Genomic DNA, 44,086 nt, shown 5'->3' with positions numbered 1-44,086 from the left:
ACAATTGGTTGTTCAATAATTAAGGGGGTGGGCGTGGGTGGGGTTTCTGTTTCTTGTACGCATCCGCTAAGAATGAAAATGCCTGCAATCAATAATGCAAAGATGAATAGTGTTCGTTTCATTTACTGGTTTACCGCCTCTTGTAATTGCTCATATTTCCACATCCAAGACATGGTGTTGACAAAATCCGCAAGCGATTCGCTTTGCGCACGTAATTCACGCACAGCAGGGCCAACAGGGTCTTCACCTGCCGCACCGCCGGGTACATCCGCGTAGGCCCCATGGAATGCAAAATAAGCCTGGTTGAGCTTGCGTAGTAAATATCCGTTTTTTAAGAAGATCAAGCGGCGCTCTTCCATGTATGCTTCGGCTTCTTCGATCTTTCCTTCTGCCAGCAGGGCATCTGCTGTGACTCGCGTTTCATGCATCTGCGCGCGGAAATCAAATGGAGGACGCAGAAAATTCCCAGGGGTGGGATGCTCAAACGGAGCAGAGATCAGGCTGAGGCCTGTCCTGAGCGAAGTCGAAGGGCTTGAGGGTGAAGCGGAGATTTGTTCAGGGTAATAACGTTCGATGACCAGTGCTCCGATTTCATCCCCGGCGATGGAGGCGGTGGTCTCGTTCATGGTGCGAAGTTCAGGTGAATTGGAGTATAAAAATCCGAGCGGGCGAAGGGTCAGGTAGTTATGAGTCCATTCATGCGAAATGGTGTTGAGCAGCCATTGTAAATTTGTGGTGCGCATGACCATGGTTGGGTAAACCCCAACACCGCCAATATTTACGACGAGCGAGGATGTATTGAGGCCATTATCCACACTGCTTTCAAGTTCGGCTTGTTCGTCAACCGTCAAATCTGTATTGATGGAAATGTTTGCAACCTGTTCAATATGATCTCGCGGCGAAACGATGAGCGCCATCGGCAAAGGTGTGGAGTGATACCAAACGTTCGGCAAAGACTGGCCCGCGGCTGTCAACCCGTTCTCTGCCAACACTTGAGCTACCTGCTCTTGCAAGATGGCCTCTGCCAGCGGAGCGAGTTCGCTCTGCCTTGCATAAAGTTTTGCCAGCTCGCCTCGCAATGATTCGGATGCAATTTCCTTATCAGTGACCGCGGCATCGGCATAGATTTGAGCGAGCAGATATTCTTTATCGAGGATGAGTTGGGTGACACGTAAATATTCGTTGACGATCTGCTTTTGTGTCGAATGATCCAATGTGTATGGGGCGCCGACTGAAGCTGCACGTAATTTAACGATAGCCGCATTAGACATCCACTCCATATAGTTGAATTCGATCTGGCGGGTATAAGCGCGCACTTTTTCAGTGGGGTGCGTGAGTGATGGGTTGCTATACCCCGTGATTGCAGCGAGAATGATGAGGGCTAATGTGATTTCAAGCCCTCGTATGATATTTTGAAACATGGGCTGGATTATACCCAGTGCGCTTATAAATTGCGCTTTTTCAAAAGCGGGAGAGCGCAATTTATAAGCGTGGGTATTGTATAACAAAAGCGAAGGGCGAAGCCGTTTGGCCTCGCCCTTCTAGGTACCCTGCCCTCACAACAGGTAGTTCTTAATTCTGCAGGTATTTATCAATTGCGAATGCGGCTTTTCTACCGGCCACCATGGCCGTGACAACTAGATCTGGCCCTGTGACGCAATCGCCGCCGGAGAATATACCTTCACGTGATGTCTCACCTGTGGCTTTGTTCTTGACACTAATCAAGCCCCAATCCTTTGTTTCAAGGTCTGGCGTGGTTTTACCAATGATAGGGTCTGGCCAATAACCAAGCGCGAGAATGGCTGTATCTGCAGCAACGCTGAAGTTCGAGCCTTCTACTGGAACGGGTTTGCGGCGTCCCTTTGCATCTGGTTCACCGAGTTTCATTTCAATGCACTCAACAGCGGCAAGTTTTCCATTTGCCCCGGCGATGAATTTTACAGGTTGGGTCAGGAAGCGATATTTTGCGCCTTCCTCACGTGCCATTTTGCGGTCTTTCTTTCCGCCGGGCATTTCTTTTTCTGTACGGCGATATAAGCAAGTGACATCCTCTGCGCCGAGTCGTAATGCGGTTCGCAAACAATCAGATGCTGTATCACCACCGCCGATGACAACTACACGTTTGCCGATCTCAAGCGGCTGGCGCATATTCTCAGGGAGTTGTTCGGGTTCTACATTTCCACGGATGAGAAAATCTGTCGCTTCGTATACGCCGGGCAGGTCAGTGCCGGGCGTATCTTCCATTTTTGCATCTATTTCAGAACCTACACCGATGAACACGGCTTCAAAACCTTCACCAAATAAACTGTTGATGGTCTTATCTTTTCCGATATACGTATTTGGCACAAACTCCACACCTGCACGTTCAAACTCTTCCCATTTTTCCTGCCAGACGTCTTTTGGTAGCTTGAAATTCGGGATGCCGTAAACAAGCAACCCACCTGGCGCAGGCTTGGATTCAAATATGGTTACTTCATACCCTTTTTGGACGAGGACATCTGCACACCCAAGCCCGGCTGGGCCTGCGCCAATGATGGCAATTCTTCTTTTATTCGGTATGCCAACCGGGATGACGTAGCCAGTCGTGCGGCGTTCATAGTCCGCTGTGAAGGCTTCCAACTCGCCGCAAAGTACGGGTTGATGATGCTTATTCAATACACAGGAACCCTGGCACAAAGCCTCGTGCGGACAAACGCGTCCGCATACTTCGGGGAGGGAGCTGGTCTTGTGATAAATTCCAGCCGCATCCACAAAACGTCCCTGTTCAATTAGCCACATGGCAGAGGGGATGTCGTTCGAGGTTGGGCAAGCCGTCATGCAGGGAGCAGGATCGGGGCAGTGAATGCAGCGGGCCGCTTCCACCATGGCGCGCTCAGGATCAAATTCAATGACCACGTCCTCGAAGTCACAGGTTCGTACCTCAGGTGCGCGCAGATCAAGATCAAAGAAAGGTTTGTTGGCGCGCTCTTTGCGGTCAATTGCTAAAAATTCACTGGGTACTGCCTGCATGAAATGCCTCCGAAATAATGTGGGACTCTACATCTAAAAGCTTTATATGATGATACCTAAACTAATCGGACAGACATAGGCGTAAAAGTCACAAAACCGAGAGACAATCGTCACGAATTTATTGTTAACAAGTTTCGTGATTTATGGAACAAGCGGTAAAATATTTCTGCACAATTTATCCACATTTGTTTGATAAACTACTTTTCGCAGTCTGCGCCCGAACAACCTAAAGATTCAAAATTCGTATAAAAATGGAACTATTCAGGCGCTTGCTGACAGTATCCCCGGAGGAATAACCAGAATGAAAAAATTTTTTTCAAAAATTTCCCGCAGAACATGGATCATTGCGGGTGTAGTAGTAGTCGTGTTATTGATCATCATATTTGCCAATTCAGGCAAGGAAGAAGTAGCACTTTTTCAAACATCACCGGTTGAACGCGGTAATTTGGTCGCATCGGTGGGTGCAACTGGAAGTGTGCGCGCCAGACAAAGTGCCAGCCTGATTTGGCAGACGAGCGGAGTCGTGGAGACCATTCTCGTCGAAGTAGGAAGCCGCGTCTCTCGTGACGATGTGCTGGCCAGCCTCGATAAGGCTTCCCTCAGCCAGAACATTATCCTGGCAGAGGCAGACCTGGCTACCGCCCAAAAAGCCCTGGAAGATTTGCTCACCTCCGACACCAGCCGCTTGGAAGCTCAACAAGTTGTAGACGATGCCGAAGAAGCCTACGAGAAAGCCTATAACTGGCGTATGAAGCTTAACGGCAAAATAGAGATCACCGATTACTTTTACGAATTCGGTGTATTGAAGTCAAGGCAATACAAGGGATACGCCAGCGAGGAAACAATTGCACAGGCTGATAAAGACCTTGCCCTGGCCGAAGCCCGCCTTGATGATGCACGCCGTGCTTATGAGCGCCTGCTGGGCGGTTCAGATTCATCCGAAGTGGCCGCCGCGGAAGCACGTGTTGCAGCAGCCCAATCCACATTGAATATGGCATATTTGATCGCACCCTTTGATGGAACAGTTACCCAGGCAATCCCGGCTGTTGGGGATCAGGTTTCCATGGGTACTGTTGGTTTTCGCGTTGATGACCTCTCTCATTTATTGGTGGATGTGCAAGTCTCAGAAGTGGATATCAACAGCGTTTCGTTGGGTCAGCCTGCCACGCTTACATTTGATGCGATCCTGGGCAAGGAATATCACGGTGAAGTTGTGCAGGTGGGGCAAGCCGGTGATACGGTACAGGGCGTTGTCAGCTTTACTGTGACCATTGAATTAACTGATGCCGATGAATCTGTAAAACCTGGCATGACTGCCGCTGTCAATGTTGTAGTTGAAGAAGTCAAAAATGTTGTACTGATCCCAAATCGCGCCGTCCGTTTGGTGGATGGGAATCGGGTGGTGTACGTGCTCGTCGATGGCCAGCCAGTTCAAGTCAAAGTCCGACTCGGGGCTTCATCCGATACGATGAGCGAGGTTGTGAGTGGTGATGTCAAGGAAGGCGATCTGATCATTCTCAATCCGCCCTCTTTGAATGGCGGGCCGTTTGGAGGCTGATATGGATTGGGTGATCGAAGCGCGCAACCTGACCAAAATATACAAGATGGGCGAGTTTGAAGTGCAGGCATTGCGAGATGTTTCGTTTAAGATCGAACGCGGCGAAATGGTTTCCATTATGGGGCCGTCTGGCTCGGGGAAATCCACCATGATGAACACGATTGGCTGTTTGGACAGGCCGACATCGGGTGAATATATCCTGGACGGTGAATCAGTTGCTGAGATGAATGACGACCAGTTGGCGAGCGTCCGCAACCGCAAAGTGGGTTTTGTCTTTCAAAGTTTTAATTTGCTTTCGCGTTTGACAGCATTAGGAAATGTGGAATTACCTTTGCGCTATGCGGGGTTTACAGAAGGCCGTCGTGAGCGCGCGCAGGCTGCGCTCGAAGCAGTCGGCTTGCAAGATCGCATGACACATCGTCCTTATGAACTCTCCGGCGGACAGCAGCAGCGTGTGGCGGTGGCCCGCGCTCTCGTGAACGACCCCGCCATCATCATGGCAGATGAGCCAACGGGTAACCTCGATTCAAAAGTTGGTAAAGAGATCATGAATCTTCTGCTCGGCCTGAATAAAGAACGCGGTACGACTCTCATCATCGTGACGCATGACCCCAACATTGCCGTGCAAACTCAGAGGATCATCCGTTTGCGTGACGGTGAGATTGACTCGTCTGTAGAAGAAGAAAATAAAGGCAGGGAACTATGAGCTTTGCACAAGCAATCTTTGAAGCTCTTGAAAGTTTGAACGGTAACAAGATGCGTTCCGGTCTTACAGTGCTTGGCATTGTGATCGGTGTAGCCGCAGTGATCGCCATGCTGGCCGTGGGTAATGGTGCACAAGCTTCCATTACAGGCTCCATTTCAAGCATTGGCACAAACCTTTTATTTGTCTTCAGTGGCAGCCCTCAGCAGGGACCCGGCGGGCCAGGTGATGGCAGAAGCGGCAACAACGATCGTCCGTTGACATTGGCAGATGCAGATGCAATCGCTGACCCCTTTGCCGCACCTTCGGTAGAGTTGGTTGCCCCTGCCATTCAAGGAAATGGAACACTGACCTTTGCAGGTGAAAACTCCACAACAACAATCTCAGGCGTCACACCCGATTATTCTGTTGTACGCAATATGGAATTGTTGGAAGGTGAATTCATCAATCAAGAACACCTGCTTGGGCGCATGTCTGTGGTGGTGCTTGGGCCTGAAACTGCAGAGGCTATATTCGGTCATGTAGATGGGGTTGTTGGTGAAACGATCCGCGTTGAAGGTCAGCCTTTCCGTGTGATCGGCGTATTGGTTGCGAAAGGCGGCGGCGCATTCGGCAGTGAAGATAACGCTGCCTATATTCCATTTACCACCGCACAGGCACGCCTGATCAAACGCAGCTCGCGCGATGAAGTGGATGTAATTTTCGTGCAGGCTACATCGGCTGAAACGGTTTTAACTGCCTCGGAAGAGATCGGGAATATCATCCGTCAACGTCACCGCACTCCGATAGGCGTGGATGATTTTACAATTTTCACGCAGCAGGATTTTCTTGCCACATTTGAAACCATCACAGGCGTGCTCACGATTTTCCTTGGCGGCATTGCGGGCATTTCCCTGCTCGTCGGCGGCATTGGCATTATGAATATTATGCTGGTATCCGTCACCGAGCGCACCCGTGAGATCGGTTTACGCAAAGCCCTTGGCGCACGCAAGCGCGATATTCTGCTCCAATTCCTTACTGAGTCATCTTTGCTTAGTTTGATCGGTGGCATTATCGGTATTATGTTTGGCTGGCTGATCGCCTTCATAGTAGGGCAGGTCGCTACGGCAACGGGCAATAACTTTATTCCCATTGTTGGCACAGATGCAATCATACTATCCACGAGTTTCTCGGCCATCATTGGCCTGTTCTTCGGCATTTACCCCGCCAGCCGCGCCGCGAATTTAGAGCCAGTCGAAGCCCTGCGTTACGAGTAACCATGTCCAAATTTCGGAAATTAATATTTCTCCTGGTCATTGCTTCGATGACTCAGGGGTGTTTTCGGGCGAGGTTGGATGCGCGCGCCATACCCACAGCAAGGGACATTGAACCAATCCAGACTGAGTCACTTGCCCTGCCGACTTCAACGCCTCTTTCAACGCCGACAATTGCTCCCACTGCAACCGAGGTTTCTCCTACACCTTTGCCTTCGGTGACGATCACCGCCGTGAAAGGAAATATTTACATCCGCCGTGGCCCGGGTTTGGAATACAACCAGATCGGCGTTTTGCATAAGGATGAAAGTGCAAAGGCAATCGCGCGGGATGTGCTTTCGGGTTGGGTTCAAGTGAATATCCCCGATTCAAATAATACAGGCTGGGTATCTATTCAAACTATTTATTCCATAGTTGACGGTGACATAAACCAATTGCCCGACTTCACCTTCACAGAATGGCCCCTGCCTGCTTACATAAAAAATTGTACTGAGCATGATATGTTCATTGCACCCGGTGATATTTACCTGCCTTCCTTATGGACCAATGCCGAATATAAAAACGAGGTTCAGGTCAACCCTGGCAGTTACACGGCCTATGATCTATTCGTCCCGGGTGAGCCAGAAGCAGAAAGATTTGAAATCCGCGAGGGTGTGACAGCTTACATCACTATTAATGGCTTGGGTGTAAAGCACAAATGCCCGTAGGACAAATTGACAATTTGTCCTACTCGAAATTACGATACAATCACGTTGATTTTTTGCCCATGCCAGAGCGGATGAAATGCTCGAGGAAACAGAATCAAGCGTCCGTTAGGTGTGAGGCGTTTGTTGCGTCACAAAAACTACATAACCCTGGAGGTCTTCGTGTCAGAAAAATTGAATCAGCTTAAGGAAATCCTTGGCGAGGTTTCCGATTTGGGTCATGCCGCGAGCGTGTTGGGTTGGGATGAGCAGGTTAACATGCCGCCCGGTGGCAGTGAAGCGCGAGGGCGGCATCTTGCCACGCTGGGTAAGATTTCCCATGAAAAAGCGACTTCGCAGGAAGTTGGGAGACTGCTCGATGAACTCAAAACTGAATTTGCAGGTTCCGATTCAGATGATGCCGCGTTGATCCGTGTGGCGGCGCGCAATTACGACAAGGCCATGCGTGTGCCAGCCTCCTTTGTGGCAGAGCAGGCAATTGTTTCATCCAAGGCGTTTGAAGCCTGGGTCGAGGCGAAATCCAAATCTGATTTTTCCATCTTCCAGCCTCATCTTGAAAAAGTGGTGGAATTGGTAAAGAAATATATTTCATTCTTCCCGCCCGCCGATCATCCTTATGATATTTTGCTGGATGATTTTGAGCCCGGTTTGAAAACCGCCGAGGTGCAGGAAATTTTTGGGAACCTGCGCCCGAAACAGGTTGCGCTGATCAATGCGATTAAATCATCCAAGCAGGTAAAGAATGACTTCCTGCATAAAAAATTTGATGAAAAGAAATTATGGGGTTTTAGCGAGAAGATCATTTCTAAGTTTGGTTATGACTTTACTCGCGGCAGGCAAGATAAAGCCCCTCATCCATTTGAAACTTCTTTCAGCGTGAACGACGTTCGTATTACAAATCGCTATGAAGTGGGCAGCCCGCTCGCGACCATTTTCAGCGCCATGCACGAATCTGGTCATGCGATGTATGAGCAGGGCATCAACCCCGCCTATGAACGCACACCTCTAGAAAACGGAACTTCCCTCGCGGTGCACGAATCGCAATCCCGCATGTGGGAAAACCTAGTTGGCCGCTCGCTTCCATTTTGTGAGCATTTCTTCCCCGAATTGAAAAAAGCCTTTCCATCGCAGTTGGATGGCATAACGGCGAAATCTTTTTACAAGGGTATCAATAAAGTTGAGCCTTCATTGATCCGCGTGAATGCAGATGAGGCAACTTATAACCTGCACATTATGCTTCGCCTTGAAATTGAAATTGCCATGGCCGAGGGAAGTGTGGCCGTCAAAGACCTGCCTGAAATTTGGAATGCAAAAATGCAGGATTATCTCGGCATTACGCCACCCAATGATGCCAAAGGTGTTTTGCAAGATGTGCATTGGTCGGGCGGTATGATCGGTTACTTCTCCACTTACGCGCTTGGCAATATTATCTCGGCGCAATTGTGGGAAGTCATCAACAAAGATATCCACGACCTTCAAGATCAAATCCGCAAGGGCAAGTTCGATGAACTGCTCGGCTGGCTGCGCGAGAAAATCCATGTGCATGGTCACAAGTATGATCCACAGGATTTGGTTCAAAGAGCCACAGGTGAGAGGATTGACTCTGCCGCTTATGTTCGTTATCTGACAAAGAAATACAGCGATATTTACGGGCTGTAATCTGGATGAATCCAATGAGACGCCCTGCCTGCCGGGGCGTCTCTCCTATTAATATGAAATCGAAAACACTCTTTCTCGCTTCTCTTCTTGGGCTGTTATCTGCCTGCTCGCAAGCCGCAGTATCCACACCCACACCTTTACCTCCCAATTACCTCTCAACGGTGGTTGCGCTTACAGGTCAATCCGCATTTGCCACAGCCGATGCGTTGACCCCAACTGCATTGCCCACTGAAACTTTAGTACCAATCTCAACTGAATTTCCACTTCCATTGCCTGAGATCCCCAGCCCAACACCTACATATGCGGCGGGTTTTACAGATTTTGCGCAAATCCATTTCTTGACCCCAGGGCCTGCCTCCAGCGTAACCTCCCCGATAAATTTGCAAGTGGAGCTTGTTTCAGGTGAAAGCGAGGTTGTGCAAGTGGACTTGCTGGGTGAAGATGGCCGCGTGCTCTTTCGTGATCTGGAAAAGGTGACGAGGAATCTAAAAGGTATCTTCCGCAGGTTTGACCTGAAATTTGAAATCCGCGCTGTAACTGAGGCGGGCTATATTCGCGTCAGCAGTAAAGATGATTTTGGGCGCATTCAAGCATTGAACACCATGCCTGTACTTTTGTATTCCATTGGGTCGCCACAGATCAACCCGCCCGGTAATATGATCTACGAGAGGGTGATGGTTGAAGGACTCAAGGAGAAAGCTAATTTTTATGCAGGTGAAGTCGGCCTCAAAGGACGCATCTGGCCTTTCAATGACCAACCCATAGTTGTTGAATTAATCCTTCCAGATGGAGAACCAATTTCCACCCGTATCTTGCAATTCGATGGAATCGAGACTCAAGCCTTTGAGACGACCCTTCCTTATAAAGTGACCGAACCCACCCTGGCGCGCCTGACCTTTCGACAGGATAATCCACTCCTAAGCGTCAGTGACCTGGAGCTGGAGAAGTATGTTTATGTTTATAGTATTGAGATTATTCTGAATCCGTAACCTGGCTTGCCTAAATAAATCGCAGTGGTACGTGTGCCATGCAGTGGTATAATTCGCACGCTTTCCAAAACTATCGGGGTGTGGCTCAGACCGGTAGAGCGCACGGTTCGGGTCCGTGAGGTCGGAGGTTCAAATCCTCTCACCCCGACAGAAGACCTCACGGGTGGTTACTTCAACCACCCGTGAGGTCTATAATGAGCCAAATACAAAATGTCCATGGGTTGGCAGACCTCACGGTTTGCCGGCTCGTTGGGTTGAAAAATATTCGATTATTGCGTACTCGGAAATCAACCGCGTGATACTCGGAATTCAATCCAAGGAGTTGACCTCATGGCACGTAAGACATATTCGCTCAAACTATTCCAATTGCAGGAACGAGATTTAGCCGCATCGACAATGACTAAAAAATTTCGCGGTCTCCGTCGTTATTACAAGTTCTTGGGACTAGGCTTGTTAGTTGATGGGCCAGCTATAGATAATGCTTTCGAGAAGATTTTACAGCAAATATCGAGTGAGCCCAAATCAAAATCTCCTAAGGTGCGAAATTCCTTGAATGTGGATAGTTTGCTTGCGCGTGCTCCCGGCGATAACCACAAACATATTCGGAATCGGGTGATCCTCCCATTACGGTATAGATACAATTTAACGCCCGCAGTAATTGTGGAACTGCAGACTGATGATATTGATGTTATCAATGGGGTGATTACTTGGTCGAAGCGGGAATTAAGGGTCATTCCAATAAGCAAGGATGATAATTTTGCTTTCCGACAATGGACTACCATCCGTAAATCTTATCGGGTATCTGACACAGCATACCTGATATCTCTCCATTGGACGCAAGGGCGCAGTACGCCGTATGCAAAAATGAGCACACGTGCGATCAATCATGTTGTAAATAGGTTCCTGGATAAATATGGGGATGGCAATTCCCCCCACCGTCCGTAGTCTACCATTGGTTGTCGAAGGCTTGCATCAGCAACGACTCAAACTCCTCCAATGAAGGGAGCGACAGATGTATAGCAATAATCATTTCCAGACTTTCCACGTTTCAATCCACGCTCCCAATGAAGGGAGCGACAAAACACGGCCTCGACCCTGCTTCCTTCAAAGAGTTTCAATCCATGATCTTCCCCCGTTTTAGTGGACACAAAAAATGTCTGGAAAAGAGTACGCTAAAACAGGAGAGCCATGATGGACAAGAAGAACTATCGCAAGTATCCGGAAGCATTCAAGTTGGAAGCGTTGGGGTTGTTGCAGAAGGGTGAGAAAAGTGCCGGGCAAATCGAGCGTGAGTTGGGGATCACACCGGGCATGCTGGTGAAATGGCGAGCTCGGTATCAGGCCGTGAGAAAGGGGCGGCAAGCCGTGTACCTGGAGCCCAGCGATTTGGAGGCAGCCAAAGCAGAGATCAAGCGTTTGCGACGGGAGTTGGCTGAAACCGAGGAGGAACGCGACATCCTAAAAAAAGCGGTCAACATCTTCTCACGGAGAAATCCATGATTTACCAATTCATGGCTGTCCACGCTGGGCAATTTCGGGTCGAGCGCATGTGTCGAGTATTGGGAGTCGGACGGAGTGGCTATTATGCCTGGCGATCGCGTCCAGCCAGCCTGCGCGCCGAGGTGGATGAAGGTCTGCTGGTGAAGATCCGGGAAGAGTACCGGATCAGTCGAGGAACCTATGGCAGCCCGCGGATCCATGCGGCTTTGCATAAGCAAGGCGTGCCGTGCGGGAGAAAGCGTGTGGCACGTCTCATGCGTCTGCACAAACTGACAGGTCAAAAACGACGGCAACACCATCCCGTGACTACCCAACGAGATGGGAAGGCTATTCCAGCCCCCAATCTGCTGAACCAGGATTTCTTATGGACAAATCAATTAAACATCGGACAAATCGCGGTAAAGCTGTAGCGTACTAGAAAGGAGCTTTTGAAAGCAGTCGAATTCAAGTGGTTCAAGAAACGATCAGCTAATTCAGGGAGCCGTGCTTCCAAATGATTGTGGCTGACCTGTTTGCGAACAGCTTTCCAAACATGTTCTTGTGGATTCAAATCTGGACTGGCGGTTGGAAAGAAAATGATCTCCAAACGAGGATGTTTCTCCAACACCTTATCAATGGGTTTACCACGATGCCAGGGTGCCCGATCCCAAAGCAAGATAATGGGCACCTCAGGATTTGTTTCCAGAATCATCTCTAAATACTGTGCCGATATTTCAGCATTCATCAGATCGGAACGCATGGCAACTTCCTGTCCGCTGTGTAAATTCAAAGCTCCATAGAAATTCGTTTTGGCTCGTCCTGGATCGGCTCGCACAATTGGAGACCAAACATGGCAGGTAGTGGCTTGTAGATATAGTCCGGCTTCATCTCCAGCCAGGAAAACAGTATTTGGCGAATCTTGAGCCACATCTATCAGTTTTTTTCGAGTTGCTCTTCAAAATCAGCCACCTTGGCCTGACTACGAGACTTGAAAATCTTCTCGGTCTTCTGGTAACTAAAGCCACACAGGCTCAAGAGGTTGATATAGGAGGTGCGGCTCTTGTATTCAACACCGTACCGTTCTCGAACCACATGCGTCAGATCTTCCACTGTCCAAAATTGACCATCCGCTGTGTTGGCACTTGTCCCGAACAAATCCTTGGGCGTGTATTGATGCAATTTCTGTTGCAATTCTTCGATCTCTAATTTGCTCAGTTTGGCACTATTGCCACCAGTTCGGTGATCAACCAGTCCTTGGGAATGATCTACTCGGTATGCTCGACGCCATTCCATCAAACTGGTTCGGCTACAGCCAGTGATCTGCTCGATTTCTTGCTCTGCGTAGCCTTCTCCATATAAACGAACTGCTTGGTAACGAGTACGTGTCGCCGCATCTTTACATCCCTGGTATGCTTTTTGCAGTTCTTTCTGTTCTGCTTCCGTTTGTTTGAATTTCCGCTTTGCCATTGCCCTATTGTACGACTTCTACTTACTTTCTCCATTAGCTTAGGCTCCCAACCAGAAATGGGTTAGCGATATTACCTACATTGAGACGGCGGAAGGCTGGTTGTATCTGGCGTCCATTTTAGATCTGTTTTCCCGCAAGGTGGTGGGCTGGGCAATGGCGGACCACATGGAAACTTCCCTGGTGGAAGACGCTCTGAAGATGGCTTTGTTGCAACGTCAGCCCGATGCCGGTCTGCTTCATCACTCGGACCAAGGTCGTCAATATACCAGTATCGCCTATCAAAGCCGCTTATCGACCTCTCTATGCCAGGTCAGTATGAGCCGGGTTGGCAACTGTTATGACAACGCAGTCATGGAAAGCTTTTTTGGAACCCTGAAATCCGAATGTGCCACTCAACCATTTGCCACTCGCGCTCAGGCGCGTACCGCCATCTTTGAATTCATTGAAGCTTGGTACAATCGCCAACGCCTTCATTCCTCGCTGGACTACTTGAGCCCGGCTGAGTTTGAACGAAAATCAGGACATTAATCCTGTCCACTAAAACGGAACAAGATCAGTTTGATGCCTACCAATGGCTTTGGTATCACTATGGCAGATACGAAATTTCAAAGGGCAGGCCGATACGTATTCTGTCGAAGCCGATAACGCCGAACTCCGTCATTATCTGGCTCGCCTCGCTCGCAAATCACGTTGTTTTTCTCGGTGTCCTTACGCACTTGAATGCGCACTACGTTTATTTATTTTTGCCTTCAACAGCAGGCAACTTCATAAGCAACACTTTCCAAATTATGCCGCACATGTTATGGACTTTATTAGCCCATGATATTTGACACTCTCATACAAATCCAAAAACTACCCAATTCCATTAAAAGCTATACTTCACAACCATCATGAAATCTTCCAAATCACCTGGTTGTGCTGGAGCGATCGATAGCTGAAAGGAAGTGTCCAAGGAAATACCTACATTGTTCCCACGGCATAATTTCCAATCGTCTATCCTCGCAAGGATGACGCTACCACCATCAATGTTCACCGAATAATTGGAGGGATTATTTTTCACCTTTGCGATTAATAAAACATTTTCAATAGCAGCAGCCATCGTTTGGGCCATATATGGCAACCTTGATTTATCAATCTTCAAATCAATGGTTCCGTTCTGTTTGAGCAAATGCCATTCGTTAGGCAGATCATGTTTCATGTTAATAGCCACATGCAGTCCGGTCTGACTAAGTTGTTGCTTAATTTCGGCCAAGCGATCTTTTAAGGCGGTTTCCGCTAAACCTTTTATCGTTGAACCTCCTTCTCGAGCGGTATATTTAATGTGGACGATCACATCCGAGATTGTCTCGTAGTCAAATTGACTTAACTCCTTCTTGGGAAGCTCTAATCTCCAGCTGCTAATGGCTCCGGTGCCTTCAAATGGCAGGTAACGTTCATCGCGGAAATTCAATTCAAATACTCCACTATCGTTTTGTGCATTGCTGGCAGCAATGGATTGAATTGCTCCTACGTTATAAACGAAGCGTTCATCATTACCTGGATCTTCGGCATATCCTGTCATTGCAAGGTTATCAGGATTTGAATTCTTTCTGTATTTATTCCTCACGAGGGATAATTTTGCGCTCACAGAAGTATATGGTCCGGCGATACATGGCAAACTGAGGCTGACCGATTTGGTTCTCCTGAAATACTGACCAGCATGGTCGAGGTCAAAAAAGGCCTCAGGAACGTCGAAATCACAGCTCCCGGTTGCACGAAGCTTTACTAGCGCCAATGGATCTAACATCGCCAGCGAAACGTGTTTGGTTAATTCATATTCACGCTTATTCTTATCAAGATAACTAGTCTCCATGCGTTTAATATCATGGATGAGGTGGTCGGCGCTTTGCAAGCCTTTCTTCAAGCTATCCCAATAGCCGTAAGAGATTAATGTATCGTCGTTTCCCAACTCAAAGCGATAGCTTCGCTCAGCCTTTTTGGCAAAATCATGCGCCAATTGATAAGCTCTGAAATATACAGAGCTGATTTGCCCGATCATCCAATCGTATAATTCCTTATTTGTAAACTTAGATCGCATAAATTCATCGGTCTTTTTAGCATTCTCAATTTGCAATTCATGATTTTTTAAATCAGTTTCTGCAATTTCTTTTCGTATTTCTGCTGCTGTTATTTGTTTTTCTATAGAGTCAAGCTCTTTCTTAGCTAATCGCTCTTGAAGTTTCCAATCAGTAAATCGTCTATCATAACCGCCAAGGATAGAAGCACGATTTGCTTCAAAAGAAGCTATTGCGCTAAAAATCCCAAGCCCTTTACCAATTGCATCCGTGCTATGTGCCAAAAGACTGCCTCCAAACTTTGCGGCGCCGTGTGGAGAGCCGCCAAATCCCGACGCCCCCAATGCAAAATCCGGAATAAGCGCCAACCCTGCCCCAAGTGTATATGTGATGTTGGCAGCTAACTGCCAATCCTTCGATTCGCTCAATTTATCTAAATTCAATTGTTCATTAGAAATTATTTTTTGGATGTTTGAATAGTAAATATTCCTTTCTTCAGTAACTTTCTTCGTTCTTTTCAAAACTTCAATTTGCTCCTTCGCCTCGTTGACTTGAATTATTTTCATATCCTTAACAGCGTTCAAGACTTTTATTTCCAAATCACTTCTCAACAAAGAGAGTGCTTCAGCGTCTTTTTTCTCTAAGGCCTGCAAGAGTGAAGAACCTAGACCTCGTACTTCCTGAACCAATTCGGTTGCCTTTTGAGATAACACATTGAAACGATAATATGGAGCGGGTGCATTAATGCCAGCCAGAACTGAAGAAATATCCAAGCCAGCTGCCGCAGCGCGAACCAACATGCCCGGATCAATAGGCGGTGCGAACAATGCCAGGCTTCGTTCCACACCATCAATATTCTGGCAATGGCGGATCTTGAACAAGCGGTCAGCAATACGATCCCAGTATTCCAGCATCTTATCATTTTGCGGAATGCAGAAATATAGCATGGATAGTGTGATCGGCGCTGGCGGCAATTCAGCGCCGCCTTCCGGCAAGGCAGAAAGGTCGGGCAAAATGTTTTCCAGATCAATCAAGGCATTGCCAAAAGCATCTAATCTGCCCTCTATTTGGTTGTACGTTTCATAAGGAGCCTTAATTGCTGGTGGGATAATCCTTGGCTTGGGCCCAAGTAATTTATCGGCCAAAATATACATCTGAGTGGCCTGAACAATCGACTCCATCGTGTCCTGTCGGAATAAATAATCGCCCCATTCCGTGAGGTTGTCAATGTACTTCATCAACAAGGCTTTTTGGTAGGCCACTGGTCGGAATCGGGCTACTACATGCGGCTTGAATGGTTTGTTTCTCCATTGATCAATGGCAAATTCAAGGTCTGCCCTTTCAGGAGTGTTCGGGTCGGCTATCTTGTACAGGAGTGTATCAATTCGTTGATTGATATAGTCGCTACTCTGAGTCAGATAGAATGGTTTGGTGACCCAATATTTTTGTGGTATTGTGCCTTCCAAGGCTCCGGTAGGATTGAACATGTAATGAAACCATGTCATGGCTTCTTCAAAGCGTTGGTTCTTGGTGAGCCTCGTTGCCAACAAAAACGGCACATGGAAGAATAATTCCCAGTTATATTCACTATAGCTTCCATCGCTGCTGAAATCCAGATCCTCAATCGGATAGGAAAATGTGTCTGCAGCGGTGCCTCTGACAAGGTATGTCTTGGGGACAATATCTGTATTCGGATCGTAATACTTTTCGAAATCAAATTGGGACTTCTGCAATTGCGTATCCCGCTTCATCAATTCCGCTATACCTTCTTTGTAAAGCGTGGTTCGTAGCTCGCAAACCAACGGATGATACATGCTTTTGAACTGCTCGCCATAACTTAAGCTCCTGTACACTTTTAGCTCGGCGATGATTCGCTGATATTCATTGTCTGCAATCAGTTCCTGCTGCAAGGCATTAATGTCTTGCCCGGGATTTGCTGCATATTTCGCCATATATTTTTTGAACAAAGCGACGACGTCTTCAATCAATTGTAAGGCATTTGAACCCGTTCTACTTACAAAAACCGCATCCCCACTTTCTCCCTTTTTTTTGTCTTCATAAAAGCCCGGAATAATCACATAGGCATGACGACTGTCCTCTTCGAAATAGGGAAGCAGGGTTCCCAAAGGAAGTTTCAGATAGCGTCCTCTCATACCAGCAAGGTTGTCACTGGTACCTCCATAAGCAAACATCAGCAAATATTCCAAGAGCAATGCTACCAGGTCAATCATGGTCAGTTGATGGGGATAGGTTAACCTGAAGATTCCCGGGGTCTGATGCAAGATTTCATCAATTTTGTTTGTTAAGATCGAGTGTACATTTAAAGCAGTCAGATCATTGGTCTTATCCTTATCGAGCTCCTTGTATCGTTGATCACTCAAATTCGTATCGCGGAACTTGGGAATGAAGTCCAGAGTAAACGGTTTCGCGAGCGCCAACTCTGGATAGCCTTTACAGCCAGTCAAGTCAAACGCGCCAGCCAATCCCCCTTCATTAAATAGGACGACCTGTTCCGCCCACTCATTATAGAAGAATTTCAAATTCTCTCTTGGTATATCCTGATCTGTATAAGGATCTATATCGGGAGGTGTTTTAATTGCATCTTTAGATATCTTCTTCGGCTGCCATTTCTTATTGGCAAATTCACTTATAGCCAATTGTATTTTTAATTTTTTTCTTGGCTTGTCCACTGGTTGTTCACTTGAATTACTTTGATCTGGAAGGGTTGCTCCCTGATTTGGGTCAGGCTCCTCACTGAACACAGGCCAAGCCAGACTCAAGCGATTGTTACGGACAAATGCCAGCAGGTGGTTTCCAGCAATATCTAGTTCCACTTTTTCCCAAGGCGTCCAGTAGCGTTCCTGTTCAAATCGTCTGTAGTAGTAAATAGCAGGGTCGCCTCCTTTAGTCCGGGCAAACACATGCATGGTCTTGATATCTGATTGATACCAGGTGGCCATTACTTCCAGGAAAGCAATATTGTCCAACTTCTCCAGATATTTAATCAAAGCTTCTTCCGCTGTAATTTCAGTCAGTTCATTTTGGAGTAGTTCATTTTCCAGCTCAGTAAAAAGGAAGGATTTATCATTCCTTAATTCGGCTTCGATCCAGTTCTCCGGATAAAGGAATACTTTGCGGTTGGCTTCCCATACCCTGTAGTTCTTCATCCACTTCCATTGTTCCCAGCTTTTGTCATTATTTACATCGGCTGCAGCTTTTGACTCCAATCCCATTAAACAACGTTGGACAAATAACTGAATGGTTCCATGTGCCTGTACAATCCGGGACGAAGGCATACACGCCTCCATTTCCACATCGACCAGGAAATAATCATACAAATCATTGTCATCCTTCATTTCAGGATTGACAGCTAATAGGTAAGCCACGAGCGCATTTCTCTTTTGTGGACGAATGGCATCCATAATTTCTTTCAAGGTCCCCAACCAGGTATCCTCACCGTATCGAGCCTTTAACGCCATTCTCAATTTGTTTGCGTCCGTACTCGTCAAAATTGGTTGGATAAACTCTTTTACTTGTGCAACCGTGCTACCTAATTTTCTTAAATGGGCCATACATTTCTCAATCGACTTCCATGTTTTCGGGGTACGGTAATTGTTCAGGCTCCAAACAGCGAATAGATGCGTGTCGACAGCATCCACATCTTCTTTAGCATAACCAGTCAGCAGCGAGAATTTCTCGATAAACTCATCTCTTGTTGCCGTACTTCCCGGTAACAGCATTTCAGCCAACGACAAGAAAGTAATTGGGTTTTCCGCATCTGCCGGGCTGGGGACTGGGGTCAGCTGTTTGGCCAAAGCAAGCATTTCTACAAATGCAACGAATCGACCATAATCCACAGAAGTTTGACCTGCCTGATATGGAATCTCGTCCCATAAAAACCAATTCAGATCTGAATTATGCTCAAAATACCATTCAATTTCTCGATTTTCCAACTTGAATGAATTGATTAATGGTAATAACTTATGTAGCAATCGCAAAGTCTTATATTGTTCTGGGAAAGAAATTTCACTAATGGCCGGCAAAATCGGGAGCTCATTTAAAGTGTCGATCAATGTATCTGAAAGCAACAAATCACTGAGCAGATTGGTTCCGGGTGGAGGTAGCTTTAATTTGGCAAACTTTAAAACAGTTGTTGAAACATCCAATTCCGATTTGAAACTCGTTGAGGTAATCTGTCGCAAGATTGTATGCTTTTCTAAGTGAGATTGATAATTGGATATGCCATCAAGAAAGGCCCTAACAAGGTTTTTGCCTGTAACGATATTAAATTTGGGCAAAGTTATTAATATTTGCGCATCTGCCGCTGCTAATTGCGCTTGAGCTGCTGCTATTTCGGCAGGGTTAGTTGCGGCTGCAATCGCTTCTTCAGCATTTCTTTTTGCGAGCAAGGCAACTTCATGATTTGAAATGTGGAGAGTCTTTGAGGGTAGGTCATTATCTAATTCGTCAATTGAATTTTTTATTGATAGAGTGTTGAGCAAGTTACCCAATTTGTCATCAACAAATGTCTTGGCATTATTGGCAGATAGCCAGTCCCCGTCAATAAACTTAACCATTGTTTTTACATCTGATTCACTAACCCCAGCAAGTTTTGAAAGCATGCTTTGAAGCGTTTCTTTTTGTTCATCAGCTGTTAAGTTGGAATTAAATGGCGATTTATTAGCCATGAACGCCTTTTGATAATCGGCTTGCAGTTTCTCCAAAAGTTGTTTGATCTTATCATCTTTAATTCCCCGATCACCCAGATTATCAGCTTCGTGGCGAAGCATAAATTTGATATCGACGGGTTTGAGCGGGAGCTTCTGAGAATCCTTGACAGCCTCGACGAATTTCAGGGTTTGCGCAGGGGATTCCTGAATATTAATACCGGTAAGTTTCACCAAAGTGATGAAGTCATCTATTTTCAGATTCAATTTGCGCATCAAGCGAGATGCGGCAAACAAGTAACTAAGGTTGGCAAACGTTAAATTTCCATCCGACAGCAGAGACAATAGCTTGCCCAGATCGCTTTCAGATATTTGCAAACACACAGAAAGGCTGTTCAGCACACTGCTTAAGAGCTGCGAGCCGTCCACTTTTTCGGGCTGTAAGGCATCGTCCACAAAACCGTTTTGGGCTTTATTCAGGAATATGTTCTGGTAGAGAGGTTTTGGTGTATCTTCTTTGATGATCTTATGTGGGATATCACCATAAAAACCGGTCAGCTCAATCAACTTGATGCTTGTTTCTTTGGAAAGAGCTACCAGGTCAGCGGCTTTGATCAGGCATTCATCCCCATTGTTGATGCCATTTCCATTATCGTCAGCAGTATCAAGTTTTCCATTGCCCAATTTATTTTGGGAAATGATCTCATCCAACAGCTCAAACTTCCAGCCTGTTTTCTTTTGCATACGCAGGAAACGATGAATGCGATCCAATGTCGCATCATTCAGGTTGGCAATTTCCATCTGTTCGGTGTCGCAGGATGATATGTCATTGCGCTTGATAAAAAGGTTACCGGCAGGATCGATGAATTTCAAGGAAAGTAGTATTTCAAGTTCTTGATAGGTTAATTCTGTTTTGGTCAGAAAAGTTTCCACTATTTTCATTTCATCAGAGGCACTTACACTGGTTGTATTCCAGTATTTCTGCTGGTGATTAGCATCGGGTGTAACGATTAATATTCTTTCGGCATCGGTCAATCCTAAATCCTCTACTGCTATCGAAGCGTCCGCAGGAATACCTGCTGACTGAAAGTCTTTAATGAGTTTCGCCCGGGAAATATCAAACCTATCGAAATAGGCTTTGGCTTCGATATGGTTTAGATCGAAGGGCAGCTTGAATGCATACGATTTGCTACTCAGCTCAGTGTAAGCACTGGCGTTGACATATTCGGGCGCTGCCGCCAATTCTTCCTCAGTGGAAAGTGTTTGCCTAAGTCGGAATACGTTATAGTTGTTGCCTATTGTGTGGACGATCTTGCACACCGCTTTCTTGTCTCTTAAATAATGCGGAAGGGTGTCTGAGGAGCCAGACGATACTTCTGTTGCGAATATCTGTGCTTGACTGGTGATCGGCATACCAGCCGCCTGTAAGGCGGTAAGCAAATCATTTGAAACTTTACCCACCAAGGGGTCAGCTCCACCGGAGAGAACCCCGGAATAAGCAATGCCAGCATCGGGCGCTACCGCTTCTTCCAACAGTTCACATACTAAATCAATATACGGCACGGGGGTATTGGCATTTTCGCAGCCCAGGTCAATGTCACCCAAATCCGGTCTGCGTTCGAACAGGATATCTTTTGCCAAATGGGCAGTTGTTGGAGGAACCGTTGTCAGGTCGGTTACGCTTCGTTTATCGAGGAACTGCAAAATCTCCACCAGATACGCTGCGGGACTGTACACCGAGAGACAATGCTCACAGGCACATACATCCGTAAGCTTAAACAAAGATTTCAGGTTGGGAAAATCTTTACTAACCGCTTCCAATTTCATTGCCAGCGAGGATGTTTCTATGGCGTTGATATCCATCGCCCGCATGGTATCTTGCAATTCGCCGACGATCAGCATGGTGGCAGTGGTAGTACGTTCTGCCCTGCGGAAAATTTCCCTGGCTTCCTCCACTTTTATGCCCGCTTTCGGCGCAATTTCCTTCACGAAGCGCGTTTCGCCAACTGCAACAACACTTTGGGCCGAATGAATTTTTTGACCTAAAAGCGCATTTGTTTTTCCGTAATGCGGCACCAGTTTGAATACCCGCTGCACCGACTTCAACTCTTCGCGCATAGCTGCGTTTTTCTCCGTCGCCATTTTTTTCTCTTTGAGGAAAAGATCAATATTGCTGTGTTGCAGATCAAAATCTTCGTGTTTTGCGAAAAATTCCGCGAGCTCCTTCTGATTTTTCAATGGAGCCTTTTTTTCTCTTCCCAATTGGGCGGCAAAAGCCACCGTTGGAAATTCTTTTTCGAGTTTGCGGGCTAATGAAGATGCGTGCAACTCTATGAGTTTTTTGTCCATAGGTTTGCCAGCCAGGGTTATTTTATCTGCTGATTTCGTAAGTACATCTTTCCAGGCAGCCTTGTTCAGTGCTGCCAATTTTCTTACTTCTTCCGGCTTCTTGATATTTTGCACTTCTTTCACATGGGAAATAATTTCCTCATCAAAGCCCAATACCTCTCCCAAGGCGAGCGATGTTTTGCCATCATTTGCTTTTTCATCGGTTTTGAAGAAAGAAGCCGCTGTGATTTTTTGAAGAAAGGTATTGAGGTCGTTTTTGTTCTCCTCAAAAAGTTTACCTATCTCCGTGAGTTTTTCTTCCATTACAAAACGGCTCAGAATCTTCAGCACCTTTCGGGGATGCTCATTCTTATAGTGTTCTTTGGCCTTTTGTTTGTACTGCTCAAGCTGTTCCAGGTTTCTCTTCAATTCCTTGGCCAGCCTTGCGGGAACTGTCAACTTCTTCACCGCAGCTTCTATATCCTGCTTCACCACCTTGGGATCTGCCAACGTTGCATCATAGAGTAAAGGTAGGATTTCAGTATTGATGTCAATAGCCAATCGTGCATGAAAAGATTTGGCCAAATCGTTTTTGAGTAAAGTGTTTTCACGGAGCAATGCGTAAAAAAAGGCGGCATCAATATTTGATTCTGAACCCAGGCGGTGCGCCACGACCAGGTGTTCAATTTTTTCTGCTGGTATTTCCATTTCTTTGGAGAGGAAGGTAATGTCTCTGTGTTCTTCACTCTCTTGCAGGTCATTAATGGCAACTTTTCCAGCCAAAAAGCCGACCTCCCTAAGTAAGTAATCGTATTCCGCTACTTCCGGCTTGATGGCCTGTTTTATAGTGATATTGATTTCTTCCCTGGGCGAAGCATTAAAGCGGACTCCATCCATGTCGGTAGTAAATAACAACGTTTTCTTCTCTTGGGTGAACACTTTCATGACGAGATCAGCTTCTTTTCTACCTCGCCCGCTAAGCTGGCTGTGCAACCAGGTAATTTCGTATTTACCTTCTCTGTTGGTGATATCTTCCCCCAACAGTTCCTCACTGCGTATATCTCTGTCATAAGCCTGCACGATGAGATTTACCAGAGGACGATTCAACTTGTCAGACACACGCCCGAGAACAAGATTTGGTTTTTGATTGTTGATTTTCTGTGTCATGACGATTCTCCTTGTGGATTTTATACCGTTACTCTTTTGTTTAGCATTACCGATTAACAATCTGTTTCAATATTCATCCCTCTTCACACAACTTAAGTCGACAAATTTTAGTTATATTTGTGTAGCAGAAGTTAACTCAATCTGCCAAATAGAGGTCCGAGAATGAAGTTTACGTTTTTATTTTCGATTTACTTTCCATGATTTTTCTTCCTCGCTATTTCTTTTATTTAATTTTGTTGAATAGAATCATCCCGTGTAAATATTTTCCTAAGTCACTCTAAGCAATACCACCCAGCGAGCGCCATACTGTAAATCTTTGACACGAAATACAAGCTCATCCATTTAACGCACACCTCTGTAAAACAAGAAGCTTTCTCTACTCACTCCAGCCACAGCAATTTCTCTATAATTTGCATCCAATTGATTCGCTCTAATCATGATTGGCACTTGTGGATCCGTATTAGACCTTGCCCAATTAGGGAAACCACGATTGATTGCTGTCCCTTCTGTTCTGCTATATCTATCCCTTACATGTCTTGGATTTGTAGGATCGAAAGATGGTAAACTGATTGGACTTACCCAATGAGTAGCACCACTTGTTGGATCATTAGCCGCTGCATGTGTATCATTTAATCTTTGAGCAGCTACCTCAAGAGGTTCTACCATACTTCTTACAAACGACATTCGGTCTGAATCATTCCTTAATGCATCAAATCTTGCTCTCAAACTGGTAAAACTACTAATTGCAGCCCCACTAGGTGTTGATACACCGCCATATCGATTCATATAAGCATACGCTACAGCAAGCTTTGCATTTCTATTTTGTGTTCCAGCTTCGTTAAAAATCACATTAGCCAAAATCAAGGAGTCCGTTCCGTGCCTTATCCCACTAACCAATGCAGCACGAAAGTCAGTTCTTAAGTCTGTTAATCGTGATAAAGTTCCGCTTATTCTGGTCAAGTGTGCTTGAGTAGTCCTCAAAGTTGCACTTGCTGTTTGAAGTTGAGTATTCAACGCAACTCTTTCATTGCGTAAAGTTTGCAATCTACTTTGTAGCTGACTTATTTGGCTGCGTGATGCATGTCGCCCTTGCAAAGTTTGTATTTGACTTCTTGCTTGGGCGATATCCCTATCATGGCCTGCTATACTTGTTTGTCTTGCAGTAATAGTTCTTTGTAAGCTAGCAACTCGCGTACGATCGCTGGCAACTTGGGTTGTCAATCTATCTATTTGAGGGCTTAACCATTGATCTACTCTTCTTATAAATGCTTGCCCTGCAGAGCTGTATTGCCCCATCTCTGCAGCGCTAAGTATGTGTGTTTCTTTGCCGTCTAAATCTACTCTCTCTATGGGGTTATTATTTACATAGCAATAGACATTCACGCCATCCCCAATTCCTATCGGATCAGCACTTATCCACCTTCCTAACCAGGACAAATAATATCTTGCGCTATGATATTCCAATCCACTCTCTTCATCCCGTTCCATGCCGGTGTATCGGTAGCGCTTAGCCGCAGATCTTATTGCCGTACTTTTTGCCTGATAGGCAGCCATACCATAAGGCTGGTATTCTTCGTAACTGATCACCTTTGCATTATTGCTGCCGTCTAACTCCAAACTCGCAGAGCCAAGGTGGTTATGAAGTTGGTAACGCATAAGGCGTTTTTCTGTACCATCATCGATATCATTGCGGGTTTCGATCATCACAAAGCGGTATTCTTTGTCCATCAGGCTTAGGCTGGTTCGTTCTATGCCAGCATTTGCGCCGCTGTGTCTTTTGTAAAGTTCGTAACCAGCTACATAAATCTGTTCTTCTTTTTTGGTTGGTGTATTGCCGGCGTTAGCAGTATTATCGGTTATCTTTCTGATGCGTTGACCCTGACCATCATATTGGTAATAAGTTGTTTCCGGAGTGCCACCATCAACGCGTCTCTGCTGGATAGTTTTTACGAGTTCTTCTTTAAAGTTCCAGCCTATATCTTCCAAATGCGGCATGGCAGTCATAAAACCATGTTGAGGGTGATGAGGGTATATATAAATGTCTGTGCCAACCTGTGTATTAATTAGACGGTTATTGGCGGCCTGGTAGTGGTAATCGCGGGTCCAGCTATTGCCTGCTGCTTGGTGTTGGATCCGTTTAATATTCCCTACATCATCATATTGATAGCTTTGAGTATAGTTTCTCATTGCCATCGGATCACCTGGATTAAAATTTTGCATAAAGGCAGAATCATCCCAATTGTCTTTACTTCCAAAACTCAAGGCAGTATTGTTTTCCCTGCCTGTTGCCTCCACCAAGCGATAAAGCGCATCGTAGGAATAAGCGGAAACGCCGGTTATTTTTTGGTTATCAAAAAAAACAACTGGAATATTCTTGTCTTCTATATGGGTGATGTTTCCAACAGGATCAAAAGTGTAATGCCAATCCTGCAATGGGTCATTGTTTTGCCGTTTGCTTTCCAATTGAATAAGGCGGAAAGCTTCTTTGTCGTAATAGAAATGAGTAACAACATTGTTGCCATAAATAATCCTGCTACGTTGCCCTTTTTCGTTGTAATCAATATCTTTGATGTAGGTATTAGTAACAGTTGGATTAAAGTGAGCGACGGTTTCGCTGTTCAGCAGCCCAGCTTCATTGTAAGAAGGCGTGATGATACTGCCATCAGGAGCGATTTGTTGGGTTATCCGCCCCAAAGCATCCATCTCGGTAATAAAAGTAAATGTTTCCGCTTCCAAATCTATGGATAAATTGGCATCAATCCAATTGGCAGTTTCTTTATATTTCTTAAACAATCTACGTGCCGTTGATTTTGGCTGTCCCTTAAAATTATATTCTGGGGTCTCCACCAAGCCACCTGTGTCATAATGCCGAAAGATTTGGCCTCGCAGGTTCTTCAGTTCAGGATTAGGCTGAGATTCTCCGTAAAAAGCTCGATCAAAAATATGGTCAAGTGAAGAAGCGCCATCCCCCCCTACAACCTTGCTTTGCGTCGGACGATGCAAAGTGTCATAAAAGTATTGAAACTCGTGATTGCGTTCGTCCCAGGTGCGCAATGGATTGCCAAGAACATTAATCAGGAGCCATCGCTGCCCGGCATCCATGCTGCTCTGATACACTTTATTTCCCAACATATCGTATTTGTATTGCATGACCACATTGCTTCGAGCATCAGTTACACTGCGAAGATTGCTTTCAACATCCAGATGTACTTTGGTATGGTAGAACTCATCCGCCTCGGTAGTTATGTTTTTGTTGTGGGCGATGGACAATACTGGTCTTCCCAAAGTGTCAAAGTTCAGCACATTTGGAGTATTCGCATGTTTGGCGGCCTTGTCGGCCGCCAATTTTTCCCTGCCCGGATCCTTGCCTTCAGCGATCAGTTCGGCGTCGATCAAGCGGTTGGCGCGGTTTGTGTACCAGGAAGATTCTAAAACAGTATCGTTGGGGTCATAAATAGCTTGCTTCCAGGAGTCGAAGACCGTTTTACTAAATGTGCCGTCCGGCATTTCGGTTTTTATCAAGCGCCCCATCGCATCGTAATAAAGTATCGGTGTAACGCCTGACTCGACCAATTCCTTTAGCTCTTCATATTGATACGTTACCGAGAAATAGGGTTCGTATTGTTTTACAGCATTTCCTTTGTTGTTGAGTATTGTTCTGCCATTTCCAATCCAGCGTAACTGTTTGGGAATGAATGCGGTCGTATCGACTTCTGTCACTGAATACGTATCATCCGGATTGACAGAAACCTGTTTGGCAATCCCCGGCTCTGCCTGCACCTTATTCATTACCACCTGTCCCAAGCCGTTGCTATACTCAAAACTAATTTGCACAGGGGAGGTATTATTTTTTTGAAAATGCTCCTCCCGTGTAATGGAAGAAATCACGACAGGTTTTCCAGAGTTTCGGAAGGCATCAAAATCATACACAAAGCGTGTAGTGGCATGTTGTAACAGCGTTTTAGCGCGATTCGTCAACAGCACAGAGTCAGGGGAATTGAAAAAGGTGGTAATTTGAGCTTGTTCTGCAGCAAGGGTGAATTCGTTTAAGCCAGCTAAATCATCCGCCTCGTTGCCTTTCCCAAAAACCGCCATGGCTTTGACCACGCCTAATTCGTCTGCGAGCGCTTCGGAGAGATTGTGATTCGCATCTTTCATCCGTTGAGGCGAAAGCGTGCGGAAATTAAAACGATCAACCCTGGCTTTATTGCCGATCGCATCTTCTGTTTCTTCAATGAACAAGAAGTAATTGCTGTAATATGTTACCTTGGTCACTGCCCCATAAGGGTCGGTGTATGAGATGGGCATAAAGAAGCGATTTCGCGCATCGGCCAGAGTTTCTGCGCTGGTAATAAACTGCATGGTGCCGGATCGCATCCACCAATTGTTATCCCCTTCACTGTGAGTAAATTTACCTTCCAGCATCAAAGCAGCATTGACCTTCGCGCCATAGATATCTGTTATCAAATTTGGGGTGTAAGCCAACTGATAGTTTTCATAAGGCAAGGCTCTTGAATGCAACTGATGCAGCGGCAAGGCTCCGGTTAAGTCATTCTCGTAAAATATGCTACGAACATGTTCAATAAGTCTTTTCTGGGATGTTCCCGGCGCAGGTTTTTTATCCACTTCATAGTAGAAAGCATCGCCCGCAGATGTAAGGATGTTATCAAAATCTGACAAACCATAAAAAATACCTGTCTTGGAAACGCCTTTCAGTTCGAAAGTTTTCACTTCGGAAGGCAAGCGAAGACGAAATTCATCATCATTCATGACATCATTCGTGAATTTATTTTGTGTGTAAATGATGATAGTCTGATCTTGCGCATGCTGTGTCTCGGGAGGCAAAGCTGGTTCGATCACCATGCGCGGATAGACTACGGCAACTGATTCCAGCACATTACCGTATTCATCCAATTTAATATTCAAATTATGGGAAACGCGGGGATCTGCTGTGTTCCGTTCATAGCTGTAGGTGATTGATTCGCTTTCCTTCACAGCAAAAACGGCATATTTGTTCTGTCCGCGCGGCTGTACTAATTCTATGACACAATTATGGGTAGTGACAGAGTAAGGTGTCAGTTCCCGTTTGCGCTGGTCCGGAGTAGCCCCGATCAATGGCGCATCCATGGCAAAGACCTCGGAACGCAGCGCCGTACTTTTACATGTGCGCAAGGCTTGTTGCCATTCTTCTCCACTTAAGTGATCAATTACTGCTGTATCGATCCCTGCAGCGGCAATAAGTCTCGCATCTGGCAATGGCTGTTCGTTATTTGCGACGGCAAAACCCTGCCTTGCCATCTCCTCATACCAATATTCATGTGCAAATTGGTTGAGTATTCTATCCCTGCCTAAAAAGGCACCGGTATGAAACCAATTCTTAGTGCGGACCGGTTGCTGATGCAATTCCCGGTCAACGATATTGTTGGCGATACCTTTTATCCAATGCTCAAAGTGTTCAGCGTCGATTTGTTCCACCATGCCAAAGCCACGGAATTCGCGTTCGGCATGGTCGTAATAACCGTGATGATATTTGTAGGAAGTCACGAATCGATAACCTGAAACAATATCCCTTGTTTCCGTCTTTGAAATACAATGCACCGGAAAATGCAATTTGGTCACCCAGGGCTTTCCTGCCAATTTGTCTTCAAGGTAAAATTTAGTCGAGGGCGAATATTCTAAAGAAACCTCTTTTCCCAGGTTGTTTTTGTAAGAAACCATGATATGTGGTTTCTTGCCATTCATCAGGTCAATGTACTTCAAAGGCGCATAAGTATCTTTTGAAAGTGGGCTCGACCAAACGATACAGGCAACACCATTGCCTAATAAATCAGTTACAGTGATCGCAGCTTGATTGTGGATCTCTGGAAAAGTATCTATTTCAAAAGGCGTGGTGCTAAACCCATTACCACTCAAATTCATCCAACAGGTAAATGTATCATTCCCCAAATAGACAATATCGGTTGTACCAGAGCCGTCAATATCGGCTAAGCGTAAGAATGATGGATTGAATGCATCGGGGTAATCAAATGTAGGCGCATTGTCCATACCCACTTTTCGCCCGAATTTCCCAAAGCCTTGGTTCGGCCAGTAGCACACCTCCCCATTCCGAATGCGAACAATATCGGTCATGCCGTCGCCTGACATATCAGCCAGGAATATGGTCTGCTTTTCATCGGCAAAGACAACAGATGGGCCAACTTCTTCATCGAAAGGCTTGACGGTTTTATAGCCCTGGGAAAATCCCTTTCGGCCAGAAGATTCGTACCAGTTGAACACGTTGTCCTTGGTGATCAAGACATCTGGTCTGCCATCGCCATTCAAATCCAGCATGCGGGTGTTCGCGTCTTTAAGGTTAATATTCGGAAGTTTTTCAAAAATTTTAAATCCCGGCCATTCATCCTCGTCATTTAACTCGAAATAGCCTTGCGGTTCGCTTTCAAAGCTTACCAATTGTTTGCCACCATCCGCGTCCAAGTCAAGCAACTGCAATTGTTTTCCCAAACCAGCGAAGGAAGGTTTCGGTGTAACCAATTTCGCTGGTTCAAATCTGCCTTCTCCCAGATTGTGCTTGTAAAACCAGCCATTCGCCTGTTCTGATAAGATTCCTGACAATCCTTCATTGAATAGGTCATTGAATTGGTAATCGGCTTCATGAAGGCCGGCGGGAGCATTTACCAAATTGTCACTCGTTACGGCTTTAACTTCTCGATTCCAGTCGTGCTTCTGGTATTTGAACTCCATCGGAGGCAGGCCCTTGTTGGTATACGTTCCATTTGCTTGTTTTATGTAACCAAATGAGGCCAGGGTTTTAAGGAATGTGAAATCCTGCTGACTCGCAGTGTCGTATTCAATATTCAAAGACTTTATTAAGGCGGAACCACCAGGTAATTCAGCAAAAAAGTGAAAAAGCAGAACTCTTTTGCATAACCTCGTCGTGCGAATTTCAAACCCGGACTTGTAGTCAGAGAAAGAATCTTTACGATAATCCCAGGCCCTTATCTTTTGATAAGGCGCATTTAGATCGTATTCGCCATAATCCAATACTGTTTGGAACATGTAATCGGCTTCGAGTGGGAATGGATTAGCAAATTTCGTATACGGCGTCTTGTTACCATACAGTACTTTTTCCAAATACAAGTTAGCATAAGTGATACTCCCACCATCAATACGATTCCGATTGTGCAATAAAGAAGGATCCAGCCCTTGGTTATCCTCCTTTTTATAAATGTAGTGCGAGCAATTTCCTTTATCGTCAAATACAAATTCAGGCAACCACTCAAAAACCTTGGTCATATCTTTAGGATTGGCAATTCTGGAATTGGAAGACCAGCCAAAGAGAGTGGTTACATTTTCTTTAGTGATGACCCGCCATTTGATTGCGCCGTTGCCCTTTTCTGTCCATCTTTCAATTCTTGCGAACAAACCTTCGATTCGAGGTCTGTAAAACCCAATTACAGATAAACCATCCGGTGAATCTTTCTCGTGAATAATGTAACTTCCATCACCATCTTTGCTAAAGCTGCCATCCACTTCTTTTTTATACTCTGGTACCAAATCCTCCGCCTCAGAGAATAGAAATGTATCAGAATCAATAGAATCTAAATATTGCGGCAGGCACTTGTCTGTTTTACGTCTTATGGACGATAAGTTGAGATTCCAACCCAAACCGAAAATGCTGTTTCCACTTCCTGAATTGTAAGAAAGAGTCAATCGTGGTGAGGCACCCCTAGCGGGAGAGATTGGTAATGGAATAGAAAAAGCCGCGGTACCGTTTACTGCATTTACAGAAAATTTCTCATCGATACCTTTTATGGCTCCCCCTCCTTTAGGTAAAGCAATTGAAGGCACCTCAATCGTATTCGATTTAGTTTTCCCTCTATCCGTTTTAAGGAATTGAGAAGATGCGTTTTGGTTTTCTGCTTCTTTTTTCATTTTGCTAAGTTTGCCATGGTTTCATTGTCTACCCAACATTAGCATTACAAAAAAACTGACAACATCCTGCCCCCAGCAAGAATGTTGTCAATAATGATCCAGCAGTTAGTGCAAGGTTACAGTATTTATTTCGATAACATAATCTTTCCCATATGATATAACTTCCAGAAAAAAAGTCAATTTTAGGAAATATTTCACAATGTAACTTGGAAAAGAAATAAACTAAATTACCTCGTTACCCTATCATCAACTTCGGTCTATACTGCAAAGCCTCCGCCAAATGCGCGGACTGGATGTCTTCAACTCCAGCCAGATCTGCAATGGTACGCGCAAGCTTCAACATACGATGATAAGCTCGCGCCGAAAGATTGAGTTGAGTCATCGCAGAACGCATCAAGCTCTGTTCCTCAACCTGTAACTGACAAAATTGCCTTACCTCCCCAACGCGCATATCGGCATTACGGACGATGTCCTTTGATTCCCCATTTGCAAATCGCTTATTTTGTATGTTTCGTGCTGCTTGTACGCGGGCTCGTATGGTTTCGGATGTTTCGCCCAGGCGATTTCTGCTGAGTTTTTCATAGTCCACGCGCGGCACCTCGATATGGATATCAATACGGTCGAGCAGGGGGCCGGAGATGCGTTTTTGGTATCTGGTAACGACAGCGGGAGCGCACGTACAGGGTTTTTGTGGGTCAGAAAAAAAGCCGCACGGGCAGGGATTCATGGCCGCAATTAATTGAAAGTTTTCTGAAAAAGTTTATGATCCCTTGGTGCGGCTGATGGTGTCAACTTTGTCTCCCATCGGTTGGCGCATCACTTCGAGAATGCGGGTCCAAAACTCTGGAAATTCATCGAGATATAGGAGACAGAAGTCAAGTCCGCCATAGAACTATTTTCCCGACTGCGATTGAGAAACTGAAAAAACGTTTCTTCATCCTTTATTAGTTTTGGTCTGAACATCAAGCTGTTGCCACCACGTATAGAAGATACCTTATACCTGATGAGCTTCCACTTGTGGGTTGGAAATTCTTGCGCGATTCTGACCTGAGAAGCGCCAGCATCTACTAGTTTCAACAATTGACTGGTTTCATCGAACAATCAGTTGTCTCCAGTCGTTGCCTGACGAGGCAAAGTAAATTGATCTGACGAGCCATACTTCCAAGCGATGATAATTTCTAGTCCATGGTTTTGAATAGGGTCGCTTCGAGGCTCATCTCGGCCAAAATCTTTATATTGTTGGTGATCGACTCCGAGTTGACTACCACTGCTTTGTAGGTGAAGATTGCCAAATAGGAAATGACTGCGTGATCGAATATGGCGCGCGAATTTATGATCGCGTTCGGATTGGGATGAAATCATATATTTCAGGCTTTATCTGCAACGATGTCGTCATCGGAGACAACTGTGTGGTCGCGGGAAGTCTCATCCACGCACACCTCAAGTCCGGCCTCGAGTCCGCCCCAACGATTGAGGACAATTGCCTGATTGGTACCGGTTCTATTATCGTTGGCGGTATTACCATCAGTAAAGGAACAGTCATCGCGGCCGGCGCGGTGGTCAGGAGTGACACGGAAGAGGGCTACGTTTACGTTGGCGCGCCCGCGCGAAGAGGCCGAAAAGTGCAGTGGCACTAAGATTACGGAGGTCCGATAACTTCAATGCCGTAAAAAGATGAGTAACACCTGTTTACCCAAAATTTTGGGTTCGGGATGGGCTGATTGATTCCCGCCCAATTAGGCATCATTTCCGTTATTTCAATTGAATCCCTTCCATCACTCCGTGCTTGTTTAATAAGGTGATCGACATCATCCCAACTTTGTGCATACCTTGCGTATTCCGCCCTGCTATTGAAAAGGATATCCACGTTTGATAAGGATGAAAAGGACAGTAACAGGATTGCGATGGGTAAGAGAAACTTTCTGCCCATTGGAAAGGCGATTTGACGTGAGAGATTGCCAGCCAGGAATGCGGACGACATGGCTAACACACTCATAATAAAAGTCGAGATGATCAAAACTCGTTCAGGTGGTGCTTCGCCATAAACATAGGCACCCGGTACAATACACGAAATGGGTAAAAGAACGGCTCCAGCGATTTGCAGCAGGATCTTCCTGCCACGCAGTGTGATACTCCCGTTGTAAACACTCCCAACCCATGCAGAAAGAACTACAGAGCCAAACAATGCCATAATCTTTTCTGGTGTCAAAAAAATACTTCCCAGAACTTCGCCATAACCAGCAAGGGAAATTTTTGTCAGTTCGAGTAAGCCTGGTGGTGGTGGAAACATCCCCTGTCGGACTGCATTTCCGGGAGCCGTGACTATGGTTAGGAAAGAGGCCAGGGTACCGATGAATCCAACAACGAGAAGTTGCAGCTTAAGTGTCTCTTTGGTGCGCTCTACGATCAAAACATACACAATCCAAAATAAGAACAGTGCCAGTTGGAAAATCGCAAAAGTCTCGCTTAGCCCTCCACTGATATAGAAAAAGAAAAACGACAGGATAGATGCGGCTAACCTTGACCGTTTGTTTATCCTGTTGGCAAAGGCAAGATATAAGGCCAGGTACACTGCAAGCAGGATCACCGGGAGGGTGTAGGCACGGAAGCCGTCAATCCAGATGAAAGATTGTTCCACATAAGGGCTGATGGTAAGAATAACGAACACAGACACTGGACCAAGGATTAGATGAACGTGAGCATAGCGAAATTCGTGTTTTTTGGAATTCAATAGCAAATAGACTACTGCGGTATTTGCAACCACCCATATACACAAAACGATCGGAATTAATAATTGGATGTTTGAACCAAAAAGTTTGAGCACCAACCAGTCGAAGGCATAAGCGGAATATCTGCCGCTCCAATTTAATCGCCAATACCAGATTGACCTAAGAAGACCGAGGTTTTTTGCATGATAAAAAGAACAGAAGCTATCACCCAACAAGCGGTTGAAGGATCCAAGAAAACCATACATGAAGACCGCTGCTGTGGGAAAGAGCGTAGAAAGATATATTATTCCCTGCTGGAGAATTGAAAATTGAAACACATTCTCCGAAATGCCATTGGTGGGTACAAGTTCAGTAGTTTGCTGCATGGCCTCCATCATAAACATGATCAAGTGGGGGTCTACCTCTGCGCAGACCAAAATGTTCCAACGTGGGAATAAACGTGGGAAACGTGGGAGAGTCAATGCCAGGGTTTTAGATAAGGGAAATCGAACGTGGGAAAAAACGTGGGAGCACTATACTTGATCTAGGGCATATAAGTTAATTGCCAGATCTAACTGAGTTCATAAACTTGGCGAAGAATGATGAAAATACTTTTTCTTCCTGATCAATAACGTTTTCAAAAAATGTATACTCAGTAATTTCAGGTGCAGGCACCTTGGAAGGCGGTGGTATTTGAATAAAATCCTAAATGGCTAAAATTTTTACTCGAAAGATTTGAGGGGTGTACACACTCTTATGCCCCAAAATTGAAAAAAGGATATTTTTCGGGAATTATGATGCAGAAAGCCTGATGACCACCACCCTTGCACTGTCCGGAAGAGGCTGGGTTATCAGACATAAGTCTATTGCCCTATAAAAGCCGTGGGAGAAACTGCTCTATAAATAGCCTAAAATGCGTTAATTTTTCGGAAACAGGATTGATAAGATTCCACCCCAAGGTCTTTTTACCCGTTTCCAAGGTAGTTTTTGAAAATGCACTAATAAAAAGCGCCACCATTCATAGCCTGTGAACTATCGGGATTTGACCGAAAAACCACCCTTTGGCTAAGTGCATGGAGCACAACCTTGATCCTGAGTATGTACCTGTTGAAATAGTGGATTTCTCTGCATGGGAGTATGCTGAAATTGTTTAGCCTGTAATTATCTTGGTTTGTACTCTAGGATAATGGAAATGGTTGCAGCCGGCACCGGTGCACCGCACACAGAACTCATGCGGCGCTGGAGACATGGATAGAGTTATATTGCTACAAGGCTGAGCACACCATTAAATGGGCTGCAGCAGTCTGTCTGACGGCTACTCTGAAGACAAACCCACCAAGCTAATTGAGTGTGTTCCATGAAATTTCATGATCAACTGTCTAATTATCCTTGACAACTTTCTGGTATCCCTTATAATGTAACTATCTTTTCTTAGTAACATCCACAATTTAATTTACCCCTTGCCTACGCCCGACACCACGTTGGGTGTTTTTGTTGCATTTTCATCCTCTCAAGACCTTTATCCATATCCCTCAACATTCTCCTCTACTCACCAATCCAATCATCCAGAAGAATAACAAATACTCTACACCTTCTGCCCTATGCGATTTTCCTGCTATAGTCGGCAAGAGTAGGTATCCTTTGAGCGTGGGAGTGGGAACCATACATGAAGTTCTCTCGATATAGCAAGGTACATTGCAAAAACATTGGGCCTCACTCCACACCCACGAATAACTCCCACGCCCATATGAATATGAGGACGATTGCAATTATGATCATGCTGGTAGTGATTGCCGGCAACGAACCATATCAGATACTTCGAAATATTCTTGTGGAGTTAGAGGATCTGGCAAGGTATATGGGGCTGTAGAAAAAAGGTGAGTTTCTGGAACAAGGCGGCACCCCAGGGTATTGCCTTGTTCTGGTTAATGGAATTCTTGTTAGAGGGGGTTTATGCAGTACCGCTACCGCAAAAGTGATCAAAGATAAACAGAGAATGTGATCGGGATGAAAGGCCCGACAAATTAAACGCGAAGCCCGACGAGCTCTAACTCGTCGGGCTATAAATTCACGGAGGCTAAACCATGAATAAAAATATTGTAGCAACCCCTGTTTGTATTTGCAAGCCCTTTCCCCTCTTTTCAAATAATCACTATCATTCCCACGCCTCCCACGCCTTCTCTATTTCGTCCGTTCTTCCTTCCATCGAGGATTGAACTTATTCTCCCGTTCCAATTCCGCTTTCCGGGAGAGTTGTTACCCCCGCCCTCCCGGACTACCTGGATGTGTGATCATGGCGCCCCAAGGGTGAAAAGTCTTAATTCATATTCAAAACGACTCATATCGCAAACAAAGGTGAAACTATGAGAACACAAGCCGCTATTCTAGTCCTAGTCGTCATTGCCGGCAGTGAGCCAGATCGAATACTCCATCGAATCATTGATTTTCTGCTGGAGGCACTGGACGTATTATTTTGATGTTCAAAGCCGTCAGTGAATGCCGACTTTTGACCGTACCTGCAGTCGCCACACTCCCAGTTATGCAGGATCCTATTCAGGGATATGCCTCCAAGTGGAGGCGGGTTCGTGGTAATATATTTATGCCGATTATGCGGTGAGGAGAACTAACAGCCAAATATATTTGATCTCATCAACAAGGAGGACTATGGACAAAATAGTCACGATCATCATCCAGCTCCTGCTCTGGATGAGTGGAAAAAGAACTGTCGCCCAACAGGAGGGCACGCTGGCCGCAGTATGGAAAGGCTGGCGGATAAAGATCGGTAGTATCTCAATGGGCTACCAGCCCCCTACCGAATACCATAAGGCCTTCTGGGTCATTCATTCACCAACGCATAGATACTTCAGCGTTCCGCGAATAATCACCTTTGGAAGACCCGTGAGCAAGTAGCCAACAAAAGCCCGTCTCTTTTGAGACGGGCTTTTTGATTCTCCCGAAGGAGCTCATGTGCTCTGAACGGGACCAACCGAATGCGCAGGCTGACCTGCGCATTCTTTATTTCGGAATGGAGGTTCCAATGCCCTGGCAATATAACCCGTTTGCGGTCCCTGATGCGGGACCATATGTTGGAGGGTGGTACATCAATGTATTCGATGTGCACCAGGATATTGATAGTCGGCACCCAGAGTGGCGAACGGTGGTTGAAAGACTGCTGCCCGACCGACCCGATTTGTCCGGGATCGACAAGGAATGGCTTCATGATCATGCAACCGGTCGTGATGCTGTAGTTGGTTTTCTTGGCGACGATCTACCCTATGTGGGAATCGTTGTCGTGAACGGGAACCTCGTCCTCAATGCCTATATCTTGAACGATGTTGCAGATGTGAAGGCAGCGGTCAAACGCTTCCAAAACCAAAAGAACTATGACTATTGGTAGATATAGGTTGTTGCCGGCCACCCCAAAAGGATGGTCGGTTTTTGTTCCAGAACCACAATTTCAATCAATGACAGAGAATGGATCGGGGTGAGATGCCCGAATCAAAATTTTGTTCAGGAGAATAAAAATGAAAAAGAACTTCCATCATCAACTTTCCGAAGCTGATCTATTTGAACTGCAAGAAGTACGCCGCAAGCTGGAAAAGGCCCGCGCTGACAAGAAATTAAAGCGACGTTGGTCGGCCACTCCAAAACAGAAAGCTGCTTCCCGCGCGAAACGCAACTATGCTGTTATCGCGAAAGGTGGATTGAAATGAACAAGCACAAGGAAATGCCGGCAAACGTCGTACAGGCTGTGGCTTTCTTGAAGCCCTTCATGAATGTTTCGCAGATGAAAGTTATGTGGGATAACTGCTTCCGGTCTGAAGGGGAATGGTTCCAAAAGAAGTTTGTCTCCCTGGCGGAACAGATCCGTGCCATGCCAGTTACATACGAACAGTCACAACTCGAAAGCAAGGCTGTTGTCCATCTTCACTACTTTCTCGGTGGGACAGACTTTTACATCACTGAGAAAGACATGGAAGGTGATGGAACGATACAGGCCTTTGGCTGCTACTTCGACATGGGCACTCTTGCATTCGAATATATCTCGATCATGGAATTGGAGAGTGTCAAATATCATGGGCTAACAAAGTCCATGATATTTGACACTCTCTCATCATGACGTCTTGCCAATTCATACAGCATACGCGGGCTCACAGGCGTTGGATCGGGAATGACCTTGCGGCGTGTCAAAAGATAGTTGGCAACAGTAGCGAGCCCAAAGCCAGTACAGGCTCCTTCCTTTCCCTGGTCAAGGATGGGGGTTTTGTATTTCTTATATCTGCTCAAGGGGATATGAGTTGGCACCTCGATCAGAGTGGGAACGTACATCTTGTCCCGAAAATCGAGGGTGTCCGGGCGGGCGTTGAAAGTTCGCTCGCTGATCCCGACTTTTGCCTTCACCTTCGTCTTTGCCTTTGCCATTTGAACCTCCTTTATAGCGTCGTTTGAAAAACAACCTGCAGAAAGAAACACTTACAAGACCTTGCAGCATCTTACTGGAAAGCGTTGGAAGTTGCCCTGGTTATATGCAGTCCAGGTGAGCATAAATCCAGAGACAATAATTTTGTGAACCAAAATTAAGCCCGGAGTCGGTCATCATCGTCACTGTACGGAATAAATTGGAGTTTCTCAACCTCTTATGGAATGCCGCCCAATACGATTAAACGCCGATACATAATTACATCTGAGCAGCCCAACTACTCTCTCAAAAATGCAAATTTACTGTAGCACTTATTATGCAGATTTACAACTTTAGGAAAAACTTCACAAGAGATTGTGACCGCACTAATTCTTTAACTATTCCGTTGTGGGCCGCTGGGATTGAGTGGCATCGCTGTATCGAATGGCGTTCCATGTCTGATACATTCCATGCGGTATAGATTAACTGACACGATCATCCAAGAAACTCCGCAATGCCATGACCGTTCTCGACGAATTCCTTTAGCCTTTGAATGAAGCGCGCTGCCGGGGCGCCGTCAACCACATCGTGGTCCATGCTGATCGTCACGTACAAGTATTCGCGGTTTTCGATCTGCCCATTGACCAATGCCGGCTTCTCGGCTATGCCGCCGAGGGTGATCTGGAGCGTATGGTTCGAGACAGGGATGCCCCAGCCGGCCCCGCTCCCAAACATGCCCACCGCCGTCAGTGATACCGTTCCGTTCATTTCCTTTAGCAGGCGCGGGCTCTTGAAAAGAACCCCAAGGAAGAAACGTCGGATAAACCCGGGCAACAGGACAAACCAACCTATGAGCTTCCCTTCGCGGCTGCTCTCGTATTCAGTTTGGAATGCCCGAATCTCTTCATGTATATCTTTGAAATTCTTCCTGTTAACCGCCCGGATAATATGGGGGCGAATGATCCTGCGGCCATCCAGCTCGACTTCAAACATGGTGTTGACGTCCACATCCTCGAAGATTACGAGTTTATCCCACCAAGTCCAATAGGCTTGCATATGTTTGTTCAAATCGACAGCCCGACCCAGACAAGCCATAACAAATGCCGTGAAGGAAAGAGACTCGCCCGTCTTTGCCTTGTGATCACGGATCAGCCTGCGCACATGGGTGACATCCATCTCCACCAGCCCGTGGATAAGATGTTTCTGGCGTCCCAGCCGCCCGCCATCCACCATCAAACGGCGGATTTTTGGGAAAGGAACGATCTGGTAGTCTTCGGTTTTCTTGGACATGGTCATGCTCCCAAATACTGCTTGATGATCTTCACTGCATTACCCAAACCATCCTCGGCGCGGATTAAATCACCTATTGTTTCCGCCCGTTGCTTCATTTTTGGATCCATAGTCACTGTCCGGATCGCATGGGCCAAATTGTCCACCGTCAGTTGTTTGGCATGGATTGGCTGCGGTCCAACGCCCAGTGCCTTGACTCTTTTTCCCCAGAAGAGTTGATCGACAATAAAAGGAACGATCACGGTTGGCACACCAGCACGCAATCCCTCCGCAGTCGTCCCTGCGCCGCCGTGATGCACAACCGCCGCCATGCGCGGGAACAGCCAACTGTGCGGGGCAGAATCGATCACGGACACATTGTCTGGAATTTTCATCACATTCATACCTCCCCAGCCTGTGGCAAGTACTCCCCTTTGACCACTCTTGGCCAAAGCCTCAAGCACAATCCCTGCAAAGTGTTGCGGATTGCGCCCTGCCATACTACCAAATCCAACATAGACAGGCGGTTCACCCTTTTCCAGAAAGGTTTCCAATTCAATGGAAGGATGCCATTCGACAGGATCGTCCTGAAACCAATAACCGGTGATATGGACCTTCTCCGACCAATCTCCTGGATGAGGGATTACCGTTGGGCTGTATGCGCCCAGCAAAGGAGCGGAGGTCAGAGTGCGATGGAAATCCCTGCCACTCATAGCTCCTAACCCAAAGCGATCTCGGAATTCATTCACAAAGGGACGATACCATTGCCAGATCACCTGCAGCATTGCGAAACCGGAGAGGCGGTTGAACCTCCCCCCGAGATTCTTTTGGATGGGAAACCCGGGCGCAGGGAAATCGACGCTCGGGAGAACAGGGGTCGGCTCGACATTGATCAGTGGGATGTTACGAACCTCTGCTATTGTTTTCCCGAACGGAGCGAACACAGCCAGCGAGATGAGCGCATCCGCATCCCGACAGGCTTCCAGGCCGTCTTCCGCCATTTGGATCGCGATCGGTCCGATCATCTTTCTCATGGAAATAATGGACTGGATCGGGTTCGTGCCGCCCTTTTCCATGTACTCTCGCCCGGTCTCCCCGGCCATGATCTGCTGAACATCCCCGCGCAAAGGGTGGAAGGGCAGGCCATGTTTTTGTACGAAACCCGCAAAGTTCTGCGGAGCCGCCAGGAGCACATGGTATCCGGCCTCCTGCAAGCCCTTTCCCAATACGAGACAGGGCTGGATGTCGCCCTGCGAGCCGGCAACAAAGATGGTGATGTGCTTCATGGATCAATTCCCAACACCAGAACCCTGCCGGAACGTGTAAGCGGGAGGTTTTTCCTCCATAACTCATGTTTGGACATCGATCCTTTTTTCTATTTTTGTTCGACCTTTTTAGCGACGATCCCGATCCATTCCGTTTCGTCCGCGTAGGGCATGCCACACAGGTCGCTCCAGGTACTTTGGACGGCAAAGCCTCCGTTTTTCAATTCGAGCATGATGCTCTCGCGTGAAAAATCCTGGAACCACATGCGGTATAAGGAAAGCCTGCCATTGGTTTCGATCACAACCGCCTGATCCAGAAAAATGGATTGCTCGGGATAGTCAAAACCCTGTTCGAGAACCAGGTGTGTTTCCGGCTTCCAAAACCATTCTCCGCCGCGTACCAACCATTGACACTACCGTGGCGTTTGCGATGCTCGCGGGTGGTGACATCCAGCACGAAGAAGCCGCCCGGTTTGAGCGCCCGATGAACATTGCGGAGCAGTTGACTCCGTTGATCTGGAGCGAGCGGGCAGAAATCGCCGTATATCAGCAACGCAGCATCGTACAGTTCTGAATCCGCCAGATCCAGATAGTTTTGATGGCGGTATTGGATATCCAGTTTCTGCTTTTGCGCGCATTGAACGGCATACTCAATCGAACGGCATGAGTAATCCACCCCTGTAACCTTCAAGCCATGTTGCGCCAGGCGGACGGCATATAAACCCGGTCCACATCCCAGGTCCAGCACTGTATCTCCCGCTTGCAAACCAAGGGTCTCTACAAGCCAGTTTACCGAATGGTCTATGGTTTGCGGACGACGACTGGCGAGATCGTTCGTTGGGTTTAGGTGTGCGGAAAGCATTTGCCCTGAAATATACGGGTCATCCCAGAGCGGCTCGCCCGGTGTGAATGGAGCAGGAGGCTCCTGTAAGTGACTGATCACTTTCAGGTTCACCTGGCCTTGTTCAAGAATGTTTATCAAGTTCGTTGTCATATTCCTGGTTCCATGCCTGCCCGTCAATCAAGGGATATCCTTCGAGGGAAACAACAAGAAATTCACGTTGCTCATAATAAATCATTATAGCAATCCCCTATGCAGGAAAAACACCCACATACATCCTGAAAATCCGCGATGAATGGCATTTTTGGCAGTGTGAAACCATACCCACCTTTGCCTGAAGAAAAGATGGGCGTTACGATGTATTAGGCGCCCTCTCAAAGGTGGGTCGTGTTGGGGTCGTGACGAGAGTGCTCGCTGACCGCGTTGAATCGCAGGTAATCTTCATTGCTGCATACCAGATGACTGGTGCGCTGACATTCTGCAAATCTTGCCACCAAGGCTTTTTGTCAGGCTGGAAAGTTCCAATTTGTCACCCTCAGAAGTCATCGAAAAGGAAGTTCGCCCGCAGGGAATAGGGGCGTAAAAACACACCATAAGATGGTTATGAACCTTTCTACCGCCTACGTGCTTTGACAATTCGCATCTAACCACTGTAAGCCCGACCTATATATAACGAAATCGTGTATCGCGGTTCCGAGATATGATTGGAGGAATTCGTGAGACATGGATACATGGTATTGCCCAGGGCAATCGCGATATTCGAGCCGACTGAAAGAGATATGGAGATGTTGACATGAAAAGTTTTTCAATCCTCACCCAGGCACTCATCATAACGCTGATCATCAGTGCCTGTGGCACAAATGCTACACCCACACTCAACGCGGTTGACCTGCAAAGCACGGCAGCCGCAGCGGCTCTCGCGCTGATCGCAGAAACCCAAGCCGTCATCCCAACCGCTACACCTCCGCCGCCAACAGCAACTGCTACAAATATACCGCCTCCCACCGCTACTTTACCTCCCCTGCTGCCATCCTTAGGAGCAACATTCACTCCGATGCCCGGTGGAAATTCCGGTGCTGGAGATCCCTGTATAAATCAAGTTCTGCCGGCAGTGCTGGAGGGAGAGACTGTCAAAATCCGTATCGACAACACAACAAAGGCAACATTGATGGCCTCTGTTTATCTGCTTCAGGCCGGACCACAAAGTGCATGCGGTTACCGCGGCTACACTTTAGCTCCAGGACAATCTCTTGTAATTAATGACCTGGTGGAAGGCTGTTATACCCTTTGGGCATGGAACCCCGATCCGGCAGCCTATTTCATCGTGACGAACGGAACCAGTTGTCTTGATAATTCCAAAAACTGGGCATTTGATATTTCAACCAGCAACATCAAACTTAAACCATAGACATTAGTTCATGAAGATGCAAAGTCTGAGCCTCGTTCTCACCAGTAACGTCATTTCATTAATCAACGACCGGTCAATTTCTCCAGTGATTCCGGATAGCGATCCCCTTGCAGTGTGATTTTCGAGGCTGCGCTCTCAATCTCACGTAGATCGTCGGGCGTGAGTTCGACAGATACTGCTCCGATATTTTCGTCGAGTCGATGCAGCTTCGTCGTGCCTGGGATCGGAACAATCCACGGCTTCTGGGCAAGCAGCCACGCGAGCGCGATCTGAGCCGGCGTCACCTTCTTCCATTCTGCGATCCTGCCAAGCAGATGGACCAGGGACTGATTCGCTTTCCGAGCTTCCGACGTAAAGCGGGGCAGGATGTTACGGAAGTCGGAACTGTCAAACTTAGTGTTTTCGTCCATCTTTCCTGTGAGGAAACCCCTACCCAACGGGCTAAAGGGAACGAAGCCGATCCCAAGTTCCTCAAGTGTCGGCAACACTTCCGTTTCAGTGTGTCTGGTCCACAGCGAGTATTCGCTCTGGAGGGCAGCGACCGGCTGGACGGCGTGTGCACGACGGATCGTTTGCGCTCCGGCTTCAGAAAGGCCGAAGTGCTTCACCTTGCCTGCTTGAATCAATTCCTTAACTGTTCCTGCCACATCTTCGATGGGCACGTCCGGGTCAACACGATGCTGATACAGCAGATCGATGGCATCCATCTGGAGGCGCTTGAGCGAGGCATCCACCACCTCCTTGATATGTTCTGGTCGACTATTCAGACCGCCATCGGGACCCAGTTTGAACCCGAACTTGGTGGCGATCACCACTTCGTCACGGAGGGGAGCCAGGGCTTCGCCCACCAGTTCTTCATTCGTGAAGGGACCATAGACTTCGGCCGTATCGAAGAATGTCACACCTCGTTCGACGGCTGTGCGAAGAAGTGAGATCATCTCCCGCTTGTCGGCCGGCTGTCCATAGGAATCGCTCATTCCCATGCAGCCCAGCCCGATAGTCGAAACTTCCAGGTCGCTGTTTCCAAGTTTACGTTTTTGCATGTCCTAAATTCCTTTCGTTGAGTGAAATTAGCATTTCATGCGTGATAACTAAAGATGCGGGCTAACGAGACTGTCGAAAAACCCCTAGTTCGAAAAATGTTCTTAAAAATCTCCCACAACAGACTAAAAAATTGCCAAAATGTTGCCAAAGTGTTGTGCGGAACACCAAAAACCAGACGCCTT

29 protein-coding genes, 1 tRNA gene and 2 pseudogenes are annotated in these 44,086 nt (G+C 46.5%); 17 read left to right on the top strand and 15 right to left on the bottom strand.

What is annotated here, in order from left to right; all coding sequences use genetic code 11:
- Positions 1 to 122: 122 nt before the first annotated feature.
- Together AC14M5_RS06125 and AC14M5_RS06120 are read right to left on the bottom strand one after the other, a co-directional pair.
- Complete coding sequence (locus tag AC14M5_RS06125; RefSeq protein WP_484028756.1) at positions 123 to 1,421, bottom strand: hypothetical protein; 1,299 nt, start codon at positions 1,419 to 1,421, stop codon at positions 123 to 125.
- Between the two features lie 151 nt (positions 1,422 to 1,572).
- Positions 1,573 to 3,009, bottom strand: a complete 1,437-nt coding sequence (locus tag AC14M5_RS06120; RefSeq protein ID WP_484028755.1) for an NAD(P)-dependent oxidoreductase — start codon at positions 3,007 to 3,009, stop codon at positions 1,573 to 1,575.
- Positions 3,010 to 3,310: 301 nt separating this feature from the next.
- On the opposite strand from AC14M5_RS06120, the gene AC14M5_RS06115 reads away from it, so the two are divergent.
- The 10 genes from AC14M5_RS06115 to AC14M5_RS06070 all read left to right on the top strand — a co-directional run bounded on the left by AC14M5_RS06115 (position 3,311) and on the right by AC14M5_RS06070 (position 11,785).
- Complete coding sequence (locus tag AC14M5_RS06115; RefSeq protein ID WP_484028754.1) at positions 3,311 to 4,567, top strand: efflux RND transporter periplasmic adaptor subunit; 1,257 nt, start codon at positions 3,311 to 3,313, stop codon at positions 4,565 to 4,567.
- 1 nt (position 4,568) lies between these two features.
- Positions 4,569 to 5,273 carry an ABC transporter ATP-binding protein gene (locus AC14M5_RS06110; RefSeq protein ID WP_484028753.1) on the top strand — a complete coding sequence of 235 codons (705 nt, stop codon included), beginning with the start codon at positions 4,569 to 4,571 and terminating at the stop codon, positions 5,271 to 5,273.
- On the top strand, positions 5,270 to 6,526 hold the full coding sequence (locus AC14M5_RS06105) for an ABC transporter permease (protein WP_484028752.1): 1,257 nt from the start codon (positions 5,270 to 5,272) through the stop codon (positions 6,524 to 6,526). The genes AC14M5_RS06110 and AC14M5_RS06105 overlap by 4 nt, the downstream gene beginning before the upstream one ends.
- Positions 6,527 to 6,528: 2 nt before the next feature.
- Entirely contained in the window at positions 6,529 to 7,230 is a 702-nt protein-coding gene (locus tag AC14M5_RS06100) for an SH3 domain-containing protein (RefSeq protein WP_484028751.1), read from the top strand.
- A gap of 159 nt (positions 7,231 to 7,389) precedes the next feature.
- Positions 7,390 to 8,886, top strand: coding sequence for a carboxypeptidase M32 (locus AC14M5_RS06095; RefSeq protein ID WP_484028750.1), 1,497 nt, complete (start codon positions 7,390 to 7,392; stop codon positions 8,884 to 8,886).
- Positions 8,887 to 8,939: 53 nt separating this feature from the next.
- Positions 8,940 to 9,875, top strand: coding sequence for a hypothetical protein (locus AC14M5_RS06090; protein WP_484028749.1), 936 nt, complete (start codon positions 8,940 to 8,942; stop codon positions 9,873 to 9,875).
- A 74-nt stretch (positions 9,876 to 9,949) separates the two neighbouring features.
- A tRNA-Pro gene (locus AC14M5_RS06085) sits at positions 9,950 to 10,023 on the top strand.
- 182 nt (positions 10,024 to 10,205) lie between these two features.
- On the top strand, positions 10,206 to 10,820 hold the full coding sequence (locus tag AC14M5_RS06080) for a hypothetical protein (RefSeq protein ID WP_484028748.1): 615 nt from the start codon (positions 10,206 to 10,208) through the stop codon (positions 10,818 to 10,820).
- Between the two features lie 243 nt (positions 10,821 to 11,063).
- Positions 11,064 to 11,375, top strand: a complete 312-nt coding sequence (locus AC14M5_RS06075; protein ID WP_484028747.1) for a transposase — start codon at positions 11,064 to 11,066, stop codon at positions 11,373 to 11,375.
- Positions 11,372 to 11,785, top strand: coding sequence for an IS3 family transposase (locus tag AC14M5_RS06070; protein WP_484028746.1), 414 nt, complete (start codon positions 11,372 to 11,374; stop codon positions 11,783 to 11,785). Before AC14M5_RS06075 ends, AC14M5_RS06070 begins: the two co-directional genes overlap by 4 nt.
- Here the strand turns inward: AC14M5_RS06070 and AC14M5_RS06065 are convergent.
- Together AC14M5_RS06065 and AC14M5_RS06060 are read right to left on the bottom strand one after the other, a co-directional pair.
- The gene (locus tag AC14M5_RS06065) at positions 11,749 to 12,282 is read right to left on the bottom strand and encodes an IS630 family transposase (RefSeq protein WP_484028745.1); all 534 of its coding nucleotides are present in this window, start codon (positions 12,280 to 12,282) and stop codon (positions 11,749 to 11,751) included. The two genes, AC14M5_RS06070 and AC14M5_RS06065, sit on opposite strands and share 37 nt — an antisense overlap.
- 5 nt (positions 12,283 to 12,287) lie before the next feature.
- Entirely contained in the window at positions 12,288 to 12,821 is a 534-nt protein-coding gene (locus tag AC14M5_RS06060; RefSeq protein ID WP_484028744.1) for a helix-turn-helix domain-containing protein, read from the bottom strand.
- Positions 12,822 to 12,867: 46 nt separating this feature from the next.
- Between AC14M5_RS06060 and AC14M5_RS06055 the strand changes: the two are divergent.
- Positions 12,868 to 13,350: pseudogene (locus AC14M5_RS06055) on the top strand (IS3 family transposase); the annotation flags it as partial.
- 337 nt (positions 13,351 to 13,687) lie between these two features.
- Here AC14M5_RS06055 and AC14M5_RS06050 read toward each other — a convergent pair.
- The 4 genes and pseudogenes from AC14M5_RS06050 to AC14M5_RS06035 all read right to left on the bottom strand — a co-directional run.
- Positions 13,688 to 23,038 carry a Tc toxin subunit A-related protein gene (locus tag AC14M5_RS06050; RefSeq protein ID WP_484028743.1) on the bottom strand — a complete coding sequence of 3,117 codons (9,351 nt, stop codon included), beginning with the start codon at positions 23,036 to 23,038 and terminating at the stop codon, positions 13,688 to 13,690.
- A 342-nt stretch (positions 23,039 to 23,380) separates the two neighbouring features.
- Complete coding sequence (locus tag AC14M5_RS06045; RefSeq protein ID WP_484028742.1) at positions 23,381 to 30,970, bottom strand: SpvB/TcaC N-terminal domain-containing protein; 7,590 nt, start codon at positions 30,968 to 30,970, stop codon at positions 23,381 to 23,383.
- A gap of 235 nt (positions 30,971 to 31,205) precedes the next feature.
- A complete protein-coding gene (locus tag AC14M5_RS06040) occupies positions 31,206 to 31,559 on the bottom strand; it encodes a magnesium chelatase subunit ChlI family protein (protein WP_484028758.1) in 354 nt (117 codons plus the stop codon).
- A pseudogene (locus tag AC14M5_RS06035) lies at positions 31,557 to 31,826 on the bottom strand (ATP-binding protein); the annotation flags it as partial. The gene AC14M5_RS06040 and the pseudogene AC14M5_RS06035, both read right to left, overlap by 3 nt.
- A gap of 496 nt (positions 31,827 to 32,322) precedes the next feature.
- On the opposite strand from AC14M5_RS06035, the gene AC14M5_RS06030 reads away from it, so the two are divergent.
- Complete coding sequence (locus AC14M5_RS06030; protein ID WP_484028757.1) at positions 32,323 to 32,607, top strand: DapH/DapD/GlmU-related protein; 285 nt, start codon at positions 32,323 to 32,325, stop codon at positions 32,605 to 32,607.
- Positions 32,608 to 32,609: 2 nt separating this feature from the next.
- On the opposite strand, the gene AC14M5_RS06025 is transcribed toward AC14M5_RS06030, so the two are convergent.
- Positions 32,610 to 34,064, bottom strand: coding sequence for a DUF6056 family protein (locus AC14M5_RS06025; RefSeq protein ID WP_484028741.1), 1,455 nt, complete (start codon positions 34,062 to 34,064; stop codon positions 32,610 to 32,612).
- A gap of 2,278 nt (positions 34,065 to 36,342) precedes the next feature.
- Here AC14M5_RS06025 and AC14M5_RS06020 point away from each other — a divergent pair.
- From AC14M5_RS06020 to AC14M5_RS06005, 4 genes are all read left to right on the top strand, one after another.
- The gene (locus tag AC14M5_RS06020; RefSeq protein WP_484028740.1) at positions 36,343 to 36,588 is read left to right on the top strand and encodes a hypothetical protein; all 246 of its coding nucleotides are present in this window, start codon (positions 36,343 to 36,345) and stop codon (positions 36,586 to 36,588) included.
- A gap of 55 nt (positions 36,589 to 36,643) precedes the next feature.
- Positions 36,644 to 37,075, top strand: coding sequence for a hypothetical protein (locus tag AC14M5_RS06015; RefSeq protein ID WP_484028739.1), 432 nt, complete (start codon positions 36,644 to 36,646; stop codon positions 37,073 to 37,075).
- Between the two features lie 127 nt (positions 37,076 to 37,202).
- On the top strand, positions 37,203 to 37,391 hold the full coding sequence (locus AC14M5_RS06010; protein WP_484028738.1) for a hypothetical protein: 189 nt from the start codon (positions 37,203 to 37,205) through the stop codon (positions 37,389 to 37,391).
- Positions 37,388 to 37,798, top strand: coding sequence for a hypothetical protein (locus tag AC14M5_RS06005; protein ID WP_484028737.1), 411 nt, complete (start codon positions 37,388 to 37,390; stop codon positions 37,796 to 37,798). Before AC14M5_RS06010 ends, AC14M5_RS06005 begins: the two co-directional genes overlap by 4 nt.
- Here AC14M5_RS06005 and AC14M5_RS06000 read toward each other — a convergent pair.
- The 5 genes from AC14M5_RS06000 to AC14M5_RS05980 all read right to left on the bottom strand — a co-directional run bounded on the left by AC14M5_RS06000 (position 37,753) and on the right by AC14M5_RS05980 (position 41,605).
- Entirely contained in the window at positions 37,753 to 38,100 is a 348-nt protein-coding gene (locus tag AC14M5_RS06000; protein WP_484028736.1) for a hypothetical protein, read from the bottom strand. The genes AC14M5_RS06005 and AC14M5_RS06000 overlap by 46 nt on opposite strands.
- A gap of 472 nt (positions 38,101 to 38,572) precedes the next feature.
- A complete protein-coding gene (locus AC14M5_RS05995; RefSeq protein ID WP_484028735.1) occupies positions 38,573 to 39,367 on the bottom strand; it encodes a 2-oxo acid dehydrogenase subunit E2 in 795 nt (264 codons plus the stop codon).
- 2 nt (positions 39,368 to 39,369) lie between these two features.
- Positions 39,370 to 40,632, bottom strand: coding sequence for a glycosyltransferase (locus AC14M5_RS05990; RefSeq protein WP_484028734.1), 1,263 nt, complete (start codon positions 40,630 to 40,632; stop codon positions 39,370 to 39,372).
- Positions 40,633 to 40,721: 89 nt separating this feature from the next.
- The gene (locus tag AC14M5_RS05985; protein WP_484028733.1) at positions 40,722 to 40,913 is read right to left on the bottom strand and encodes a hypothetical protein; all 192 of its coding nucleotides are present in this window, start codon (positions 40,911 to 40,913) and stop codon (positions 40,722 to 40,724) included.
- Positions 40,910 to 41,605 (bottom strand): SAM-dependent methyltransferase, encoded by a 696-nt coding sequence (locus tag AC14M5_RS05980; protein WP_484028732.1) that lies wholly within the window; start codon positions 41,603 to 41,605, stop codon positions 40,910 to 40,912. Before AC14M5_RS05980 ends, AC14M5_RS05985 begins: the two co-directional genes overlap by 4 nt.
- A gap of 640 nt (positions 41,606 to 42,245) precedes the next feature.
- Between AC14M5_RS05980 and AC14M5_RS05975 the strand changes: the two genes are divergently transcribed.
- Positions 42,246 to 42,860, top strand: coding sequence for a hypothetical protein (locus tag AC14M5_RS05975; RefSeq protein ID WP_484028731.1), 615 nt, complete (start codon positions 42,246 to 42,248; stop codon positions 42,858 to 42,860).
- Between the two features lie 62 nt (positions 42,861 to 42,922).
- Here the strand turns inward: AC14M5_RS05975 and AC14M5_RS05970 are convergent, their stop codons facing one another.
- Entirely contained in the window at positions 42,923 to 43,903 is a 981-nt protein-coding gene (locus AC14M5_RS05970; protein ID WP_484028730.1) for an aldo/keto reductase, read from the bottom strand.
- Between the last annotated feature and the right edge of the window lie 183 nt (positions 43,904 to 44,086).

Source organism: Candidatus Villigracilis sp., assembly GCF_057083605.1.
Note: the sequence above shows the minus strand (reverse complement) of the source record. Positions and strands in the feature narration are given on the sequence as shown.

Coding starts and splice junctions, on each gene's coding strand:
- AC14M5_RS06125 (WP_484028756.1), bottom strand. CDS start 1,421: ATGTTTCAAAATATCATACGAGGGCTTGAAATCACATTAGCCCTCATC.
- AC14M5_RS06120 (WP_484028755.1), bottom strand. CDS start 3,009: ATGCAGGCAGTACCCAGTGAATTTTTAGCAATTGACCGCAAAGAGCGC.
- AC14M5_RS06115 (WP_484028754.1), top strand. CDS start 3,311: ATGAAAAAATTTTTTTCAAAAATTTCCCGCAGAACATGGATCATTGCG.
- AC14M5_RS06110 (WP_484028753.1), top strand. CDS start 4,569: ATGGATTGGGTGATCGAAGCGCGCAACCTGACCAAAATATACAAGATG.
- AC14M5_RS06105 (WP_484028752.1), top strand. CDS start 5,270: ATGAGCTTTGCACAAGCAATCTTTGAAGCTCTTGAAAGTTTGAACGGT.
- AC14M5_RS06100 (WP_484028751.1), top strand. CDS start 6,529: ATGTCCAAATTTCGGAAATTAATATTTCTCCTGGTCATTGCTTCGATG.
- AC14M5_RS06090 (WP_484028749.1), top strand. CDS start 8,940: ATGAAATCGAAAACACTCTTTCTCGCTTCTCTTCTTGGGCTGTTATCT.
- AC14M5_RS06080 (WP_484028748.1), top strand. CDS start 10,206: ATGGCACGTAAGACATATTCGCTCAAACTATTCCAATTGCAGGAACGA.
- AC14M5_RS06075 (WP_484028747.1), top strand. CDS start 11,064: ATGATGGACAAGAAGAACTATCGCAAGTATCCGGAAGCATTCAAGTTG.
- AC14M5_RS06070 (WP_484028746.1), top strand. CDS start 11,372: ATGATTTACCAATTCATGGCTGTCCACGCTGGGCAATTTCGGGTCGAG.
- AC14M5_RS06060 (WP_484028744.1), bottom strand. CDS start 12,821: ATGGCAAAGCGGAAATTCAAACAAACGGAAGCAGAACAGAAAGAACTG.
- AC14M5_RS06050 (WP_484028743.1), bottom strand. CDS start 23,038: ATGACACAGAAAATCAACAATCAAAAACCAAATCTTGTTCTCGGGCGT.
- AC14M5_RS06045 (WP_484028742.1), bottom strand. CDS start 30,970: ATGAAAAAAGAAGCAGAAAACCAAAACGCATCTTCTCAATTCCTTAAA.
- AC14M5_RS06030 (WP_484028757.1), top strand. CDS start 32,323: ATGAAATCATATATTTCAGGCTTTATCTGCAACGATGTCGTCATCGGA.
- AC14M5_RS06025 (WP_484028741.1), bottom strand. CDS start 34,064: ATGCAGCAAACTACTGAACTTGTACCCACCAATGGCATTTCGGAGAAT.
- AC14M5_RS06020 (WP_484028740.1), top strand. CDS start 36,343: ATGGACAAAATAGTCACGATCATCATCCAGCTCCTGCTCTGGATGAGT.
- AC14M5_RS06015 (WP_484028739.1), top strand. CDS start 36,644: ATGTGCTCTGAACGGGACCAACCGAATGCGCAGGCTGACCTGCGCATT.
- AC14M5_RS06010 (WP_484028738.1), top strand. CDS start 37,203: ATGAAAAAGAACTTCCATCATCAACTTTCCGAAGCTGATCTATTTGAA.
- AC14M5_RS06005 (WP_484028737.1), top strand. CDS start 37,388: ATGAACAAGCACAAGGAAATGCCGGCAAACGTCGTACAGGCTGTGGCT.
- AC14M5_RS06000 (WP_484028736.1), bottom strand. CDS start 38,100: ATGGCAAAGGCAAAGACGAAGGTGAAGGCAAAAGTCGGGATCAGCGAG.
- AC14M5_RS05995 (WP_484028735.1), bottom strand. CDS start 39,367: ATGTCCAAGAAAACCGAAGACTACCAGATCGTTCCTTTCCCAAAAATC.
- AC14M5_RS05990 (WP_484028734.1), bottom strand. CDS start 40,632: ATGAAGCACATCACCATCTTTGTTGCCGGCTCGCAGGGCGACATCCAG.
- AC14M5_RS05980 (WP_484028732.1), bottom strand. CDS start 41,605: ATGACAACGAACTTGATAAACATTCTTGAACAAGGCCAGGTGAACCTG.
- AC14M5_RS05975 (WP_484028731.1), top strand. CDS start 42,246: ATGAAAAGTTTTTCAATCCTCACCCAGGCACTCATCATAACGCTGATC.
- AC14M5_RS05970 (WP_484028730.1), bottom strand. CDS start 43,903: ATGCAAAAACGTAAACTTGGAAACAGCGACCTGGAAGTTTCGACTATC.